General features: G+C 45.1%; 53 protein-coding genes (2 of these 53 only partly in view). 27 read left to right on the top strand and 26 right to left on the bottom strand.

The genetic code is table 11. From position 1 onward, the window contains the following. From L3V35_RS05965 to L3V35_RS05920, 10 genes are all read left to right on the top strand, one after another. A protein-coding gene (locus tag L3V35_RS05965; protein ID WP_237298849.1) for an HAD family phosphatase crosses the window boundary here: on the top strand, positions 1-13 show its 3' portion. It extends 647 nt beyond the left edge of the window; 13 of the gene's 660 nt are visible here — the last part of the coding sequence; the start codon falls outside the window, past its left edge; its stop codon occupies positions 11-13. A gap of 209 nt (positions 14-222) precedes the next feature. Then, positions 223-849, top strand: coding sequence for an HD domain-containing protein (locus L3V35_RS05960; RefSeq protein WP_237298847.1), 627 nt, complete (start codon positions 223-225; stop codon positions 847-849). A gap of 42 nt (positions 850-891) precedes the next feature. Then, on the top strand, positions 892-1,419 hold the full coding sequence (locus L3V35_RS05955) for an N-acetyltransferase (protein ID WP_237298846.1): 528 nt from the start codon (positions 892-894) through the stop codon (positions 1,417-1,419). Between the two features lie 102 nt (positions 1,420-1,521). Then, on the top strand, positions 1,522-2,208 hold the full coding sequence (locus tag L3V35_RS05950; protein ID WP_017067459.1) for a DNA-3-methyladenine glycosylase I: 687 nt from the start codon (positions 1,522-1,524) through the stop codon (positions 2,206-2,208). Between the two features lie 199 nt (positions 2,209-2,407). Next, complete coding sequence (locus L3V35_RS05945; protein ID WP_171312211.1) at positions 2,408-3,142, top strand: GntR family transcriptional regulator; 735 nt, start codon at positions 2,408-2,410, stop codon at positions 3,140-3,142. 468 nt (positions 3,143-3,610) lie between these two features. Further along, entirely contained in the window at positions 3,611-5,056 is a 1,446-nt protein-coding gene (gene xdhA, locus L3V35_RS05940; RefSeq protein WP_267136088.1) for a xanthine dehydrogenase small subunit, read from the top strand. Further along, entirely contained in the window at positions 5,049-7,454 is a 2,406-nt protein-coding gene (xdhB, locus tag L3V35_RS05935) for a xanthine dehydrogenase molybdopterin binding subunit (protein ID WP_237298844.1), read from the top strand. Before xdhA ends, xdhB begins: the two co-directional genes overlap by 8 nt. 55 nt (positions 7,455-7,509) lie before the next feature. Beyond that, positions 7,510-8,391 (top strand): xanthine dehydrogenase accessory protein XdhC, encoded by an 882-nt coding sequence (gene xdhC / locus L3V35_RS05930; protein ID WP_237298842.1) that lies wholly within the window; start codon positions 7,510-7,512, stop codon positions 8,389-8,391. Positions 8,392-8,450: 59 nt separating this feature from the next. Further along, entirely contained in the window at positions 8,451-9,785 is a 1,335-nt protein-coding gene (gene guaD, locus L3V35_RS05925; protein ID WP_237298841.1) for a guanine deaminase, read from the top strand. Between the two features lie 287 nt (positions 9,786-10,072). Then, positions 10,073-10,954: an AEC family transporter gene (locus L3V35_RS05920; protein ID WP_237298839.1), complete on the top strand. Its 882-nt coding sequence runs from the start codon at positions 10,073-10,075 to the stop codon at positions 10,952-10,954. Positions 10,955-11,072: 118 nt separating this feature from the next. Here L3V35_RS05920 and L3V35_RS05915 read toward each other — a convergent pair whose 3' ends face one another. From L3V35_RS05915 to puuE, 13 genes are all read right to left on the bottom strand, one after another. After that, on the bottom strand, positions 11,073-11,456 hold the full coding sequence (locus L3V35_RS05915; protein WP_171312223.1) for a carboxymuconolactone decarboxylase family protein: 384 nt from the start codon (positions 11,454-11,456) through the stop codon (positions 11,073-11,075). 60 nt (positions 11,457-11,516) lie between these two features. Then, positions 11,517-11,873, bottom strand: coding sequence for a MerR family transcriptional regulator (locus tag L3V35_RS05910; RefSeq protein ID WP_017075222.1), 357 nt, complete (start codon positions 11,871-11,873; stop codon positions 11,517-11,519). A 44-nt stretch (positions 11,874-11,917) separates the two neighbouring features. Further along, positions 11,918-12,436 carry a hypothetical protein gene (locus L3V35_RS05905; protein ID WP_171312225.1) on the bottom strand — a complete coding sequence of 173 codons (519 nt, stop codon included), beginning with the start codon at positions 12,434-12,436 and terminating at the stop codon, positions 11,918-11,920. Between the two features lie 248 nt (positions 12,437-12,684). Then, positions 12,685-13,155 carry a GNAT family N-acetyltransferase gene (locus L3V35_RS05900; protein ID WP_054546203.1) on the bottom strand — a complete coding sequence of 157 codons (471 nt, stop codon included), beginning with the start codon at positions 13,153-13,155 and terminating at the stop codon, positions 12,685-12,687. A 50-nt stretch (positions 13,156-13,205) separates the two neighbouring features. After that, on the bottom strand, positions 13,206-14,441 hold the full coding sequence (locus tag L3V35_RS05895) for an MFS transporter (RefSeq protein WP_081008948.1): 1,236 nt from the start codon (positions 14,439-14,441) through the stop codon (positions 13,206-13,208). A gap of 38 nt (positions 14,442-14,479) precedes the next feature. Further along, a complete protein-coding gene (locus tag L3V35_RS05890) occupies positions 14,480-14,983 on the bottom strand; it encodes an RDD family protein (RefSeq protein ID WP_017086629.1) in 504 nt (167 codons plus the stop codon). A gap of 354 nt (positions 14,984-15,337) precedes the next feature. After that, positions 15,338-15,811, bottom strand: coding sequence for a GrpB family protein (locus L3V35_RS05885; RefSeq protein WP_054546201.1), 474 nt, complete (start codon positions 15,809-15,811; stop codon positions 15,338-15,340). Positions 15,812-15,827: 16 nt separating this feature from the next. Continuing rightward, positions 15,828-16,067, bottom strand: coding sequence for a hypothetical protein (locus tag L3V35_RS05880; protein ID WP_017092275.1), 240 nt, complete (start codon positions 16,065-16,067; stop codon positions 15,828-15,830). A gap of 760 nt (positions 16,068-16,827) precedes the next feature. Further along, the gene (locus L3V35_RS05875; protein ID WP_237298838.1) at positions 16,828-18,147 is read right to left on the bottom strand and encodes a urate hydroxylase PuuD; all 1,320 of its coding nucleotides are present in this window, start codon (positions 18,145-18,147) and stop codon (positions 16,828-16,830) included. Positions 18,148-18,161: 14 nt separating this feature from the next. Beyond that, a complete protein-coding gene (locus L3V35_RS05870) occupies positions 18,162-18,722 on the bottom strand; it encodes an ureidoglycolate lyase (RefSeq protein WP_237298837.1) in 561 nt (186 codons plus the stop codon). Between the two features lie 15 nt (positions 18,723-18,737). After that, positions 18,738-19,724, bottom strand: coding sequence for an allantoicase (gene alc, locus L3V35_RS05865; protein WP_237298835.1), 987 nt, complete (start codon positions 19,722-19,724; stop codon positions 18,738-18,740). 123 nt (positions 19,725-19,847) lie between these two features. Further along, positions 19,848-20,363: a 2-oxo-4-hydroxy-4-carboxy-5-ureidoimidazoline decarboxylase gene (uraD, locus tag L3V35_RS05860; RefSeq protein ID WP_010432721.1), complete on the bottom strand. Its 516-nt coding sequence runs from the start codon at positions 20,361-20,363 to the stop codon at positions 19,848-19,850. A gap of 22 nt (positions 20,364-20,385) precedes the next feature. Further along, entirely contained in the window at positions 20,386-21,324 is a 939-nt protein-coding gene (gene puuE, locus L3V35_RS05855) for an allantoinase PuuE (RefSeq protein ID WP_054546197.1), read from the bottom strand. A gap of 411 nt (positions 21,325-21,735) precedes the next feature. Between puuE and uraH the strand changes: the two genes are divergently transcribed. The 6 genes from uraH to L3V35_RS05825 all read left to right on the top strand — a co-directional run bounded on the left by uraH (position 21,736) and on the right by L3V35_RS05825 (position 31,506). Then, complete coding sequence (gene uraH, locus L3V35_RS05850) at positions 21,736-22,089, top strand: hydroxyisourate hydrolase (RefSeq protein ID WP_017075240.1); 354 nt, start codon at positions 21,736-21,738, stop codon at positions 22,087-22,089. A gap of 247 nt (positions 22,090-22,336) precedes the next feature. Then, positions 22,337-23,680: an NCS2 family permease gene (locus L3V35_RS05845; protein WP_017075241.1), complete on the top strand. Its 1,344-nt coding sequence runs from the start codon at positions 22,337-22,339 to the stop codon at positions 23,678-23,680. 262 nt (positions 23,681-23,942) lie between these two features. Further along, positions 23,943-25,394 (top strand): nucleobase:cation symporter-2 family protein, encoded by a 1,452-nt coding sequence (locus tag L3V35_RS05840; RefSeq protein ID WP_171312228.1) that lies wholly within the window; start codon positions 23,943-23,945, stop codon positions 25,392-25,394. 175 nt (positions 25,395-25,569) lie between these two features. After that, on the top strand, positions 25,570-26,934 hold the full coding sequence (locus L3V35_RS05835) for an 8-oxoguanine deaminase (RefSeq protein WP_145563102.1): 1,365 nt from the start codon (positions 25,570-25,572) through the stop codon (positions 26,932-26,934). Positions 26,935-27,719: 785 nt separating this feature from the next. Beyond that, positions 27,720-28,958: an alpha-xenorhabdolysin family binary toxin subunit A gene (locus L3V35_RS05830; RefSeq protein WP_171312232.1), complete on the top strand. Its 1,239-nt coding sequence runs from the start codon at positions 27,720-27,722 to the stop codon at positions 28,956-28,958. A 151-nt stretch (positions 28,959-29,109) separates the two neighbouring features. After that, positions 29,110-31,506 carry a hypothetical protein gene (locus L3V35_RS05825; protein ID WP_237298833.1) on the top strand — a complete coding sequence of 799 codons (2,397 nt, stop codon included), beginning with the start codon at positions 29,110-29,112 and terminating at the stop codon, positions 31,504-31,506. Positions 31,507-31,682: 176 nt separating this feature from the next. On the opposite strand, the gene L3V35_RS05820 is transcribed toward L3V35_RS05825, so the two are convergent. The 3 genes from L3V35_RS05820 to L3V35_RS05810 form a co-directional block, all read right to left on the bottom strand. After that, positions 31,683-33,119 carry an amidohydrolase gene (locus L3V35_RS05820; RefSeq protein WP_237298831.1) on the bottom strand — a complete coding sequence of 479 codons (1,437 nt, stop codon included), beginning with the start codon at positions 33,117-33,119 and terminating at the stop codon, positions 31,683-31,685. A 194-nt stretch (positions 33,120-33,313) separates the two neighbouring features. Beyond that, positions 33,314-36,331 carry an efflux RND transporter permease subunit gene (locus L3V35_RS05815; protein WP_237298829.1) on the bottom strand — a complete coding sequence of 1,006 codons (3,018 nt, stop codon included), beginning with the start codon at positions 36,329-36,331 and terminating at the stop codon, positions 33,314-33,316. Positions 36,332-36,333: 2 nt separating this feature from the next. Then, the gene (locus L3V35_RS05810) at positions 36,334-37,158 is read right to left on the bottom strand and encodes an efflux RND transporter periplasmic adaptor subunit (protein ID WP_054546190.1); all 825 of its coding nucleotides are present in this window, start codon (positions 37,156-37,158) and stop codon (positions 36,334-36,336) included. 232 nt (positions 37,159-37,390) lie between these two features. Between L3V35_RS05810 and L3V35_RS05805 the strand changes: the two genes are divergently transcribed. Together L3V35_RS05805 and L3V35_RS05800 are read left to right on the top strand one after the other, a co-directional pair. Further along, positions 37,391-38,089, top strand: coding sequence for a response regulator transcription factor (locus tag L3V35_RS05805; protein WP_054546189.1), 699 nt, complete (start codon positions 37,391-37,393; stop codon positions 38,087-38,089). 56 nt (positions 38,090-38,145) lie between these two features. Next, complete coding sequence (locus L3V35_RS05800; protein ID WP_081008958.1) at positions 38,146-39,396, top strand: HAMP domain-containing sensor histidine kinase; 1,251 nt, start codon at positions 38,146-38,148, stop codon at positions 39,394-39,396. 95 nt (positions 39,397-39,491) lie between these two features. Here the strand turns inward: L3V35_RS05800 and L3V35_RS05795 are convergent, their stop codons facing one another. The 5 genes from L3V35_RS05795 to gcl all read right to left on the bottom strand — a co-directional run bounded on the left by L3V35_RS05795 (position 39,492) and on the right by gcl (position 45,464). Beyond that, positions 39,492-40,109, bottom strand: a complete 618-nt coding sequence (locus tag L3V35_RS05795; RefSeq protein ID WP_237298828.1) for a TetR/AcrR family transcriptional regulator — start codon at positions 40,107-40,109, stop codon at positions 39,492-39,494. Between the two features lie 191 nt (positions 40,110-40,300). Then, the gene (locus L3V35_RS05790) at positions 40,301-41,611 is read right to left on the bottom strand and encodes a glycerate kinase (RefSeq protein WP_237298826.1); all 1,311 of its coding nucleotides are present in this window, start codon (positions 41,609-41,611) and stop codon (positions 40,301-40,303) included. A gap of 252 nt (positions 41,612-41,863) precedes the next feature. Continuing rightward, a complete protein-coding gene (locus L3V35_RS05785; RefSeq protein ID WP_237298824.1) occupies positions 41,864-42,760 on the bottom strand; it encodes a 2-hydroxy-3-oxopropionate reductase in 897 nt (298 codons plus the stop codon). A 37-nt stretch (positions 42,761-42,797) separates the two neighbouring features. After that, positions 42,798-43,574 carry a hydroxypyruvate isomerase gene (gene hyi / locus L3V35_RS05780; protein WP_237298822.1) on the bottom strand — a complete coding sequence of 259 codons (777 nt, stop codon included), beginning with the start codon at positions 43,572-43,574 and terminating at the stop codon, positions 42,798-42,800. A gap of 117 nt (positions 43,575-43,691) precedes the next feature. After that, positions 43,692-45,464, bottom strand: coding sequence for a glyoxylate carboligase (gcl, locus tag L3V35_RS05775; RefSeq protein WP_171312243.1), 1,773 nt, complete (start codon positions 45,462-45,464; stop codon positions 43,692-43,694). Positions 45,465-45,778: 314 nt separating this feature from the next. On the opposite strand from gcl, the gene aceB reads away from it, so the two are divergent. Then, positions 45,779-47,404, top strand: a complete 1,626-nt coding sequence (aceB, locus tag L3V35_RS05770) for a malate synthase A (RefSeq protein WP_237298821.1) — start codon at positions 45,779-45,781, stop codon at positions 47,402-47,404. Between the two features lie 102 nt (positions 47,405-47,506). Further along, a complete protein-coding gene (locus tag L3V35_RS05765) occupies positions 47,507-47,947 on the top strand; it encodes a heme-binding protein (RefSeq protein ID WP_016795812.1) in 441 nt (146 codons plus the stop codon). A 123-nt stretch (positions 47,948-48,070) separates the two neighbouring features. On the opposite strand, the gene L3V35_RS05760 is transcribed toward L3V35_RS05765, so the two are convergent. Then, positions 48,071-48,508, bottom strand: coding sequence for a DoxX family protein (locus L3V35_RS05760; RefSeq protein ID WP_017075257.1), 438 nt, complete (start codon positions 48,506-48,508; stop codon positions 48,071-48,073). A gap of 206 nt (positions 48,509-48,714) precedes the next feature. Here L3V35_RS05760 and L3V35_RS05755 point away from each other — a divergent pair, with 206 nt between their 5' ends. After that, positions 48,715-49,620, top strand: coding sequence for a LysR family transcriptional regulator (locus tag L3V35_RS05755; protein WP_237298819.1), 906 nt, complete (start codon positions 48,715-48,717; stop codon positions 49,618-49,620). Positions 49,621-49,648: 28 nt separating this feature from the next. Here the strand turns inward: L3V35_RS05755 and L3V35_RS05750 are convergent, their stop codons facing one another. Next, positions 49,649-49,951: a hypothetical protein gene (locus L3V35_RS05750; protein ID WP_065206410.1), complete on the bottom strand. Its 303-nt coding sequence runs from the start codon at positions 49,949-49,951 to the stop codon at positions 49,649-49,651. 283 nt (positions 49,952-50,234) lie between these two features. Next, positions 50,235-50,717 (bottom strand): MarR family transcriptional regulator, encoded by a 483-nt coding sequence (locus tag L3V35_RS05745; RefSeq protein ID WP_237298818.1) that lies wholly within the window; start codon positions 50,715-50,717, stop codon positions 50,235-50,237. Between the two features lie 124 nt (positions 50,718-50,841). Between L3V35_RS05745 and L3V35_RS05740 the strand changes: the two genes are divergently transcribed. The 4 genes from L3V35_RS05740 (at position 50,842) to L3V35_RS05725 (ending at position 55,374) form a co-directional block, all read left to right on the top strand. Further along, positions 50,842-51,735 carry a DMT family transporter gene (locus L3V35_RS05740; RefSeq protein WP_237298816.1) on the top strand — a complete coding sequence of 298 codons (894 nt, stop codon included), beginning with the start codon at positions 50,842-50,844 and terminating at the stop codon, positions 51,733-51,735. Positions 51,736-51,869: 134 nt separating this feature from the next. Further along, entirely contained in the window at positions 51,870-52,793 is a 924-nt protein-coding gene (locus L3V35_RS05735; RefSeq protein ID WP_054546179.1) for a LysR family transcriptional regulator, read from the top strand. Between the two features lie 170 nt (positions 52,794-52,963). After that, positions 52,964-54,646, top strand: a complete 1,683-nt coding sequence (locus L3V35_RS05730; protein ID WP_054546178.1) for a hypothetical protein — start codon at positions 52,964-52,966, stop codon at positions 54,644-54,646. Between the two features lie 74 nt (positions 54,647-54,720). Beyond that, positions 54,721-55,374, top strand: a complete 654-nt coding sequence (locus L3V35_RS05725; protein ID WP_054546325.1) for a hypothetical protein — start codon at positions 54,721-54,723, stop codon at positions 55,372-55,374. 109 nt (positions 55,375-55,483) lie between these two features. Here the strand turns inward: L3V35_RS05725 and L3V35_RS05720 are convergent, their stop codons facing one another. Next, on the bottom strand, positions 55,484-55,879 hold the full coding sequence (locus tag L3V35_RS05720) for a RidA family protein (protein ID WP_081008947.1): 396 nt from the start codon (positions 55,877-55,879) through the stop codon (positions 55,484-55,486). Continuing rightward, on the bottom strand, positions 55,879-56,187 hold the full coding sequence (locus L3V35_RS05715) for an antibiotic biosynthesis monooxygenase family protein (RefSeq protein WP_081008946.1): 309 nt from the start codon (positions 56,185-56,187) through the stop codon (positions 55,879-55,881). The genes L3V35_RS05720 and L3V35_RS05715 overlap by 1 nt, the downstream gene beginning before the upstream one ends. A 114-nt stretch (positions 56,188-56,301) precedes the next feature. On the opposite strand from L3V35_RS05715, the gene L3V35_RS05710 reads away from it, so the two are divergent. Together L3V35_RS05710 and L3V35_RS05705 are read left to right on the top strand one after the other, a co-directional pair. Next, on the top strand, positions 56,302-57,204 hold the full coding sequence (locus L3V35_RS05710) for a LysR family transcriptional regulator (RefSeq protein WP_054546176.1): 903 nt from the start codon (positions 56,302-56,304) through the stop codon (positions 57,202-57,204). Positions 57,205-57,468: 264 nt separating this feature from the next. After that, positions 57,469-57,671 carry the 5' portion of a DMT family transporter gene (locus L3V35_RS05705; protein ID WP_054546175.1) on the top strand. The gene runs 715 nt beyond the window's last position, so only the first 203 of its 918 coding nucleotides appear in the window; its start codon is at positions 57,469-57,471; its stop codon lies off the right edge, out of view.

The raw sequence follows: 57,671 nt of genomic DNA, 5'->3' as shown, positions 1-57,671 counted from the left end.
AGCCGCTGCTTAGGCTATCACTTCTGTTGATAATGCTTTTATCTGTCTCGTCCTAAAATACGTAGACAAGCCTCTCTATCAAGCCGACTCACAGAGTCGGTTTTTTGTTGATATTCCTTTTATAAAAGATAAAAACTCGCGCTTGAAACTGTTAAAGTCGATATGAAACGACACTGATCGATAAGCAACATTGATAACGTCTAAAAATGGAGAAAGGGACGCGTGATAGAAAAATTAGAAAGCCAACTGCTTGATTTTGCACAACAAGAAATGACACAAGATGCAGCGCACGACATCAGCCACATCAAACGCGTAGTCAAAACCGCCAAGGCTTTGTGTGCTCAAGAACAGGCTAAGCTTGAAGTCGTGCTACCCGCCGCTTACCTTCACGATTGCTTCACCTTTCCTAAGAATCACCCAGACAGAGCCAAAAGCTCACAGATGGCAGCAGACAAGGCCATCTCTTTCCTCAAATCTATCGAGTATCCTACGTCCCATCTTGATGAAATCCATCATGCCATTGTCACGCACAGCTACAGTGCCAACATCACACCTGAAACCTTAGAAGCACAGATCGTCCAAGATGCCGATCGACTAGATTCTCTCGGTGCGATTGGTATTGCTCGCTGCCTGTATGTGGGCCAGAGCTTTAACGCAGAACTCTATAACCACCAAGACCCGTTTGCGAAGCAACGTGACTTGGATGACAAACATTACAGTGTCGACCACTTTTACGTGAAGCTATTCAAGCTGGCTGAAACAATGAATACAGAATCTGCCAAATTAGAAGCCAACAAGCGCACCGACTACATGCGTGGCTTTCTTGAACAATTGGGCGCCGAAGTTTAACGGCTTAAAAAAAGAGACACGCGATAAGGAAGAGAGAAGGATATGGAAATAAACCGCTTTAAAGCATCCGACGCTGAAGAGATCGTCACTTGGTTTACATCCCTAGAAGACTACGTGCTGTGGGGTGGGCGAACATTTGGTTGGCCGTTAAAAGCAACCTCGGTCATCGAACGATCACAAGAGCCACATGTCGAGCTATATACCTTCTCTGCATCTAAGTCATACTCTGAACTGAACACCGATTCAAACGCCAACTCAAACGCCAGTGACTTACTTGGCTTTATGGAGTTTCAACGCATGTCAGACAACGAACTTCGTTTCTGCCGAGTCGCGATTCACCCAAACCAACGAGGCAAAGGGCTTGGGCAATCCATGATAGAAAGTGCATTAGAAGCTGCGAAAAAAATACCAGATGTCACCACCATTTCCTTGGCGGTATTTAAGCAAAACTACGGCGCAAAGCGCTGCTACGACAAAGCGGGCTTTCAAGTGGTAGACAAAGAGCCAAAGTTCAAAGAATTCAATGGCAATACCTGGCCCCTATATCAAATGGAATTAAAGCTCGGTTAGTATGTTTTAATTAACAGTATGATTTTAATTGCCAGATTTGACCCCATATCATTAAGCATTGGCTAGACCACTCAAGATACACAGATGTAATTTGGAACCTTCATGACCCAAGAAAAATTCGACACCATTTATCAACGTGCGGCTCACCGTAAAGGCGGAGCAGCCGAGCTCGAAAAGATTGTTCGTGCGCCTCTTTCACAAGCCGAGTTATCACAAATCACCGACGACCGTTGGCTTGCAGCCTTTACTGAGAAGGTATTCCAGTGTGGTATTTCGTGGAATGTGGTGAGAAAGAAGTGGCCGCAATTTGAAGAAGTGTTCTTTGAATTCAATATCGAAAAAATGCTGATGCTGCCGAATGAAATGTGGGAACAGAAAGCACAAGACCCGCGTATTATTCGTCACCTTACTAAGGTGATGACCATCCCTGCCAATGCCACCATGATCCACAACGCCAAGCGTGAAGCCGATTCATTCTCGCAAATGGTTGCCGACTGGCCATCAGAACGTATCACCGAGCTGTGGGATTACCTGAAAAAACACGGCAAGCGATTAGGTGGTAATACTGGTGCCTACACTCTGCGCCAAATGGGTAAAGACACGTTCATCTTGTCATCAGATGTTGAAGCACACCTACGCAGCACAGACGTGGTTGATAGCGGTCGTAACACCAAGCGAGCACAACTGGCAGCGGGTAAAGCCTTCAACGAATGGCAACAACAGTCAGGTCGTAGCCTGAGCGAAATCAGCCAGATCGTTGCCTACAGCTGCGGTGATAATCGAGTTTAGTTGGATTAGAAATGGCTTAAAGCTAAAGATTGCACACAGTTCCCTGCAAACAAAATGTTATAAGTCATTAACAAATAAGCGTGCATCGCACTTTCATCCGGTGGCATTGTATAGATAAATGTATACAATATAGAGTAATACTCATGAATTATTCTCGACCAACCCAACCCAACTCGACTAAACAAGGGTCCTTATCTCTATGACAGTTCTCAAAAACTCTGTCTCCAAAGGTGTAAAAACGAAAGTAACAGGCCAGACTCAAGACGATGTTGTTTACTGCCATATCTTCGACGCGATACTAGAACAAAGGCTGCCACCAGCCACCAAATTAAGCGAAGAAGCGTTAGCAGAAATCTTTAGCGTTAGCCGCACCATTATCCGCCGTGCCTTGCTGCGTCTTTCTTTAGAACAAGTAGTGGTGATCCGTCCTAACCGAGGAGCTGTGATTGCTGCGCCAACGGTTGACGAAGCCAAACAAATCTTTAAAGCACGTGAAGTGATGGAAATTGCTATCACTGAGCTGGCGGTGAAAAACGCAACCAAAGCTCAAATAGAAGAATGCAGAAAATTAGTCGCGAAAGAGAACTGTGCCTTTGACCAAGGTGATTACGGTTCTGGCTTGCGATTGTCTGGCGAGTTTCACATCAAACTGGCTGAAATGGCAGAGAATGCACCACTGCTCGCTTTTCAACGCAGCTTGGTATCGCAAACCTCACTGTTGATCGCTCAATACGAGACAGGTAACCACTCGAACTGTTCTCTAGACGAACACTCAGGCTTACTGGATGCGATTGAGTCTGGCAACGAACAACAAGCAGTAGAATTGATGCAGGAACACCTAAGCCACATCCGTTCAAAGCTCAACCTAGACAGCAGCACAGCTTCTAGTGATCTGCATGTCGTGTTCTCAGATCTGCTTAAGAGCAAGTTATAGACGATTCAACAAACGATTAATAACCATCCGTTAACAACTTTTTGTTAACAGCTTTTTGTTAACAAAACAGGAGAGAAGTAAGCCCCTGCGTTTACTTCTCTTTTTTATGCCCTCTCCCCTAAAAATAAAGACGACGATCGGCTCACATCCATCTAAAAACACTGTCTATTCTAGCCTCAACAACGATCTTAGCCTCTACAGAATCACTTCCAACAGTGCCATAAACCCCGCCTTTATCTTGTATACATCGCTATCAATTCATTCACACCAAAAAACTGCTCACCTTAAATTCAACCCCTTATAAAACAAACAACTACAGTCAAAATGAAATTGTATACAATCATCCTCGAAGACTATTTGTTGCATTTTTGTAAATAAATAGTTGACCACAGGGTCAGGATGGATAATTATTGACCTAGAAGTCAAAAAGAATACACATGGAAATATGTCGATTTACAAGGAGGTCTCTTGATTACTTTTTTGCTCAATCAGGAAATAAGACGTGAAGATAATCTGTCGCCAAATATGACAGTGCTCAACTACCTTCGTACCAAAGTTAATAAAACGGGTACAAAAGAAGGTTGTGGGTCGGGTGACTGTGGTGCATGTACGGTAGTTCTGGGTGAAGTGGTTGATGGACAGCTGCAATACCGCTCGGTGAACTCTTGCCTAACTTTCGTTTCAGCACTGCATGGCAAGCAACTGATCACAGTAGAAGATCTACAAAACCGAGATAGCTCTTTGCACCCAGTGCAGAAAGCGGTGGTTGATTTTCACGGTTCACAGTGTGGTTACTGCACGCCGGGCTTCATCATGTCGATGTTTGCCCTAGGCAAGAACAAACCCGATGCGAGCAAAGAAGACGTCATGGAATCACTGGCGGGTAACCTATGTCGCTGTACTGGCTACCGACCAATCGTTGATGCTGCGATGTCACTTTCAACAGACCAACCTTTGATAGACCAATTTGCAGAGCTTGAACGCAACACCATCAAGAAGCTAGAAGGTATTCAAGACACTGAAGCCAACTTACGCCTTGGTCACCTCACCGCTTTTTCCCCGAAAAGCACTGATGAGCTGGCCAAGCTTTTTCAAGCACATCCGAACGCTAAGCTGGTTGCTGGCGGTACGGATTTAGCACTGGAAGTCACACAATTCCATCGCGAGATTGAAACACTGATCAGCGTAAACCTTGTGGAAGACATGAAGATATGCGAAGAGACCGACACCGACTTAATCATTGGTGCCAACCTGCCTATCAGCGATTCTTACGCACTACTGAAAAAACACTACCCAGATTTTGGTGAACTGCTACACCGCTTTGCTTCACTGCAAGTGCGTAACCAAGGCACCATTGGCGGTAATGTGGCGAATGCCTCACCTATCGGTGATACCCCTCCTCTGCTGATTGCTCTCGACGCGAAGATCAAACTTCGTTGCGGCGGTGAGTCACGCACGATGCCGATTGAAGATTACTTCATCAGCTATAAAGTGACGGCGCAGAAAGAGAGTGAATTCATCGAACAGATCATCATTCCTAAGCCAACCAACGACAGCTTCCGAGCTTACAAAGTGTCGAAACGTTTAGACGACGACATCTCTGCGGTGTGTGGCGCGTTTGATATTCAAATTGAAGATGGCAAGGTTTCTTACGCTCGTATCGCTTTCGGCGGTATGGCAGCAACGCCTAAGCGTGCAACTCGTTGTGAAAATACGTTATTAGGAAAACCGTGGACAGACGCTAATATTAAGTTAGCGATGCAGGAACTGTATAACGACTTTGAGCCGCTATCTGATTTCCGTGCAAGCCAAGAATATCGTTCATTGTCAGCAGCCAATATGTTGCGTCGTTACTTCATTGAACAACAGAACAAAAACAACCAAATCGAAACAAGGGTAACGTCTTATGTCTAAATCAAATTCCTCTGGTCACAAGAGCAATGCGATGACCCACGAAGAGATGGTTACCATTGCAAAACAAGACCTAAAAACTGGCGTAGGTAAAAGCGTTAAACATGACAGTGCAGCCAAGCAAGTCACGGGCGAAGCGGTATACATTGATGACCGCCTAGAGTTCCCAAATCAGCTGCACGTATACGCACGTCTGAGCACGCAAGCACACGCCAATATCACCAAAATAGACCTATCTCCGTGTTACGAATTCGAAGGCGTGGCGATTGCCATTCAAGCCAAAGACGTACCGGGTGAACTGGATATTGGTGCGATTCTTCCAGGTGACCCACTGCTCGCTGATGGCAAAGTAGAATACTACGGTCAACCGGTGATTGCGGTAGCAGCTAACGATTTAGAAACCGCACGCAAAGCCGCACATGCAGCCATTATTGAATACGAAGAGCTACCCGCGATTCTTGATGTAAAAGAAGCACTAGAGAAAGAACACTTCGTGACAGAGAGCCACACTCAACAACGTGGTGACTCAAAAGCAGCACTGGCAAAAGCAAAACACGTGATCTCTGGTGACCTAGAGATCGGCGGCCAAGAACACTTCTACCTAGAAACTCAAATCAGTAGCGTGATGCCAACCGAAGATGGCGGCATGATCGTGTACACCTCGACCCAAAACCCGACCGAAGTTCAAAAACTGGTTGCGGAAGTGATTGGCGTACCAATGCACAAAGTCGTGATTGATATGCGTCGTATGGGCGGTGGTTTTGGTGGTAAAGAGACTCAAGCTGCCTCTCCAGCTTGCATGGCAGCAGTGATTGCTCACCTCACCGGCCGACCTACCAAAATGCGTCTGCTGCGTAACGAAGACATGCAGCAAACCGGTAAACGCCACCCGTTCTACAATCAATACACCGTCGGTTTTGACGACAACGGTGTGATTCAAGGTGCCGATATTACCGTTGCAGGTAACTGTGGTTACTCTCCAGACTTATCAAGTTCTATCGTCGACCGCGCAATGTTCCACTCAGACAACGCCTATTACCTAGGTGATGCAACTGTTGTGGGTCATCGATGCAAAACCAACACGGCATCGAATACCGCTTACCGTGGCTTTGGTGGCCCGCAGGGCATGATGACCATTGAACACATCATGGACGAGATTGCGCGTTACCTGAAAAAAGATCCTTTGGAAGTACGTAAGGCGAACTACTACGGCGAAGAAGGCCGTAACGTGACCCATTACTACCAAACCGTTGAAGACAACTTTTTACCTGAGATAACCGAACAACTTGAGCGCAGCAGTGACTATCACGCCCGTCGTAAAGACATCGCTGAGTTCAACAAGCAAAGCCCTATCTTGAAGAAAGGCCTTGCTATCACACCCGTGAAATTCGGCATCTCGTTTACTGCGACTTTCTTGAACCAAGCAGGTGCGCTCATCCATATCTACACCGATGGCAGTATTCATTTGAATCACGGTGGTACGGAAATGGGGCAAGGCTTGAACATCAAAGTGGCACAAATCGTTGCACAGGAGTTCCAAGTCGATGTCGAACGTATCCAGATCACCGCTACAAACACAGACAAAGTTCCGAACACATCACCAACCGCAGCCTCATCGGGCACCGACCTCAACGGTAAGGCCGCGCAAAACGCCGCAATGACCATTAAGCAGCGCCTGATCGACTTCGCTTCTTCGCACTTCAAAGTGTGGCCTGAAGAAGTGGTATTTAAGAACGGCATGGTGCAAATTCGCGACGAGATCATGACCTTCAGCTCATTTGTTGAACTGGCTTGGTTTAACCAAATCTCGCTATCGAGCACTGGCTTCTACCGCACTCCAAAGATCTATTACGATCACGAGAAAGCACGCGGTCGTCCGTTCTACTACTACGCGTATGGTGCCTCTTGCTCAGAAGTTATCATCGATACCCTAACCGGCGAGAACAAGATTCTGCGTGTCGATATTCTGCATGACGTAGGCGCTTCATTGAACCCAGCAATTGATATCGGCCAAGTCGAAGGTGGCTTTGTGCAAGGTGTCGGTTGGTTAACCACGGAAGAGTTGGTTTGGAACCAGCAAGGCCGCTTGATGACCAATGGCCCTGCAAGTTACAAAATTCCAGCGATAGCTGATATGCCAATTGATTTCAGAACGCACCTTTTAGAAAACCGAAACAACCCAGAAGACACCGTCTTCAACTCGAAAGCCGTGGGTGAACCGCCTTTCATGTTGGGTATGTCGGTATGGAGCGCACTGAAAGACGCCATTAGCTATGTCGCCGTCGATGGGGCGATTCCTAAGCTGAATACACCTGCAACGCCAGAACGTATTCTCATGGCGATTCAGGAAGTGTCTGAAACGGCTCCGACCTCGGTCGATGCTCAATCAGAAACGGCTTAAGGCTCATATCGATCGTTTAGCTTGGGAAGCATAAAAAAGGGATTTAGGAGGACATATGTTTAAGGATAATTGGATTCACGAACTGGCAAAACTGGAAGAGAACTACGAACCGTGTGTAATGGTGACGGTGCTCGAAGACAGAGGTTCCGTTCCACGCGATGCGGGCACCAAAATGCTTGTCACTCGCGACCGAATCATCGCTACGATTGGTGGTGGTCACCTTGAACATGTGGCCACTAAAATGGCTCGCGAAATGCTGATTGCCAGCGAAAAATCACTCAAAGTGGAACGCTTCAACCTAGGTGCTCGCTTAGGCCAATGTTGTGGCGGAATGGCAACACTCAGCTTTGAACCGATTGGCACTCAGCAGAATCACCTTGTGCTGTTCGGCGCTGGCCACGTGGCCAAGGCGCTGCTGCACATTGTCGCAACCCTGCCCTTCCGCGTGACCTGGATTGATGAACGTGAAGAAGTGTTCCCTGAAACGCTGCCACATGGTGTGAAGAAGCTTGTCTCAGACGACCCAGTCGGTGAAGTAAAACACATGCCACCAAACAGCTATTACCTAGTTATGACCCACAACCACCAGCTCGATTTCGATTTAACCAAAGCGATTATCGACCGTGAAGACAGCCGTTATTTTGGAATGATTGGATCACTCACTAAACGCAAGAAATTCGACTTCCGCTTAGAGCAACGTGACTACAGCCAAGAACAAATTGAAACCATGCTTTGCCCTATTGGTATTAGCGCCGTGAATGGCAAACACCCTGCGGAAATTGCGGTATCGGTTGCAGGTGAACTGATCGCACACTATCAAGGCCAAGCACTTGAACAAAAGCGCCCAACCAAACACTATCAAAATCAGGATTTGACCGATCAACACAGTCAACCAAGCGATATAGGCGAACCACCATTGGAAGAGAAGATCGCCTAATAAAAGTCGCAAAGCTTCAGTGGCCATAAAGTCGCTGAAGTCATTAAAAGGAAGTAAACATGACAACCCAACGCAAAGCTTATCGCGCCAGTATTTTACACAGCGTCGCCGACCCAAAAGACGTCGGTATCGATGAGTCTTACGACTATTTTGAAGACGGTGTTTTAGTGGTTGAGAACGGCCATGTCGTCGACTTAGGCCATGCCGACGAAGTATTGGCTCGCCAACCTAAAACACTCGAAGTAAAACAATACAAAGACAAGCTGATCACCTCTGGCTTTATTGATACGCACATCCACTACCCTCAAACAGGGATGATCGCGTCTTACGGTGAGCAGCTTCTTGATTGGTTAGAGAACTACACCTTCCCAGAAGAAAAACGCTTCAAAAACCCAGTTTACGCACACAAAGTGGCGAAGCTATTCCTAGACGAATTGGCAAGCAACGGCACCACTACGGCACTGGTATTTGGTACAGTGCACAAAGAGTCGGTGAACGTGTTCTTTGAAGAAGCTGAGAAGCGCAACCTACGCATGATCGCGGGTAAGGTTCTGATGGATCGCAATGCGCCAGACTACCTCACCGACACACCGGAATCTGGCTATGCTGACTCAAAAGAGCTGATCGAAAAGTGGCACAAGCGTGGTCGTTTGCACTATGCCGTAACGCCTCGCTTCGCGCCAACCAGTACACCAGAACAACTTGCTACTGTAGGTAAACTGCTAGAAGAATACCCAGACGTGTACATGCACACTCACCTTTCTGAAAACGAGAAAGAGATCGAGTGGGTGAAATCGCTGTTCCCAGAACGCGACAGCTACCTAGATGTGTATGACCACTATGGCTTGCTGCACAAACGTTCGGTATTTGCTCATGGTATTCACCTTTCTGATTGTGAATGTAAACGCCTAGCAGATACCGATTCGGCAATCGCTTTCTGCCCAACTTCTAACCTTTTCTTAGGCTCGGGTTTGTTCCGATTACCAGAGATGGAAGATCACGGTATTCGTGTCGGCGTGGGTACTGATGTAGGCGCAGGCACCAGCTTCTCAATTCTGCAAACCATGAGTGAAGCGTACAAGATCATGCAGCTACAGCATAAGAAGTTGCACCCGGCTAAGTCGCTGTTCTTGGCAACTCTAGGCGGTGCACGTTCACTGCATTTAGAAGACAAGATCGGCAACCTAGAAGTCGGTAAAGAAGCGGATTTCGTGGTGTTGGATCTACACGCTACACAGCTGATGCGCTTTAGAATGGAACAAGCCACCAAGCTTGAAGAGAAGCTATTCGTATTGATGAGCTTGGGTGACGACAGAACCGTCAGCGAGACTTACATCTACGGCGAAAAAGCCTACGACGTGAATTTCAAAGATTACAAAAAGCTCGTTAGCTAGATTTAAAACCGAGTAACAATCGCTAGACAGCGACAGCCGTCGTTAATTAAAAATCCGTCCAGATTTATCTAGCCTTTAAAGACCAGTTGCTGATGCCACTGGTCTTTTTTGTGCTTCATTCAAAGAAATATAAATTAACCGCTCACAGACAACGATCTTCGGTGACGCCAAGTCATTATATTGATAGGTTAATGTTTATACATCTCGACTTCATACTTCACTTTAGCGTCTCTCTAAAACATTCGTTTCTCAGCTAAATGGAAGCACTCAATCTAGAAAGGAATTCTATGTTCGAACAGGTCGTCAGCATTCTGTTTCCCGTTTTTGCTTTAGCCAGTGCTGGCTTTGCGGTGGGTCGTTGGCTCAAGCCCGATTTCAAACCGATCAATCGCATCAACATGGATGTTTGTATTCCTGCGTTGGTGTTTGCATCGCTGACCACCATGCCCCTCGACACAGAACAACTGCCACTCATCTCCGCCTCTTTGGTCGCGGTGCTAGTGCCTGCATTGTTGATGATTCCGATCTGTAAGATCTTTAAGCTCAACTTCAAAGCTTGGGCTCCGCCACACATGTTTCGCAACAGTGGCAACCTCGCCATTCCTCTTTTCACTTATACCTTTGGCGAGAGCGCATTAGCCCCTGCTGTATTGCTGTTTGTGGTGTCGGCGTGTGTCCATATTAGCGTTGGCCTAGCGCTATTGAGCGACGGCAACCCGATAAAACAGATCCTCAAGATGCCGATATTCTTAGCCGCTGCATTAGCGATGACGCTGAACTTATCTGGAATTGGTGTGTGGAACCCAATCTACGAAGCCACATCACTACTCGGCCAAGCAGCCGTACCTATCATGCTGTTGTCGCTGGGTTCGCAAATGGTCAACTTGAGATTGAGCGGATTAAAAGTCGGCTTATTGTGTACGGCTCAATCACTGTTTACTGGGGCCATCGCCTTTACCATCATCTACTTCTTTATCCCGCTGCCAACGCTGCACCTGCAAATGATGGTGCTGTTCACCATGCTGCCACCCGCCGTGATGAACTACCTGTTTGCAGAAAGGTTCAATGTAGAGCCACCCAAGGTCGCGTCTATGGTGTTATTTGGCAACTTCCTGAGCGTGGTCACCTTGCCGATCTTGCTGTCGTTCGCGCTGTCTATGTCGAGTTAGCTGTCTATTTCTAACTAATAGATGAAAGCTCCACTGAAAAATCGCCATAAACAAAAAATAGCGTCAGTGATTCATACTGACGCTAGGCTTTGAAGGGCTTACTTTTTTTGCGTCAGGCTTATTCGTTAGCGCTTCTCTCCGCAAGCACCTCTTTAAATGCGAACATGCCATTTAATGCCGAAGGGAATCCCGCGTAGACCGACATCTGCAATATCACTTCTTTAACCTCTTCCTCGCTGCATCCAACATTGAGTGCCGCATTTAAATGCACCTTAAGTTGAGGAGCACAATTACCGAGTGCGGTAAGGGCAGCGACGGTCGCGATCTCTCGTGATTTCAAATCCAAACCGGGGCGTGAATAGATGTCTCCGAAGGGATACTCGATAGTATACTTGGCAAGATCAGGGCAAATGTCTTGGAGGCTGTCGATAACCTGTTGCCCTGCTTCTCCGTCGATGTGATTAAGTCTTTCTAAGCCAATGTCGAAACGTGATTGATTCATAAGTCTGTTCCTGTATTTATAGTCCACTGGAACACCTTACAAGTTAGAGTCGACTCTAAGTCAACGGACTTTTCCATCTCGATACAAACTAATTTTTTCTTCCAACGCTGCCATGTGCTTTTGCTGCTCTTCGATATGGGCTCGCAAATTCTGTTGATGTTGTTCAAGTAACACTTGGCGTTGAGAAGTCGATTCTGGCCCTAACTCCCTTAGCTTTGCGTATTCTAGAATCTCATCCAGTGGCATTGCGGTGTCTTTTAAGCGCTTCACAAACTCAATCCAGGTAACATCCTTCGATGTATAGACTCGATGACCGCTACTGTTCCTCTGAACATTTTTCAGCAAGCCGATTTTTTCATAGTAGCGAAGCGTATGGGCAGACAAAACCACCAACCGAGAAAACTCACTCACATTCATTACTTCACCTTTTCTATCTGGGTAATAAGTACTAGGAACTCAAACTATGTGCACTTATCTAATTTGAGCTCTGCGGTGACTTTCGTCAAACGCAACGCAATCGCGAAACAAACTAAGTAAGGACTCACATACCAGAAGATGCTTTCTAATGGCTGCTTCACCTGCGCTTCTCTGGTTTTTATGTATTGGTTTTTCTGCTTCTCATACTGACTCAGCATGCCACTCACCCACACTGCATCACTTTCAACCAGCGACACGCTCGGCGCAGGAACCGTAAAATCCGATGCGTTGGGTAACAAGGTGAAATCGACATCTTTGAACGTGATCGCCGTATTCAAATACCACAAACACGCTTCGTGGTGCTGAGCGTGATTATCTAAAGATGGCTGACCGGTGCAGGTATCACTTCTTAATTTATCCAAAGAAAACTGCTGAACCGATTCTAAAATCGCCACCGCTCTGGTTTGTTCTGTTTCAACCCAATCACCCGCTACTTTCGCACGAATCTCAGACACTGCACCCAGCATCCCGATACCCGCTAGAAACGGCCATAAATAATCCATGAGCTTCCACTTTCGTCGGCTCAAGTTGAACCCACACCAAATCGGAAGATGAAAAAGGAGCGTTAGCCCAAGCGATAGCAAAACGAAATTCAAGGAGCTAGAGAGCATGAGTTCGCTATCAAAGAAGTTCTTCATAATGAGAGACTTGCCTGTGTAACAAAGAGAAATTTGATACTAAATTCGATATTTGAAAGGAGTGTAAGAGGAAAGTAAAAACAGCACCAACAATTGGCGTTGGCGCTGTTTATTTAAGCAACTAACGGCTTTTCCATCGGGATGCAGTCGAGGCTAATACCTCTAGGCGAGTGATAAGTGGAAAGTTCATCGCCAATAAAGCCACACGAACGATAAAACGCAGCGGCATTCAGAGTCGATTCTAACTTCATTAACGGCAAATTGTGTTGAATCGCGAGTTCCTCTAAGAACTGCAACATCTGCTTCGCTGCGCCTTTTCCGGAAAAATCTGGGTCCACAAAAATAGCATCAATCATACCAGTTTCGATGTTGATCTTGCCGCTGCCAATCACTCGGTCATCGACTTCTGAAACGTGAAAAGTTTGGACTACATCGCTTATGAATCCATCAGACATTCCACCCTGCGTCCATATTGACAGCTGTTCTTCTGAGTAATAAGCCGAGCACTTCTCGGCAATGGCACGGCTTCGAATATCGAAAATATCCTGAGCATCAGACTCAACCGCTTTTCTAATTGTGATCATAAGCCTACCTCTGGTGACTAAAAGATACTACTTGCTAGTAAATCGAATAACTACTCGGTGACTAACGTTGGAGATTGCTTCCCCTTAGCTGACATAAGATAAAAACCAACGGCACCAACAACTGAAATTAATATCACACTAAACCAAGTGAAAGTGTACCCATAATCATCGATAAAGTAGCCAATCACGATAAAACTAGGCATAACGAAAACCGTTCGCAAGGTAATGAGCACGCCTTGAATGCGTCCACGATGACTCGAAGGGGAGTTGTTTGCTAGATATATGCCCTCTTTTGTCAAAAGAAGAACCTCGCCCGCAGATAGAAATAGCCAAGCAAAAAAATGAACAGGAATGTTAGGAAACAACATGACGAGCATATAACCAAAGGCAAACATAAAGCCTGCATAGGCAAGGCTTACGGTTTCAGCCTTACCTGACGTGAACTTCATTAAGATTGGCGTAATCAGCACCACCACAACACAAGCGTAAGTCATGAGTTGCCCGAAAATAATTGGGCCTTGCTCTCCAAACACATGGCTCAAATACAATGGACTCGCCATAGTCATTTGATTTAGCGAATACCACAGTAATCCACATAGAAAAGTGAACAACAAAAGCCGTGGCCTTGATTTTAAAACTGACCAAACCGAACCAGAAACGGGCTGTTCCAGTTCACTCTCGCTGGTCGATTCCGTTCCAGGTTGCAACTTCACAAATACAGCCACAATAAAAACACAAAAAAGAGCAGCAAAACCGTTGCCGAAAAATATCCAGTCGGTGTGATTCCAGAACAAGTAGCCAGCCATAACAGGACCAAGAGCTGAACCAAAGTTATAGGCTAGATAACTTAATGACATGACTGCATCACGATTCTGAGGGGTAGAAAGATCGGCAACTAAAGCATTACTCGCGGGTAAAGCTAAACCGCCAAAGAAATAGGCACAAAACAAGAACACAGGTACGACTACCGGAGCATCGGCAAAGAAACCACAAATAATCAATAATACAGCACACATAAACTCGCCAAACACCATGACCCGTTTATGTCCCAACCTATCCGCTAATCTCCCACCTAAAAAGCTCCCTAAAAGGTAAGAGCCCGTCACACCCATGGCAAGGGAACCTGCGACTGTTGCGGAATAACCCAACTTATCGGTTAACAGTAAGACTAAAAATGGAACGATAAAGTTACCCATTCCCAGAATCATTCTAGCCAGTGCTAAATAATAGATATTATTCGGTAAATACCTATAAATAGAAATGGCTGAGAAAAGCTTATGAATCATGAAGTTCCTAAAGTATGTAAGTGCTTGATTACGAATTTCTATTCGATAGTACTGAAATCTAAGTTTCTCGGCACTGAAACATTAATAACCTGAGTTCCTGCAATTAAGTCATGCAAACAGCGTCTGTTTTTACGGAAAACAAACAGGTAATTAAGAATCGATATATATTGACCAATAACAGGAATATAAACAAAGATGTTCATAGGTAAAATTCGTTTGATCATTATGTTGAATAGCCCTAGTTGCTTGCCATCCATATCAACAATCGCAATTTCCATTACATTTTTACCGATCGTTTGTCCCTTCTTTTGCAGTAAGTAGCCATTACACAAGAGGAATATCACCCAGCCATAAACAAACATCATGATTTGTTCATGTAACTCTATGACTCCATTAGAAACGGCTCGATCGAACAAATCGGTATATAGGACCACTGGAATCATAGCAGCTGCATAAATGAGGCCGTCGATAACAAACGCCCAAAACCGAGACCATCGAGACGCGAGTACAATTGCAGGGGTGTTTTCTATTACTTCAGACATGTCCTTTCCTAAGGTGGTATTGATTATTGGCGTAGAGCAATCGATTTTTGATAGCGCCAAGTTGATGTACTGATAGACAAATCTTGAAATTAATCCGAAAGAAAACACTTTGCTTTCAATGGATAAGTCACGCTTTATAAAATCATGCGAAACATAACACAAACCAATACCTCCACTAATACCCTATGCAATATGTGTGAGCTTAGTTGCGTAAATTTAAGCTATTAAACCGTGGTAAGATAGTTTGAAGGAAATTTAAGAGGGTCAATCTTCAGAGGTAATGTTTTTTGACTTAACACACTGTATTAATAAAACTTTTGTTAATTGGACAATTAGAGGTGAGGGGCACTGTTGCTATTTCAGATCCAGCACATGCTCGATAAAGTCAGACTTCTTTTCACGGTACTCTTCTTGCGGCCAACCTTCGCAAGACATTTTGAGGGTGTTGTATTGCTGAACTAATTCCGGATTCGCACGTAGCTTGTCACGAAACCTTAGAAAGCATTCGAACTCAGAACCATTGGCGACCACTTGCAAGGCCACATCATCAGAAGATGTAGATTCCAACATACACAGTTCCTGCGTTCTTAAGGTATCGAGTTTCTCATTGAAGCCGAGTATTGTGAGTCTCTCTATAACATCCTCAAGTTCACCAAGTTCAACACCTACGAAAATATCTAGATCGCCCTTAGACACGGCAAAAGGAATAGAAGATGCGCCTACGTGCTCAACTCTCGCGTTAGGGATTAGCTTTTTGATGTCACGTTCGTATCGGATAAACAGCTCGTTGCAAGCCGCTTGGTATTGTTCCGCGGGGTAAAATTTCATATATCCTCACTCCGAATCACAAACTATTGAAGACACCAATTGCTAACAGAAATAACACGATGCTAATAGCTCCGATATAAGAGATTCTGGTTCGCTCTTTTTCAGTTGGAATCAATGGGGGGAAGCGCCCTAATGTGAATACTTTACAAACTATCCAGCCAGCTCCGTAACCAATGAACTCAATCAATATCGACTGAAACAGATACCTAAAGAATGAGCTCAATGCCCTAAAATACGCGACTATCAAGTCTTCCATTTTTTGTCCTAACTAAAGTCAATTTGGACTAAAAATGCCACGTGTAGATATTCATATCAAGCGCCTTATACAGGACAGTCTGCTTAAAACATCTCCCGAACCTTTAAGGTGAGATAATTGAAGGTCATTTTTCAGTGAGGAATAACACTCGTTAAGAACACTTCCTATAAACATTCCAGCTCATCTTGATAGGTTTTAACTATCAAAGTTCAAGCTTCAATAGACATATCTTAAAGTTAAATGGTATTATTGATTAATATCAATAGGTAAAACCTATCAACATTGACTTGTATATTCTTAGTAAAGGTAAACATGGAATTGAGTAGCATTGTTCACATAAGTTCGATTAGTTGTGCTTGCACAGCTTGTACTCGCCTACTTTGGCTTAATGACTTCTCATTTAAAGGATTAGAACTAGATACTCTTATTGTGCATGCTCAATCAGCAGCGATGCTACCAATGGCATTGGTACTATTAGTCGCCAGCGTAAAGCCTCAAATAACACAAGAAATACAAGGCTTGAATGCCCATTACTTAATATCTGCAATTTCATTAACTTATGTTTCAATCAGCTCACTTCAACTTTAGTTACGTGAAGTTAGCAATTTATTCCAAGAAGTTATTCCCTTTGTCCAAAAACAAAAAGCCCCGGTTATAGGAACCGGGGAAACAGGGTGGGATGAGTTTGGCGCGTGCCCGAAACCAAACTCTCCCCAAGCCTCACCTAAGACTCATGCTCTTAGGTAAAGGATTCACATCATTATTGAAGCGTAGCGCCTTGCTCTACCCAAGTACCGATGAGTGCGCGCTCTGCGTCGGTCATTTGAGTCATGTTGCCGAGCGGCATCACCTTGGTTGTTACGGTTTGAGCAACAATCCTTGGTACGTTGGCTTTAATCTCTTCTGGGGTATCAAACATCACACCGGCTGGCGCAGCAGCAAAAGCGGCGTGGCTAGGGGTTGATGAATGACACACAGAACAGCGCTCTTGAATGACTTTGTTGATGGTTTCAAAGCTTACGCCTGCGCTAGCAGTTTGCATTGCGTGATCTGCTGGTGCAGCTTGAGAACTAGCCGTAGTTGAAGCAGTACCGTTTTCAGCAAGCTCTTCTGTCGCCGATTCAGTCGCGCTTACTTGCACTTCTTGAACCACTGGCGCTTGTACAACCGGAGTCATCTGCTTTTTGGCGTAAGGCGAGGTCACAAACGCGAGAGTAATCATACCCAATGCCGCTACAGGTACTGTCCATGCAAACTTCTGACTTCCGTGACGCGTGTTGAAGTAGTGACGCACTAAGATACTGAAGATCGCTAGCCCAGCAAGAATCAGCCAGTTGTATTCCGAGCCGTAAGTACTTGGGAAGTGGTTACTGATCATAATGAACAGCACTGGCAGTGTCATGTAGTTGTTGTGACGAGAACGCAGTAGACCTTTCGCTGGCAGTGCCGGATCCGGTTCACGCTTCTCTTCTATCGCTTTCACCAAGTTGCGCTGTGCTGGCATGATAACGCGGAATACGTTACCCACCATAATGGTACCAATGATGGCACCCACGTGGATGTAAGCACCACGACCACTGAACACTTGAGTTAGACCATATGTCGCAGCAACGAGCAACACAAACAGCACAACGCCAAGCAGTACCGGGGTTTTGCCTAATGGCGAGTCACACAGTAAGTCGTAGATAAACCAACCAGCAACGAATGAACCAATACCAATCGCGATTGCCGTTGTTGAATCAAGGCCAGAGCCCGGTGCAATCAGGTAGATCTCAGCGTTGAGGTAGTAAACCACACCCAGTAGACACACACCAGTGATCCACGTGAAGTAGGCTTCCCATTTGAACCAGTGCAGGTGCTCTGGCATTTCTGGTGGCGCAAGTTTGTACTTCTCTAGATGATAAATACCACCACCGTGAATCGCCCATAAGTCGCCCGAAAGGCCCGTTTTTGGGTTTACTCGGTTAAGGTTGTTCTCTAACCAAACAAAGTAAAATGATGCGCCTATCCACGCAACACCAACAATCATGTGAGCCCAGCGTATTGCTAGATTCAACCATTCTGTAATATGCGGATCCATAATAAACTCCTGTATCACAACGCTTTAGCTAAGCGTTGCTCTTCCTTAGTGTCGTCCGTTGGCAGACCGTCCAAATGCAATGCCACTCGGTCGCTGTCGAAATAAACTTCGTCACAGTTGTGCCCTTCGCCGCCTCTATCGACGATCAAGAACTGATCTTGATCGGTGAGTGCGAGAACTGGGTGATGCCACACCCCTTTGTGATAGTTCACTCCTTGACGGCCGTTGCTCAAGAAAGCTCGGCTATTGGCTAATGTTGGATCGTCGCCTTTTGGCGCAACAACAATTAAATAGGGTTGACCAAGTAATGGAATGAATGCCTGAGAGCCAAGTGGATGACGCTCTAACATTTTGATGGTCAGTGGGTAGCTCAACGGTGTGGCTTGGAAGATGCTGATGATGGCTTCTCCATCTTGGTCTTGCACATCCGTTGTCGCTAACTTGTGGTAGCGACGTGTTGATCCACTGTTGATCATGAAGAAATCACTATTATCGGACTCGATAACATCGCCAAACTCTGCAAAAGCCTGCTTGGTTAACGGTTCGATGGATAAACGACGCATTCCATTACTCATATCTGACTTCCTTACCTATTTCGCCTTCGTACCAAACAGACGCAAACGGCTGATACCACCATCTGGGAATATGTTTGCACGTACGTGAGTAATCGCACCAAGGTCGTTCACCTCAGAAATGAATTCGTGAATCTCGTGCGCTTGCAGCTTTTGTGCAGGCAACAGTTCACGCCAGAATAGGCTTTGCGTTTCGACTTGATCGTCGGTACCGCCTTTCACGTAGGCCGCTTGAATCGAGCAGCTGTCAGGATAGTTACCTTTGAAGTGAGCCGTATCAACGACAATGCGTTCGATGTTACCTGGGTGGCCTAGTGCCACGATAACCCAGTCGTTACCCGGTGTACGACGACGTGCTGTTTCCCAGCCATCACCCATGTTTTCACCGCGGCCAGGGCCTAAAATGTTGGCTTTGTTGCCGTAGTGCTCGTCACTACATGCGAGTGCTCGGCCACCGTGTTCAACAGCTGCTAGGTCAACTTGTTGCTGAGAATCTATTGCTTCCCAATCCACACTTGGTCGCCCATAAACACGTAAGCGTGCGACACCGCCATCTGGGTAGATGTTCAAACGTAGGTGCGTAAATACTTGGTCGCTTTCAATCGCTTCAAGATGATGATGATCACCTTGTAGTGCCATTGAAGGCAGAATTTCTTGCCACTCTGTTGAATCAGTTGGCTCACCTTGTGATGAATAACACGCGTCAATTGATGCCGAAGGTGGGAAATTACCTGTGAAGAAAGAGGTATCAATATCAACGCCAGCAATGGTGCCAGCTAGGCCAAGGCGAACGACACAGTAGTCGTAACCTTCACCACGTTTACGTCTGCTTTCCCAACCGTCCATCCACTTGCCGTTATCGTCATATAAGTCGTCTTTCCACTCTGGCGCTGCGTGGCTGAGTAGACGGCTTTTATCGGCGAAAAAATCATCGGTTGCGAAGGTGGCTTCTGCGCCGAGTTTTTCGTCTGCAAGGTTTATGTACTGTTCAAATTTATGGGTCATGTCCGTGTAATCCTATGAAATTAATCAAGTAATAATAAAATGAGAACTTAGTGGCTTATGTTTTTACAAATCAAAAATTTAACGCACTAAGACTGGGCTGAGATAGCTGTTAACTCCGTTAACTTACATATCCCAGAGACGAAACATCGCGATCTTGTTGATCTCTTGAATCGCCGTAGCAAACTCAGTTTCACTATCATTTCCTAATCGCATCTCGAACGACTCAAGAATTTGGTAACGATTGGCTCCCTTCACCGCCATGATAAAAGGGAAATTGAAGCGACTTTTGTAGCTGTTGTTATAAGAAGTGAATTTTTCAAATTCTTCGGCGTTGCACTGGTCGATGCCCGCCCCCGCTTGTTCTTTGGTCGACGACTCGGTAAGTTCGCCGTTTACTGCTGCTCGACCGGCTAAATCCGGGTGAGCATTGATCAAAGCCAACTGTTTGCCTTGGTCTGCACTTAACAAAGTCGATGCCATTTTCAGATGAAGATTCTCGATATGGTCGTCTTCGGCATTCAAACCTTGGTCATACACCAGTTCTGCAACCCACGGGCTGTGTTCGTAGACGTCAGCGAAGTGAGCGACAAAGATATCGCGGTCCATGGTTGTTGGTTGGCATGATCGAAATTTAGTCACGTTAAGCCTCCTTGCTTCACTGCTACTTTTGCGGTTGATGGATAGCGTTATTTGGTTGATATGGATGATGTTGGTGCCAGTGGTTAGCAATATCGATTCTACGACACAACCACACGCTGTCGTGCTCTTTGACGTAATCAAGGAAACGTCTTAATGCAGCAATACGACCGGGGCGACCAATCAAACGACAGTGAAGCCCAACCGACATCATTTTCGGTGCGGTTTCACCTTCCATATAAAGGGTGTCAAACGTGTCTTTCAGATACTGGAAGAACTGCTCACCCGAGTTGAAGCCTTGCGCGGTTGAAAAACGCATGTCGTTCACATCGAGAGTGTATGGGATCACCAGTTGCGGATAACCAGTCTCGGTGTGCCAATAAGGCAGGTCATCATCATAGGCATCCGAGTCGTAAAGAAAACCGCCCTCTTCTGCAACCAAACGACGCGTATTTGGACCCGTTCGACCTGTGTACCAACCTTGCGGGCGTTGCCCCGTCACTTGTTGGATGATTTCAATCGCTTTGGTCATGTGGTCGCGCTCTTCAGACTCATCAATGTATTGATAGTCTATCCAGCGATAACCGTGGCTACAGATTTCGTGACCGGCTTCGACCATGGCTTTGGCAACGTCTGGGTGACGCTCAATCGCCATAGCAACCGCAAATACAGTCAGTGGAATTTCATATTCATCGAACAAGCGAAGAACACGCCATACACCCGCACGGCTACCATATTCATAAATGGATTCCATGCTCATGTGACGTTCGCCTTTGATCGGCTGTGCGGACGGGATCTCTGAAAGAAAAGCCTCAGACTCGTCGTCTCCATGTAACAAACAACGCTCACCGCCCTCTTCATAGTTCAATACAAAAGAAACCGCGACGCGCGCATTACCTGGCCATTGAGGGTTTGGAGGGTTAGCTCCGTAACCGATCAAATTTCTTGAATAATCCTTATTCATCCAAGTACTCCTAACATAAGTGGTTGGCTTAGTCGCTCTTCAAGTGAGTCACCAAATGATTCAACCAAATGGATTATCGATAAACAGAGCAACCTTACCCCTGTACATTTATTGTATACAATTATTTATCTCAATGTAAAGATTTTGTTATTCAAGTTAAATTTACGCACCATTACCAATTAAAAACAACAACTTAACCAAGACAACACTCACCAAAAAACGATAATCAAGATCTATAAATTCAGAAAAAACGATACAGTGGTTAACATTTTTCCAACAATTCGCTTTACTAATTGTGTACAGTTCGTACATAGTTAGTGATAACAAAGTGACCAGTTGCATTCTTTGCAAGGTCGAAACAGACAGATAAACCACGGAACAGAGGAGCGCCAAAAGCGCTATTAAAGGACTATGGGAAGATTAACAACACACGTATTAGACACCACGCACGGCTTACCGGGCACAGAGATCAAAGTAGAGCTTTATAAGGTCAATGAAGACTCAACAGAAAAGCTGGCGACGGTGATCACCAACTCCGATGGCCGAACCGATGCGCCGATTCTGGCAGGGAATGATTTCCGTCCGGGGAAATATCAATTGGTGTTCTACGTTGCGGATTATTACAAAAGCAAAGGTGTGGAATTGGATGGCGTACCTTTCCTAGACGATGTGGTCATTCGTTTTGGTCTAGATGATCCAGAAGCGCATTATCACGTTCCTCTTCTCGTCTCGCCGTACAGTTTCTCCACCTATCGGGGCAGTTAGTCCCGTGACCTAGAACTTCGAACTAGGCTCAACCATCGAATAATAAACAGATTCGTGCGTGTATCTAAAATGATGCGCGCTCACTAAACACGCTCATATAAAAATACTAACAACGTTATTAGTTAGAGAGTTGATGACTAAACAACAGATAACTAAAGAAATAACGGCTAGGAAAAAACCTTAAAACTTAATATTGAAATCTCGCTGTATTCAATAAATGGATCACAACATAAAAGGACTTGCTGACATGAGTGAGAGTAAAACAGAAATACTCAACCAAGACGCGAATAACGGAATTTTAGAGAAACTCTTTAAAATTAAGGCCCACGGAAGCAGCGTGAAAGATGAATTAATGGGGGGTGTGACTACCTTCGCCACTATGGCTTACATCATCTTCGTTAACCCACAAATTATGGCCGCATCGGGTATGGATGCAGGGGCGGTATTCGTCGCAACCTGTATTGGTGCTGCGATCGGTTGTTTGTTAATGGGACTATTTGCGAACTGGCCTGTCGGCCTTGCACCAGGCATGGGCTTGAATGCCTTCTTCTCATTCACGGTAGTAAGCGAAATGGGCTACACCTGGGAAGTGGCGTTGGGTGCGGTGTTTATCTCCGGCATCTTGTTTGTCGGGATGAGTTTCTACAAGGTTCGACAATGGATAATCGAAAGTATCCCGGTGAGTCTGCGCTATGCCATGACAGCGGGTGTTGGCCTATTCTTAGGTCTAATTGGCCTTAAAACAGCGGGCATCGTCGTCGAAAATCCAGCGACTTTGGTTTCTTTAGGGGATTTTACTAAACCTGAAGCTCTATTGGCCGCTATCGCCTTCTTGATCATCGCGGTACTCAGTGAGCGTAAAATATTTGGTGCCGTGTTAATCGGAATTTTGAGTGTGACTCTGGTCGGCATGATGCTTGGCTTAGTGCATTACAACGGCTTCTTCGCGGCTCCACCAAGCTTAGCGCCTACATTCCTAAAAATGGACATTATGGGCGCGCTTGATGTTTCAATGATCAGCGTTATCTTGGCTTTCCTTTTCGTCAACATGTTCGATACCGCAGGTACTTTGATGGGCGTGGCTGAGCGTGCGAATCTGACGAACCCTGAGACAGGCAAGATCGAAGGTCTGAGCAAAGCGCTGAAAGCCGACAGTATCTCAAGCGTGGCAGGTGCGTGTGTGGGTTGTCCGCCAGTCACCAGTTACGTAGAAAGTGCCGCAGGCGTTGCAGCAGGCGCGCGAACTGGCTTATCAGCGATTGTGGTTGGCGTGTTGTTCTTAGCGGCGATTTTCCTATCGCCACTTGCAGGCATGATCCCCGCTTACGCAACCTCTGGCGCGCTGATTTACGTGGCGTTCGTAATGATGAGCAGCATGCAACACGTTGATTGGAAAGACTTCACCAACGGTGCGCCCGCAGCTATTACTGCCCTGATGATGCCACTGACATTCTCTATCGCAAATGGTATCGCACTGGGTTTCATTACCTACACGGTATTGAAATTAGCGACAGGCAAAACAAAAGACGTATCAATTTCGATGTACTTCCTAGCCGCGATTTTTGTCGCGAAGCTCGTGTTCATCGGTTAATCAAATCGTTCTTGAGCCGTCGCTTAGACATTTGGTCATTTAGAGATGGCTCAAGAATGAGTGCTTGGTTTGTTCACAAGCCAAGCTATTAAGACACATGCTAGAACAACATTTTTAAGAAAAAGCTAATAGTGCTAATCAGCGGAGTGCAGACGCATTCCGCTCGGTTAGTGCACCTTTTTTATGACCCTACGCAGTTTGTAGAAGTCATTATTTGACCGCCAATCGCCTGTAAACGGAAACGCAGGCAGAGGAATATCAAATGAAACTTCTGTACACCCTAAATGAAAGACCGCCTCACGGCTTAACCTTCCTACTCGCATTACAGCACATGCTCGCCTCGATTGGTGGCATTGTAGCTGTTCCCCTCATTGTCGGCGCTTCTATCGGCCTACCTAACACAGAGATCGTCTCGCTGATCAATGCTGCGCTGCTGGCGTCAGGTATTGTGACCGTCGCTCAATGCCTTGGTTTCGGCCCTGTAGGCATTCGACTGCCCGTTGTGATGGGCTCAAGCTTTGCCTTTTTAGGTGTGGCGATTTCGATCGGTAACGAAGGCGGCGTCGCCGCGATTATGGGCTCGGCGTTGATCGGCTCGTTTGTCGTGATTGGTGCCAGCTTCTACATGGACAAGGTTAGAAAGCTTTTTCCAACCGTGGTAAGTGGTGTGGTGGTTACCCTAATCGGCTTAACCATTTTACCGGTTGCCATGAATTGGGTCGGAGACTCGCCAGCCAATACTGAACAATTCGCTACACTACCAAAGCTGTTTCTAGCACTGGTCTCTTTGGGGATTGTGGTTGGTGTATCGGTTTACTGTAAAGGCGCGGTTGCCGCTTCTGCCATCGTGATTGGTTTAGCAGGCGGCTACATTGTGGCGCTATCGCTCGGCATGGTCGACCTTGAGCAAATCAGCTCTGCTGCTTGGGTTGGTGGTCCTGAACCTTTCAAGTATGGCTTTACCTTTTCTGCGAGTGCCATCATCAGCATGAGCTTGGTGTACATCGTGGTTATCGCCGAAGCAACAGGTGACTTCATGGCACTAGGCAACAACTGCCAAACCCAAGTCAGCGGTAAAGACTTAAAACGTGGTCTATTAGGCGATGGACTTGGTAGTACCTTGTCTTCCATTTTAACTGCAATGCCATTGGCGTCATTCAGTCAAAATGTCGGCATTGTAGGTATCACAGGTGTAGCAAGTCGCTATGTAGTGGCTGCAACCGGTGGTTTGCTAATTTTAGGTGGCTTATTCCCGAAATTAGCCGCTATTGCCGTCACGATTCCGAAACCTGTTCTAGGTGGTGTGGGTTTTGTGATGTTCGGTATGATTGCCTACGCGGGTATCCGCATGTTGATCAAGGCCGCAGACACCAAGCGAAATGCCTTGGTAATCTGTGTCGGTTTGGCGTCTGGCTTGGCCGTAACTTTCGAACCAAGATTGCTGCAACACTTGCCGCATGATCTAGCGAACTTTCTTCATTCTGGCATTACAACAGGCACCATCATGACGGTTCTGCTAAACCTTGTGTTGCCGAAATCTTCACGAGCAGAAGAGCAAGAAGCGTTGGCCGAGAGCCAAGCGCAAGTTGAGCTAGAAATGAAAGAACAGGCTGAAGAAGAACGACACTCAGACGAGCAATTAGAGATTCAACAAGCAAGTACAGAAGCAGACGTTCAAGCGGCATCAGAAAATTCTGAGCCAAAAACGAACTAGCTGATTCTCGAACTAACTGTTTCACTGACTAACGTAAAACCGATTTTCACAGAATCAGGGAATGATTAGAACATTGAACGTTTTAACGCCCCTGATTAGAATTTATCTATCAACAGCAAATACCAACAAAGACCCTCTTCCCTGAAAAGGCTGAGATGGCTAAGGACTACTATGAATGGAAACCATCTGGATTAAGAATCCTCTCGCAATCTACACTGGCTCACTGGCTGATGCAGAAGGCGGTATTGTCATTAAAGGTAATACAATCATTGAGCTGGTTGGCAAACACAAAGAGCCAACCTTACCCGTAGATTACAGCGTCGACGCCTCTCGTCATGTTGTAACTCCTGGGCTTATCAATGCGCACCACCACTTCTATCAAACCCTAACGCGAGCCTACCCCGGCGCACTGAATAAAGAACTCTTCCATTGGCTACAAAGCCTCTACCCTGTTTGGGCTAACCTCGATGCTGAGATGATGAGCCTTGCCACTGAACTGGCGCTGGTTGAGCTAATGATGTCAGGTTGTACGACAGCGTCAGACCATCATTACTTGATACCTAACGGGCTAGAGCACGCCATCGATTTACAAGTCGAGGCCGCAGAGAAACTGGGTGTAAGAGCGATATTCACTCGCGGCTCCATGAGCCTTGGGGAAGATGAAGGTGGACTACCTCCACGACACACCATTCAAACCGAACAGACCATCATTGATGACAGCCAACGCTTGATTCGTGATTACCACCAACGTGATGAAGGGGCGATGATTCAAATCGCACTCGCGCCTTGTTCGCCGTTTTCAGTTACCACCGATCTAATGAAAGAGACAGCCAAGATCAGTGAGCGTGAAAACGTGATGATGCACACTCACCTATGCGAAACCTTGGATGAAGAAGACTTCTGCATTGAGAAGTTTGGCTTACGCCCTGTCGATTATCTCGAAGATGTGGGCTGGTTGAATGAACGCACTTGGCTTGCTCATGGTATTCACTTCAACCCGGAAGAGATCAAGCGTTTGGGTAAAGCAGGCATTGGCATTAGCCACTGCCCGACGTCCAACATGATGCTGGCTTCTGGTATTTGTAAGAACAACGATCTTGAAGCAGCAGGCGTAAAAGTCGGGTTGGGTGTTGATGGTTCCGCCTCAAACGACGGTTCAAATATGATTGCCGAAGTGCGCATGGCAATGTATCTACAACGCCTGCAATATGGTTCTGCCAATGTTTCACACCTCGATGCACTGCGCTGGGCGACATCGGGCTCGGCACGCGCAATGGGCAGAACCGACATTGGAACGCTAGAGGTCGGTAAACAAGCCGACATCGCGATGTTCAAGCTCGATGATATTCGTTTCTCTGGTAGCCACGATCCACTCGCTGCATTACTACTTTGTGGTGCTCAACAAGCGGATAAAGTGATGGTGGCCGGAAAATGGCGAGTTAACGATGGTGCCGTTATTGGCGTAGACATGGAGCAACTGATGCACCGCCACCATGCTGCTGCAATGAAACTCGGTAAGTTGGCGATGAATAACCATTAGTTGAAACACTTGCCCATCAAACACTGCAAGCCAAAGCGAGTGGCTTTGATGGGCAAACCTCCATAAACGTCCGCAATGATTCGAAAACATCCCAAATCATCCCAAATCATCCCAAAAAAATGTAAACCTGATGCCTATCAGTCTATTTATCAATCTATTTCCTAATTAATTTCGACTCAATATACCAAAAACATTAACCGCTAATAATTAAAGAAAACCTAATTTAACTCTATCTAATATAAGATTGACTAATAAAACATTCACTAATAAAAAATCACTCATAACCCCTTCGGTAAATATCAAATCACCCGTACATTATTTGGCACAGATCAAATTTAAAACGTTCGTTCTATTTATATATTCATCAAATTAATCAACAGATTTAGTAATAATACGAATAATGGCGATAATTATATTTTTATCATTTACCACCTTTATGAATAGAATGAAAACCTCTCGAGACCTTTCCATACCTAGCCTGACAAAAGAACCAAAACTAATGATTCAAATATCATTAAATTCAATAGATCAACAAACGATCAATATGAATCCAAATGTGTGACCTAAATAGAACTTTTCATTATAAATCTGCTATAGATTGGCCAAATCTTATAAAAACAAAAAGCACATTAAAGAGGTTAGTTTTAAAGAACAAAAAATAATCACAAAAATAACAATATTAAAATATTCAATAACCCTTCATAAATATTTAAAAATACCATCTAAATGGTAGGGGGATTATTGACTTTGCAAAAAGCTAATAACAAATCTAACAGGGCTAAATAATGAAAAAAATCACAAGAACACTCGTATTATCTTCGATTTCGATTGGGCTACTTTCCTCTTTTGCACTCACTTCTCAAGCAGCTCCAGTTCAAATCAACCAAGCGTCAGCTGAACAAAACATACCTCAAGTCACCTACGACACGATCATCGGTGAAAATGGGGTCTTTATCGATCTAGAGACCGACAATTTTATTCTTAAGCAACAAGAGTGGTATCAAATCCAAGCGTATGTCGAAGGCGCTTTAGCGCTGCCGGTGACAGAAGCCAGTATGAAATCTACTTTAAGTATTCCTAACGACATTCCTTTCTCTAATTTCCAAGCACTGGTTCAGCAATACTCAAATATTCACGATACCGCCTTTTATTGGAAAAAAGATCTTTATCCAAGCATCGTTGGTCTTTCATTAAGCTTGGCCAATTACGTCCAAATTAAAGACTACATGCTTAACCCACTTAGCGATGCTTTGAATGAAATGCTGGCCAAAGCATTCTCGCCGCTCCCGGAAGATATCGAAGCGGTAGAACGCAATAGAAAGGTGGCGATCGCTTACCTGAAAAGCCTGCAGAGTTTTTCCATGAGATACCAACAAGAAGTGTCTGACGTTGGCGGTAACCTATTGGAATTTTCAGCTACATTAGATACACAAAAATTGCAGTTAGATGTATTAGAAGGCACTCACAACGGTTACCTAAGCGATGATGGCAGCGCGCTTCAACAACGAGTGAATGACATCAATGCACGTATCACTCAACTCAACAAAGACTACACTCACTATGTTACGGTCGCCTCTACCGCAGTAACTTATGCATGGTTCCCTCTGGTTGCAGGACCAATCATGGGCGTATACGGCGATAAAGCAGAAAAAGCGCGTAAGCTTCGTAACGAATTACAAAGTGAAGTAAAAGAGCTTCAAGACCAATTAACTTCTACGCAGAAAATATATAACTCTTATCATCGCTCTTCAGAGAGTATCGATATGATTTCTCAACAAATAGAAAATGCGATTCCACATATTAATAAGCTGAAACTAAATTGGCAGAAAATGAATGCCGACTTTACTTCACTGCTCGTTGCCTTAGAACAAGCCCAGAATAATGCAGACATCATGAAAGACGACGCAATGCTAGGCGCAATAGGCGCTCTTGCCAATACAACGGTTGCAGAAAGTAACTGGAGTAATATTAGTGAGAAAGCAAAAGCGTTCGCAAACAATGCATATATCCAAGAAATGGAATAGTCCATAGACCTCTCGATCATATAAAAACACAAAAAATATAACGCAATAGCCAAAAATATATCTCTAACAGAAAGCCACACCTTATCAAAATTAAGGTGCTGGCTTCTGCTACCCAAAATTTGGCAAATACTAATTTCGACAGGACATCAATATGAGACTTCTACCTATTATTATTTCTCTTTCATTCTCTCCACAGGCTTTTTCTAGCGATTGGCTTGAACTGAACAATTTACCCAATTCAACCGAATACCCAACTTGGGTTCAATCGGCCTATTCCGATGTCGGCGTTCTATCTCGTTCCACATCCGATTTACACATCAACCTCAGTGATTGGATAGCAGAACAAAACCTTTACGTCACTCAACCCTCAAAAATCGTCGTTTTTGCAGATACCATTGAAATTCCAGAGAATTTCAACTTGCTTGTAAACAACCAAAACATCCTTATTTTTGCGCGAAAAATCGTTGGCCAAGGCACGCCGACGTTTGTGCTCGGACAGCAAGGCTCTGCAGCCTCAATTTCTGTGATTGCCGGCGAAATAGAAACACCCATTAATGTGCTCGCTTTCCAAAGCGATGGCAGCATTACACGAGACGCCCTAACAGGAAAAACTGGTGATGGCGAGTCCGTGGTATTGGCAGGAGAACACTACCGAAGAACGACCATTGACTCGAACATTACTGGGCAAATGAAACTGGCTACTGAACCTTTTACAGACATTGTTAATCGCTCGTTTGATATGGCAGCCAGCTTATACGATACCAACCCAAAGCTTAGCCTCGACCTCATCAACTGGATTGAACAAAGCTTGCGTTACTCAGGTTCAGTGGTTGAAGACGATCCGATTCTTTCCGACCTTTACCTACAAACGGTCGCGTTCAAGCAATTCATTAGCTTCAGCACCAAAGAGAGCAATTACGTTCCTTATCTCGACAAGGTGTTATATCAAGATAAATACGAAGCCTATTTGAACGCTATGATCGCGTATCAAACTCAATGGGACATTATTCAAGATAGAAACACGGTCATTGAAGACAAGATTGAAGCCGCCAAGTTAGCACTCGCTAACATCGAAGACGTTCTACGCGCTCAGAGTTCGATCATCACACAAACCCAATCCAACATAGACAAGATAGGCGATAGCCTGACCGAGGTCGATAGCCAATATAAAGCACAAGAACTGGTCACTCTCAGTTCAAGAACCACTTATTTAGTTGGTGTCGAGAATTGGAAAACCCAACAACAACTCAATGTGGCTCTAGCAATATTCAAAGCAATAGCCGAAATTGGAAGTGCCGTGAGTGGGGTATTCACAGGCAACCTTTCTGGTGTGAATGACCTAACCGAGCAATTGGCTAAAACACCTGAAGCATTAGAAAAAGCGAAAAACCTCGTCACCAACATCAAGTCCGTCACAGGCATTATTGATAGCGTGACCAAAACGATTTCTGGCATTTCTCAGTTAACCGCGGATATTAAATCAACCATCAAGCTCCAGAAGGTATCTGAAGCTATGGATGGCTTTAACTTCAACATCCCAACCATCAATGAAAGCAATCTGGCGTGGGATTTGATGATCACCGAGATCCGCAGCAACTTAAGATATGCCGATAGCTTAGGTATCAAAGGAGCAAGACAATACCTACTCGAACTCGAAAAGCAGGTTCTGCTCGGTAAGGCAATTAACATCACGCAGCTTAACTTTGCTCACGAGCAAGCGAAGTTGGTAGACCTCTTGCTCACCAATAATGTGACTATCAATCAACAGCAAAGGTTGAACGATGCGATCGAGGGTTATCAAGTAGACACCGACAGCTTCGATTCGATTGAACGTGAACTATCACGAGTATTGATGCACTTCAAGCGTCCGATGTTCGTTGCTTTGTCTAACTATGTTCAGGCGTACGAATATTGGGCATTGAAGCCAAGCGAAGTTACGCCTTCTCTGAATAAAAGCTACTTGGACTACCAATTTGATTTGGCTACTGTCGAAAGTGAGTATGTAAATGCTCTGTCTTCTTTCCAACCAGCACCACAAGATTTCACCATCGACAACTACACCATTTCTAGCCCCGAGCAACTAGAGAGCTTTGCAACAACCGGACAACTAAACTTCACTATTCCATTAGAACAAGTCCAATTGTGTTCGTTTGACCGCGTTAGGCTTTCCACGGTACGAGTGTTCTTAGAAGGGGAAAACTTACCTTATGGCAAGCAACTCAACTTACGAGTTTCCAGTTCGGGTAATTATTTAGACCGATATGAGAACAAGGACTATCAGTTCAGTTCTAACCCTGTTTCACGCGCGTTCTATTACCGCCTAGATGATCCAACCACCAACGATGTTAGCATCATCACCGATGGTGCCGTGGCGAATAAATTCGAATACGCCTACTTCCAACCCACTCCGTTTTCATCATGGAATGTCACGCTCAACAACTTTGATAAAACCGAACAAACGAACAACCAGTACCTAAAAGATGTCGAACAAATTCGCGTCGAGTTCTTAGGTAGCGGTATTCCTAACGGCAACAGTTGCTCTAATTAGCTAAGTACTACTTTAGTTAGCCGAAGCCTTGCTTTAATTAACCAAGCGTCGATTTCATCCAAAGAACCGAGGTTCAAGGAGTAAGGTTCTGGAGAGAGTTCGTAACAAAAAGGCCGACATGATGTCGGCCTTACTTATTCATTCACTCTATTCGATTTTAGAATCAAGTTTACGTCTTAGTCCATCAAACTCTTAGACTTAATCGCCTTCTTAGAAAGCTCTTTGGCAAACGCTTTGATATCAGTTTCAAACTCATCGACACTTTGGCGGATTTCATCCAGTTGAACCGTCTGCATCACGCGGTTTTCCATTACGATTTGACCGTTAACGATAGTGGTGTCGATATTGCTTGGGTTCGCTTGGTAAACCAAAGTCGCGTATGGGTCGTAATTTGGCATCATGTTCGCTGATTGTGTCTCTACAATCACGATATCTGCTTTCTTTCCGACTTCAAGAGAACCGATTTGATCTTCCATGTGCAAAGCTTTCGCACCGCCTAATGTCGCCATCTCAATCACTTGCTCAGGGATCATGATGGTGCGATCGGAATGCTTCAATCGTTGCATGTTTGCTGCGTAACTTAGGGTACGCATGATATCAACTTGGTTTGAGCTCATGGGGCCATCGGTTCCCAAACCAATACGCATATCAGCTCGGTACATTTTCCACGCAGGAGCTATTCCTGTCGCACCTTTGGCGTTCGCCATTGGATTGTATGAGATACCCGCATCAGCCTGTTTCAATAGCTTTTGGTCGTTCTCTGAAAGGTGGATACCGTGAGCAATCACTACACGCTCATCGAGCACACCGATTTCATCCATGTATTCGACTGGTGACGTGGCTTCAGTTTCATCTTTGATACGCTTTTCTTCATTCGGAAATTCAGCAACGTGAATCAGCACTGGCACATCGTATTGAGCCGATAGCTTATTAATTTCTTGAAGCTTATCTTTACTCACGGTGTACACCGCATGTGGCGCATACGCCGGCGTGATTAGCTCATCGTTTTTGTACTGCTCGATAAAGCCTTTGGCATACTCAATCCCACCGTAAGGTTCTTTGGCATCGACCACCGGGAACTTAATCACGGTTTCGCCCAACACGGCGCGCAAGCCAACTTCTTTGGTCGCCTTCGCCATCTCATCCATGTGGTAATACATATCGGCATAAGTGGTCACGCCGCTTTGTGCCAGTTCGATGCTGCCTAGCTTAGTCGCGTTGTAAATCAGTTCACGGCTTAACTTTTCGGCTTCTAGAGGGAAGAAGTAAGCAAACAGACGATTCGAGATGCCCTCTTCCCCTAGGCCACGAAACGCGATCATAGGTAAATGGTTGTGAGCATTGACCATGCCCGGCATGACGATTCCATCTTGAGCATCAATCACTTTTTCTGCGCGATATTGAGTCATTAAATCCTCGTTACCGACTGCGATGATCTGGTCGTTTTTCACCACTACAACGCCATCTTCAATCACATCCATTTTTGAATTGATCGTGAGAACCTGTCCATTGGTGATGATCAGATCGGCGTTGTATGTTTGCGTCGCGACCGTCGAACCACAGCCTGCCAGTAGAACTGTGCTGATGGTGCATGCCAAGCTTTTGAGCGTCATTGCTAAACCTTAATGTTGTGCGTGTAATACCGTTAGCGGCTTCATCTTTAAGTTTCCAGCTTTTCGCTTTTGAGAAGAATAAGTGCCGCCAATTTTCGCGATACTATAACCTGTTATTTAAATGAAATGGCATACCTAATCAAACCAGTTTTAAGTTAAATGACTTATTGCACAACAAGTCACAAAACCGCACGTCATGACTCACTGTTTTTAGATCGAGAAAAGAACAACGCATACATGGCTGGAATCACCAACAGTACGACTGGCAACGAGAACAACAAACCATAGCCCAGTGTGAGCGACATCGGGCCCATAAACACATCCGTTCCACCTAACCCGTAAGCTAGAGGTAGCAGACCTGCAACTGTGGTCAGTGACGTCATTACAATTGGACGCAGACGACTGACCGCCGCTTGAGTCACCGCCGTTATCACATCTAAACCTTCGATTCTTAGCTCATTGATTCGGTTTATCAGCACTAGTGAGTTGTTGACCACAACACCCGTCATCCCAAGTACACCAATCAATCCAAACAAAGACATCGGCTGCATGTGAACCACGAGTGCCATCAATGAAGCCATAATCGCGAACGGGATGACCGCCATAATGAGCAGTGGTTGCAACAATGAATTGAACATCACCGCCAATACGAAGTAGATCGCAACCATCGCCGCAGGGAATACCACCATGAAGCCACTCATGGTTTCGTTGGTACTTTCAGCCTCGCCGCCTACGTTAATGGTCACGCTCGGTGGATATTGACCCGTTAGCTCTGTCAGTAGTTCATCGGATAACGCAACCGGACTAATACTCTCATCAGACAAAGCCGCCGATACCGTTACTTCTCGCTCACCGTTGTAATGCTTAATAAGGCGAGGGATTTCTATCTGTTCAACCATAGCTAATCGACTGAGTGGTACTTGCTGCCCATCTGCTGTGTAAATTTTGGTGGTTTTCAGTTTCTCGATATCGCGAAATTGCTCGTCCAAGACCACACGGATATCGACTTCTTGATCGCCAAGCCAAGTGGATGTCACGCTGTTGCCATCAAAACCCACACGCAACGCATTCGATAAATCACTCACCGTTAAGTTGTACTTCGCCAACCAATGATATTGAGGAACAATATTCAATTGAGGATCTTTCAATGCCTCACTGTGATTGATGCTGGTCACGCCTTGGTAGTCTTCTAGCCAGGCCATCACCAAATCCACAGTTTGATTACGTTCACTCTCAGTCCCGCCAAGTACACGTACCTCAACTGGGTCGCCGGGAGGAGGGCCACCAGCATCAATCGAGAACTTAATGAACATGTCATCAGACAGCGCTGCCAACTCTTCATTGAGCGCCGTAATAATCTGTTCCGCAGAGCGGGTGCGCTGGTCAAAGTTAGTTAAGTTGATAACCCCTTGAGATACTGGTGACGAGTAAATCAACTCATAGCTAACCAATTCATTTTCTGGCAAAGATTCTATCGCTTGCTCTATCAATTGATGAGCATCGCGCACTTTAGTGAGCGGAGTACCCGCCTTCACTTCGGTGTAAACCTCAATGTATTTACCTGCTTCTGTTGGGAAGATATCCACTTTCAACGAAGATACCAAATAGCCAGAAGCTGCGAAGCCAACCAACGCCAATGCAATCACTGACTTCTTGTAGTTCAGAGCCATATTCAGCAGAGAGCGATAACGGTTTGAGATCCATTCAAATCGATCTTTCTCTTGTGTCTTTGAGTTGCTCTCTTTAGCCAAAGATAAATGCGCTGGCAACGTTAAGGTACATTCAATGAATGAGAACACGAGCGCTGCGATAACGGTAATCGGGATCACAGCAACCGCTTTACCCATGGTACCCGGAATGAACATCATCGGGATAAATACCAAAGCCGTTGTGACAAGGCTTGCCATCAATGGTTTGATCACTTTTAAAGTACCCGACACCGCAGCATCGACACCTTTTTTGCCCGCTTCTTTTTCTTGGAAGATGCTCTCGGCGATGATCACCGAGTCATCAACGATAATGCCGATCACCAACAACAGTGCTGCGAGAGTGATGCTGTCTAAGTTCAACCCCATGATTGGCAAAACGATCATCACACCGAAGACACAGAATGGGATAGAGACCGAGACCCAGAAAGCGACGCGTCGTTGCAGGATCATGCTCAAGATCAACAGAACCAACACCAAACCTATCGCACCATTGGTTGCCACGATAGAGAACTTCTCATCCATATCCTGACCAAGATCGAGGCTGTTCTGGAAAATAAATTGGTCGCCAATGCGTTCGCTTTCTTTGTCCAACAGAGCCTTAATGCTGTCGATAGTTGTAATGACATCTGCACTGCCGCTATTTGTGATAGAGAAAATGACCGCAGGTTTCCCGCTCATCACCGGATCTTCGGTTGCTCGCGCGAAGGTATCAATAACGGTCGCCACATCCGACACACGGACAACTTGACCAGAATCTAGCGCCTTAATCACGATGTTAGACACATCACCCGTCGACTCTACTTTGGTCATGGTGACAATCTTTTGCTCTTGGCTCCATGACTCGACAAAACCACCCGATTGAGACAGGTTGTGTTGCTCTATCGCGGTGCTCACATCATCGAAAGCAACTTGATAGCGGCGTGCTTTTTCAGGGTCAACTTCAACCCAAAACTCTCGCTCATTAAAACCAGAAAGCTTGATAGAACCCACGCCACCAAGACTGTTAATTTTCTTTTCTAATTGATACGCATAATGCTGTAACGACGATGAATCTGTATTGCTCTCAGTTAGGCTAACGCCAAAGTGATAAACATCAAAAGAAGAGGTTTTCTGCTGAGTCACAACCGGGGGCGAGTCTATATCTTTCGGCAGGTTACCGACTCGGTCCACGGCTTGCTGGATATCTCTCAAGATCACAGCCGCATCTTCACCAGGCAAATATTCGACCTCGATAAAAGAACGCCCTTCTGAGGATTCAGACGAAAAGTAGGCAATGCCATCCACGGAACGAAGTTCTTTCTCAATCGGGTTGGTGATGTTCAGTTCAATGTCTTGAGCTGTCGCGCCCGGATAGCTGGTTTCAATTTCTGCCGTGTCCATCGCAACATCTGGATACTCTTGTAAATTGAGCTGCATTAACGACATAACACCCGTCAGCAACACCATTACCGTAATGATTCGAGCTAAAAACTGACGATTGGCGAAGTATGCTAAAAAGTTCATCTCTACTGCCCTTTACCTTGGTTCGAGGTCGATGGTGCTTGAGCGGTTGTCATATTTTTCACTGCAAGATCTGTCGAGGCGTAAACTGACATGCCCGGCTTAAATTGATGCCCTTGGTTAGTGATCTCGACCAATACCGGGTAGGTTAAATTTTGCATCTCGACACCAATACGTTGCACGCTCGCTTCCATTTTTATCTCAGGGTTGGTTTCAGACCACACCACCACTTCTTGACCAACAGTGAAGTGTTTCAGGTCATACTCACTTGCCATAAATGACAGAGTGACCTTATCAATATTGACCACTTCATAAAGCAAGTCCCCCTCACTTACCCAAGCTCCCGATTGCGCGGGTTTGTTGGATATATAACCCGAAATAAGAGATTCAATCTGAGTATTTTCAAGATCAACTTGAGATTGTTGGTAGTCAATTTGAGCCACAGACACTGACGCTTTCGCTCTTAAAAATTCAGCACGTGCTGTGTCTAGCTCACCCATTGAGAGGCTGTTCTTTTCGATAAGGGCTTGATAGCGGTTATAGGTCGCCTTTCGCAATGCTAGATCAGCCTGCGCAAGGGTAAGATTGGCCTTAGCCTTATCCACGCTAAACTTAAAATCGTTGGCTTTAATCTGAGCAAGCACTTGTTGTTGGTTGACGGCGTCGCCCACTTCAAGGTTATTCATCTCCACGACTCCGGGCACTTCTGCCACGACACTGTGTTTGTTCAACCCTTGAACGTGACCGATCAGCTCTGTTGCTTGAGTTATTGATGCTTGAGTCGTTGAGACACCGAGAAGTGCAGCCAGCACGATAATTTGAGTTTTCATAATTCAACCTTCACCTATTGATGTGAGCTATTGTTGAACTGTCTTTGTCGAATTAAAGTCGAAGTCGATTCGACATTGAAAAATAATCGGAAGACGTTGAATTTTTTTGATTAACGCTATCAATTAGACATAAATTCGACATAATTTTGGATAGGCTACGTTTTTGTTTGGAGTCAAAGTTTGCCGGGAGTCGATGTTTTGATGAGAGCAGATATTTTAATGGAGCAGATAGATGCTTGAGCGCAGTCGTATTTTAGTTGTTGAAGACAATATCGAACTACAAGGCATTATTGCCGACTTCTTAGAGGTCAAAGAGGCTGTTGCAGACTTTGCTTCCGATGGCGATCAAGGCTTCAAGCTAGCTATGAAGAACGACTTCGATGCAATTATCCTAGACGTTATGCTGCCCAAGCTTGATGGTATGCAAGTGGCCACTAAACTGCGCCAAAATGGCGTAACGACACCAATTTTGATGTTAACGGCCTTGAATGGCCAAGAAGATCTATTAAACAGCTTCGATTCTGGCGCGGATGATTTTGTCACTAAGCCGTTTAAGTTTCCTGAATTAGAAGCTCGTCTTTGCGCGCTCATCAAACGTAATAAAGGCTTGGTTGCCCAAAAAACCTTAAGTTATGGCGAGGTGATGATTAATGAAAAGACACACACCGCTTCAAGAGACGGACAAACGCTAACTCTGACCCCTATCTTGTTTCAGATTCTGAGAGAGTTGGTGAAGGCTCAGGGCGGCGTCGTATCTCGTGAAAGCTTAATCTTCATGCTTTGGGGCGATGACATTCCTGACAAAGATGTACTCCGTAGCCATATCTATTTGTTAAGAAACGTCCTCGATAAGCCATTCAAGTTTCCTATGTTAAAGACGATTCCTAAACACGGTTTTCAATTGATCTTATCAGCAAGTGAGCCGCAATAAACATGAAGATTCGAACCAAGCTAGGCAACTCCATCGAGGATGTCAGGATCCGCACCATGCGTACCTTTGCTGTCATCGCACTGGTTTCTTCATGCGTGGTATTTTTTGTATTCTCGCTTCGTTTAGTTTGGCAGGAAGAGGCTCAAATCGAGAGCCACCTAAAATCATTTAAAGGTGTGGCAGAACAATTCTACAAAAGCCTTTCACCCGAAGGTAGCCTAAAGCTCTCGAACAACGTGACGGCTTATTATGGTGAAGGCGACTTTACCGACCAACTCAAAAAACTACCGCCCATGGCATTGGATACAGTGGATCGCCAACGTTTTGAACTAAGACTTTCTGAAGAAGACATTATTATTCCCGGCGTGATCGTCTATCACTTCTCCTTCGAAGATCAAGGCAAAAACATTCCGACTTACATCGCCATCAGCTCTTTTGATATGGATTTGTGGGACGACAGTTGGGGTGTATTGATGGCAATCTCAACTTTGCTTATGCTCGGACTGATCATTGTGTTGCGGATTACTCTCAAGCAAGTGTTCGACCAACTGATGGCACCGATTGGAAACCTCAGCACTCAACTCAGCAAACATGAGTCTGATAACTTCCATGTCCCGACGAATACCGTTGATGAATTGCAAATGCTTACCTCACACCTCAACAGTTACTCAAAAATGAAAGACCGACTTGCCAAGCAAGAGATGATGTTTGCGAAATACGCGAGTCATGAATTAAAAACACCGATAGCGATTGTTCTTGGCGCTGCCGAATTGCAAGCGATGAAGCCGAACGACCCAGCATTTCAAACCAAACAACGCGAACGTATTCTTGGGGCGGCCAATGGCATGAGTTCCACCGTTGAGGTTTTATTGAACATTGTTAAACAAGAGAACTCTTCAACCGAAAAAACACTCACCGTTATCGACGATGCCACTATCGATTTATCGAAGTACCACACGATGTTGGCTTCTGGCGTCACGTTAGAGCTAAACGTTGAGCCAAGCACCACGCTCAACATGCCGTTGCCACTGGTGAATATGGTGCTGAAGAACTACATTGAAAACGCGATCCGATTTACCACGCAAGGTGAAATCAAAGTGATGATCAACTCAAACACAATTTCCGTTTCTGATACTGGCGCAGGGTTGAGTGATGATACTAAAACAGAACACGGCCTAGGTTTAATCATCGTCAAACGTATCGGAGACAGTTATGGCTGGACATCAACACTGATCGATAACGCGCATTCAGACTCGACATCAAACAGTTTTGGCTGCACTGCGAACTTTGCTCGAAACGATGTATAAAAGCTGCGTATATTCAAAAGCGGCTCTTACAAGAAACAGCGTATACAAAAAAGGACATCGAGTGATGTCCTTTTTTAATGAATCTGAGGAATGAGCTATTCCGCCTTTCCTTTCACCCCACACCCTTTAATCACTAATTGGGTGATGAATTCAGCGGCATCTTCATAGTCTTTGTCATCGAGCTGATCTTTCTGCATTACACTGCAAATCTGCCAGCCAAAATCGGCGTAAGTTTGAGTCGCCGCCCAAATGGTAAACATCAGGTGGTGTGCAGGAACGTCATCCATTAAGCCTTGTGCTGACCAAGTTGAGAACTTATCGAGGATCATCTGGGATTGCTTATACAGTTCGTCACCAATCTCTTTCGGCAATACTTTAGCGCCAGACATCACTTCGTTAGCAAATACCTTAGAGGCGTGCGGATGATCGCGAGAAATGATCAGCTTGGTTTGAATATATTGAGACAAGGCTTCAATAGGGTCGCTGAGCTCTTCAATCGGACGTGACGCTTCCAGTAAGGGCTGAGTGACGGTTTCTAGAACGGCATTGTAGAGCTTATCTTTGGAGCTGAAATAATAGAATACATTAGGTTTAGGGATGTCGGCCGCTTTCGCGATATCAGCCATTTTTGTTGCGGCATATCCATGAGTAGCGAATTGCTCACACGCGACTTCGATGATTAAATCTTGATTCTTTTGTCTGATCCTAGACATGTTGCATCCTTTACAGCTCATTACTAAAGCCATATTAATCAACGTGCTTCATTAGTCCAGAAGATAATCTCAGAACTCGAGGTCACAACATTGATAGCAATAAAATGGTCGCTCTTATGTGGAGAAGAGCGACCATTCAATAGTATGCGTTTTGAACTTTAATGTTTTTCAGTCTATTCGAACTGTTCAGGTTAAAGAATCAATATTGCGCGGAAGTCATTCACGTTGGTTAGCGTCGGCCCTGTGGTCAACAGCACACCGACTTGCTTAAAGAAGTCGTAGCTGTTGTTGGCATCGAGGTAGTCCTGCGCTTTAAGCGACAGGCTCGAACCTTGTTGCCATGTTTGAGGCGTGATCCACGCACCTGCATTATCTTCAACACCATCAATGCCATCAGTATCAGCTGCCAGAGCGAATATGTTTTCCTGCCCTTTTAACTCGTTATACAAGCTTAAAAGGAACTCACAATTACGCCCACCGCGACCATTGCCTTTAACGGTTACCGTGGTTTCGCCACCGGAAAGTATCACGCAAGGCGTCTCGAATGGGTGCTTGTTATTGGCCACTTGCTTGGCCAACGCAGCATGAACCTTGGCTACATCTCGAGCTTCTCCTTCAATGCAGTCACTCAGCACATAGGCAGGTATACCTAAACCTTCGGCCTCTGCCGCGGCTGCTTCCAATGCCGACATCGGCGTGGCAATAATATGGTGCTCTGCGTTTTTCCAACAAGCGTCATCCGGCTTCACGGTTTCTGACTCTGGATTATTTAACCATTCAAATGCCGAGCGTGGTGTTTCTATCTGGTAACGTTCTAAAATTGCCATCGCATCAAAACGTGTCGTGGTGTCGGGTACGGTTGGGCCTGATGCAATCACACTGATGTCATCGCCAGGTACATCTGAAATCGCTAAAGAGACTACTCTTGCTGGATACACAGCTTTCGCTAGTTGCCCACCTTTGATAGACGATAAGTGTTTACGCACACAGTTCATCTCATCAATGGCTGCGCCCGACTTGAGCAGCGCCTTATTGATTTGTTGCTTCTCAGCCAAGCTAATGTCGCCACCGGGCAGACTTAGCAAAGCAGAGCCGCCGCCTGACAGTAGGCAAATAACCGTGTCGTCAGCACTCAAACCACTCACTAATTCCAGCATACGTTGGCTCACTTCTAAGCCCATCGCATCCGGGACGGGGTGCGCCGCTTCGATCACCTCAATGTGTTCGCAAGGTGCGGTGTGTTCGTAGCGGGTCACGACGAGACCTTCAAGGTCACGCAGTGCGAGATCTTGCTGTTGCTTAACTTGCCAGACGGCCTCTAGCTCAGCGGCCATCGACGCGGCGGCTTTTCCTGCGCCAATTACCACAGTTCGCCCAGCTTGGTTAGCTGAGCGGTAAAAAATGTCTTGAGGAAGAAAAGGTTCGATGTGATTTTTAGGTAGCGCCTGATTAACAGCACTTGAGAAAAGGGTTTGCAGAAACTGCTTAGCATCAATGTCCATCAGCCACTCCTTAGTTGACGGAGAAAAAAAGAACCCTAATACAAGGCCAAAAGGTGCCTGCTAAGATCAAGTTGGAAAGGAACAACTTCAACCTCTGCCTCGTATCAGGAACGCGTATAAAAGGAGACGAAACTACGCGATTTATAAACAAACTGTTTGAAACTGGTGGGCTACGAATCAATAGCAGCCCGAATTAATTAATGGATAATCGGTTGATTGACTAACCACTAAACGGACACACCGTTAATTAGATTAACGAATCGAGTGGTCAGAACGTTTCTCAATCGCTTGAATAAGCGCAGAGTGGTCCCAACCTTCTCCGCCCATTGCGGCACACTCGCCAAACAGCTCTTGAGCGTTAGCCGTATTCGGTAATGCAACCCCTAACTCTTGTGCGCCCGTTAGCGCAAGATTCAGGTCTTTCTGGTGAAGCGATATTCTAAAGCCCGGGTCGAATGTGCCTTCAACCATGCGTTCGCCGTGCACTTCCAAGATCTTAGAATTAGCAAAGCCACCCAATAGAGCCTGACGTACGCGTGCTGGATCAGCACCGGCTTTTGAAGCAAACACTAAGGCTTCAGATACGGCTTCAATATTCAGTGCCACAATGATCTGGTTAGCCACTTTACACGTTTGGCCTGCACCGTTATCACCCACCAGCGTGATGTTCTTGCCCATGATTTCGAACAGAGGTCGTGCTTTATCAAAGGCGTCTTGCTCACCGCCCACCATGATAGTCAGCGCGGCATTGATAGCGCCTACTTCGCCGCCGGATACCGGAGCATCAAGGTATGACGCGCCGCCTTCATTGATTCGCGCTGCAATTGCTTTGGTGGCGATAGGCGAGATGGAGCTCATATCGATAACCAGTTTCCCAGTTGCTCCGCCCGCCGTTAGACCTTTCTCGACGCCGTTGTCACCAAACAGGACATCTTCAACTTGAGGAGTATTCGGCACCATTAGGATAATGATATCCGCGGCTTCTACTGCTTCCGCTGGTGAATGACAGACCGTTGCACCCGCTGCCACAAGATCGGCAGGTGCGGCATTAAAGTGATCCGACAGAATCAAATCGTGACCTGCTTTTTGAAGGTTACTCGCCATAGGTTTACCCATGATGCCAGTTCCGATAAATGCAATTTTAGACATGTTGTTCTCCTTAACGTTTGAGGGTTACCAGACGCAATTAACGGTACTGGTGCAGCCAACCAAGGCCTTCTCTCGTTGTTGTTTTTGGCTTGTATTCGCAGCCAACCCAGCCTTGATAGCCAAGCTCATCAAGATAATTGAGCACGAATGGGTAATTGATTTCGCCAGTACCCGGTTCGTGTCGGCCTGGGTTATCTGCCAGTTGCACGTGTGCGATTTGGCCAATGTTTTGTTGCATGGTCGGCGTAAGATCGCCTTCCATAATTTGCATGTGATAAATATCGTATTGGATAGAAAGGTTATCGCTCCCTACCTCTTTGATGATCGCTTTGGCTTGCTCAGTCGTGTTCAAGAAGAAGCCCGGAATATCACGGGTATTGATCGCTTCTATCACTAGGCTGATACCTTCTGCTGCTAACGCGTTTGCCGCGTAATGCAGGTTAATCACAAACGCTGACTGCGCGTCTTGTTGAGTAACACCTTGCGGGACAATCCCGGCTAAGCAATTCACTTGAGTACAGCCAAGAGCCTTCGCGTAAGCAATCGCTTTAGGCACACCCGCTTGAAACTCTTCAACTCGCGCTGGGTCTACCGCAATACCACGGTCGCCAGCGTCCCAATCACCTGCAGGCAAGTTAAATAGCACTTGCTCTAGGTTATTAGCGTCGAGCTTTGCTTTGATTGCCTGAGCATCAAAGGCGTAAGGGAAAAGATATTCCACACCTTGAAAGCCCGCTTCTGCGGCAGCTTCAAAGCGATCCATAAAATCAACTTCCGTGAATAACATTGACAAGTTTGCTGCAAATTTTGCCATGACTCTGTCCTTATTCTTTATCTGTAAAAATCTGGGTTATTTGTAGTAAAGCCTCGCTCTATTGGAGACTTTCCGTAGAGCTAAACCTCAGCTCTACGGATACACATGACTTAATGATTACTTGTACGCTAGCGCTGTTGGGGCATCGCCACGGCTTTCGGCAAGCGGTTCAAATTCATTGATGGCGTTGATCTCTACGCCCATCGCAATGTTGGTTACTCGCTCAAGAATCAGCTCAACGACCACTGGCACCTTGTGCTTGTTCATCAGCTCTTTGGCTTGCTCAAACGCCGCGGCAATTTGGTCTGGTTCACGAACTCGAATCGCCTTACAACCTAAGCCTTCAACAACGGCTACATGGTCAACACCGTAGCCTTCAAGCTCTGGCGCATTCTGGTTATCGAACGCCAGTTGTACACAATAATCGATATCAAATTGGCGCTGCGCTTGACGAATCAAACCTAAGTACGAGTTGTTCACCAACACATGAATGTATGGCAAGTTGAACTGCGCACCTACCGCCAGTTCTTCGATCATGAATTGGAAATCATAGTCTCCAGAGATAGCGACAATATCGCGATCAGGATCAGCTGCTCGTACACCCAATGCGGCTGGCGTTGTCCAACCCAATGGGCCAGCCTGACCACAGTTGATCCAGTTACGCGGCTTATAAACATGCAGGAACTGAGCGGCAGCAATTTGCGACAAACCAATGGTGCTCACATAACAAGTGTCACGACCAAATGCCTTGTTCATCTCTTCATAAACACGCATCGGTTTCATTGGCGCTTCATCGAAATTGGTTTTACGCAGCATGGTCGACTTGCGTTCCTGACACTCACTTGCCCAAGCATTTCGGTTTGGCAGCTTGCCAGCGTCACGCCACTCTTGTGCCACTTCAACCATTAGCTCTAGTGCTGCTTTCGCATCAGAGACTATGCCCAAATCCGGACAGAACACACGGCCGATTTGCGTAGGTTCAATGTCGACGTGTACAAACTTACGACCTTCGGTGTAAACATCCACAGAACCGGTATGACGGTTAGCCCAGCGGTTACCGACACCAAACACAAAGTCAGAGTTGAGCATGGTTTCGTTACCGTAACGATGAGAGGTTTGTAGGCCCACCATGCCTGCCATTAAATCATGATCATCTGGAATAGAGCCCCAGCCCATTAAGGTTGGGATCACTGGCACACCGGTGATTTCTGCAAATTGTTGCAACAATTCAGATGCGCCAGCGTTAATCACGCCACCACCCGATACAATCAGCGGTTTTTCCGATTGAGACATCATGGTTAATGCTTTCTCAACCTGCGCGCGCGTCGCTTTTGGCTTATACGGTTCTAGTGGTTCATAAGTATCGATATCAAACTCAATCTCAGCCAGCTGAACATCAATCGGTAGATCAATCAGGATTGGACCTGGACGACCCGAACGCATTAAATGAAAGGCTTTTTGGAATGCGCGTGGCACTTGTGCAGGTTCCAGCACCGTAGTCGCCCACTTAGTCACTGGCTTAGCAATGGATTCAATATCAACCGCTTGGAAGTCTTCTTTATGAAGGCGAGCACGCGGAGCCTGACCTGTGATGCATAGAATTGGAATCGAATCTGCAGTCGCAGAATAAAGGCCCGTGATCATGTCCGTTCCCGCAGGACCAGAAGTACCAATACACACACCTATATTGCCTTGATTGGTACGTGTGTACCCTTCAGCCATATGGGATGCACCCTCTACGTGACGAGCTAAGACGTGGTCGATTCCTCCGAGCTTTTTCATAGCCGCATACATAGGGTTTATTGCTGCGCCGGGAACACCAAATGCGATGTCTACACCTTCACGTTTAAGCACTTCAACCGCTGCTTCAATCGCTTTCATAACTGCCATTCGAACCTCCAGTTCAGATTGTATACAATTAAACTAACTTTTGTGTACTATGAATCATCCTCAGCATTTATCAAGCCCAAAATGAAACATTTTCATTACATCAACCCGTCACATTAAGTACGTACTTATCCTGAAAAGCTTACAATTCATTACTTTACATAAAATATCTTTACGTAAAAATAAATAACAAAAAAATCAAATGATAAATAAATGTTAAATAGCATTTGCTTGTTTACAATTTCTACCATATAAATACCCTTAAAAAGAGCATTTTGTATACAAAATTACATCGTATTGTGTAAAGGAGACAAGCAATGATGAATGACGTGAAAGAGAGAGAAGATGTGCTGTGTATGCAGGTACTTGGGAAGGTGGACAACTCCGAGTACAAAGAGATCTTGTCTAAAGATGCATTAAAATTCTTAGAAGCTCTCGTCAATAAGTTTGGAGATCGCCGTCATGCCCTGCTAAGTGACCGCGACGTAAAGCAAGCTCAATATGACGAGGGTGAGTTACCCAACTTCAGAAAAGACACTGTTTCCATTCGTCAGAATAAAGAGTGGAAGGTAGCAACACCGCCACCAGAGCTACTGGATCGCCGCGTAGAGATCACCGGACCTATCGAAAGAAAGATGGTGATCAACGCGCTAAACTCAGGCGCGAAAGTCTTCATGTGTTGCTTTGAAGATGCCTCTTCCCCAACTTGGGCCAATATGGTCGAAGGGCAAATCAACCTAAGAGACGCCAACCTTGGCACCATTAGTTATTTCGATGAGAAGAAGCAGAAGCGTTACCAATTAAACGACGATCCTGCACTGCTGATCGCACGCCCACGAGGGATCCACCTTCCTGAGCAATCCATCCAATTCAACAATCAGCCTATCGGCGGTTGCTTGATGGACTTCGCCTTGTACTTTTTCCACAACTATCAATCACGTGCACAACAAGGCTTAGGCGTTTACTACTACATTCCCAAACTTGAGAGCATGGAAGAAGCACAGTGGTGGGACGATATTTTTAGCTTCACCGAGAACTATTTCCACGTACCCAAAGGCACCATTCGGGCGACGGTTTTGATTGAGACACTTCCAGCCGTATTCCAAATGGAAGAGATCTTGTACGCCATGCGTGATCATATCGTAGCGATGAACTGTGGCCGTTGGGATTACATCTTTAGCTACATCAAAACGCTGAAAAACCATAAAGACCGCATCCTGCCTGACCGCCACGGGATCGGCATGGATCAAGAGTTTCTAAATGCCTACAGCCAGCTGTTGGTACGTACTTGTCACGCTCGCGGTGCACTGGCGATGGGTGGTATGTCGGCCTTTATTCCAGCAAAAGACCCGCAAGAGATGGCGCGTGTGACTGCCAAAGTAATTGAAGACAAACAGAGAGAATCTCAAAACGGACACGATGGGACTTGGGTCGCGCACCCTGCACTGGTTGATTTAGCGATGTCAATATTCGATAAGCACCTTGATGGCAAAGTAAACCAAATGGATTTCCAAAGCCCAGAGCATGTGATCAATACAGACTCGTTACTAAAACCTTGTGAAGGCAGTCGTGACGAAGCGGGCGTTCGTAAGAATATACGCATCGCGCTGTATTACATCGAAGCTTGGATTCAAGGCTATGGCTGTGTACCTATCTACGGCCTTATGGAAGATGCCGCGACCGCTGAGATCTCGAGAGCCAATATCTGGCAATGGATCCACCACGGGGTAACACTCGATGATGGCCAAACCTTTACCAAATCACTATTCCACTCTTGGCTTTACCAAGAGCTAGACACCATAAAACATGAAGTCGGAGACTCGCGCTATGCAGCAGGTCGATTTGAAGAGACAGCTGATCTTTTCTATCAACTTTCTACAGCCGATGAGTTCGCTGCCTTCCTAACTTTACCCAGCTATGGGCTGTTACAAGAGTCCAGTTAGGACTCTTGTACCGAGCTGAATCAGTCAATGATATTCACAAATTAGAGTAATGATTGGCTGGCTGAGCTTGGTACACGGCCCCTTGAAAAACTAGGAGATAACATGGGAAGTTTGACTCTACAACAAGCGTTAACCATCATCGATGGAACCTTAAAAGCAGGAAGTAAGATCCACACAGAACCTTTGACGGTCGCCGTCTTAGACAGTGGTGGCAAGCTGATTTCCCTGCAACGTCAAGACGGTTCTAGCATGATGCGACCAGACATCGCGATTGCTAAAGCGTGGGGAGCTCTCGCACTGGGCTGTTCCTCTAGAAAACTCGCCCAAGATGCTGACAACCGACCAGCATTCATCTCCGCCGTAAACGTGCTGGCACACGGAAACATGGTGCCAGTACCAGGGGGGCTACTGATTCGAGACAAAGATAAAACGGTACTGGGCGCTATCGGGGTTAGCGGCGATATATCAGATATCGACGAAAGCTGCGCCATTAATGGTATTGGTTGTGCAGAGCTATTCAGTGACGAGATGCTGCAAGCTTAACTCGCCAATTAGCTGTACTTGAAATTCTTAGACAGAAACAAAAAACCGAAGCCTGAGCTTCGGTTTTTATTCATAAGTTGCGCCAACAACACTAACGAATAAACTGCGATTAGACAAAAACCACTAACGAACAAGAACCATTAAGCGCGTCCATTTGGCGTCTTGCTTAAACTTATTAGACAACCAATAATCAACACTAAACGATCCCGCGCCAAGTACCGCTAACGCCAAATACCCACCAGCAACAGAGACGTTTTTGTAGAAATGAATCATTTGACCCGACGAACTTGGGTCGAAGTGAAACATAACACCAGAGACTAAAGAGAAAAATGCAATCGAGAACGCTGTAAAGCGAGTCATAAATCCAGCTAAAATTGCAAGCCCGCCACCGAGTTCAAGCAAGATAACCAAAGGCAACAAGTGAGCACTAACTCCTTGAGATGCCATATATCCCGCGGTTCCTTCATAGCTAAATAGCTTTCCCCAACCCGCTTGAATAAACAAGTAAGCCAATAAAATACGAGCGAAAAAAGTCAGTGTGTCGTTCAATCTAGTGTTCATAGTTCTAAGCCTTGATAAGTTTCATTGCCGATAGGTTATTCGACTTAGCATTAAGATGATAACGAGAAAAATAGAACAACTTGTTTGAAATTTTAGTAGACATACTCGCATACAAATTACTGACTAAATCCGAAGATTCAAAAGCCTCAATACTGTTACCATTGCCTTAAACTCATTGAAACACTTGCCCCATTTTTATTGATTTTATGAAGACTCTGAAGAAAACACTGCCGCTCGACACCTTACAAATATTGGATGTTCTACAACGTGAAGGGACTTACTCGTCAGCTTCTGCGCATCTCAATCGATCCGTTTCTGCATTGAGTTATCAGATTCAAAAATTGGAAGATGAACTCGGCATCTTGATCTTAGATCGTTCAGGACACAGAGCCGTGTTTACCCAGGTAGGACAAATGTTAGTGGAAAATGGCCGACAGTTGCTAGCTGGGTCAGATGAACTCATAAACCAAATACAACGTTTCTCAAGTGGTTGGGAAAGCGAACTGTTTGTTTCCTATGACGGCATTATCGGACAAGACATTGCGTTGTTGTTAATCGCCGACATGGCAACAGAATGCAGCACGCAACTGTATGTCCAAGAGGATATTTTGTCGGGAGGTTGGGAAGCATTAATCTCAGGAAAAGCAGATATTCTTATCTCATCGACGCCCAATATCGAGCTACCGAATACCGTCAACAGTAAAACCATCGGCCGTGTAGAAATGATCTGGGTAGCCGCGAAAAATGCACCCATTTTAAACGAACCAAATCCGCTCAGTGAACCCACACGACGTGAACACACGATCATCGCAGTGGCCGATAGCGCTAAGTCTGCGCCTAAAATTACCAAAAACATCTTACTGAACCAAAAAACCAGTACGGTCAGTTCAATGAGCAGTAAGTTAACGGCAATTCAACGTAACCTTGGTATCGGTACCCTGCCTAAACAGCTTATAACCGCCGAGTTAGAAGCTGGAAGTTTAGTGGAAATTGGCCACGCAAGAACCGTTGATATCGTGCTCGCGTGGCAAATAGGCAACATGGGGAAAGCAAAAACACTCGCTTTGAAAAAGTTAGAAAAATGCTGGAGAGCGTCGGCTCAAACTCACTAGCTCGATCCTATCCTGACACTCCGAAAATCTATTTATCTCGTCCGATGAATCGACTTTGTTGGACACTCTCCCCTTGAGGTGTGGTTGCTTCAAATCGGTACACCCTCGGGATATTTCCCTTATAGAAAAAGGCTCGTCCTCTGTCTGATGTTTCTGTCACTTGTTGCCCGCGAATATTAGTGGTCACCTGCGCATTAGGGACGCGTTTTCCATCTTTATAAACCGTGACGACGACGCCGTTGGTTTGTTCATTGATCGACATTTTCAACTCTGCATGAGATGCAAATGACGTCACTAGTAGTGCTGTACTAAGGGCTATTATAAGTTTCATTTCAGTCATCTCTGTATTGTGGGAATACGAGAAATATACTGATGGGTGGCATCTATTAATAACGGGAAGTCTTAAATAGGATGTCCTAAAATATTGAATTACATCGATGGAACTTGTTCGGTTTCCTGGCTCAGTGCCGTTCCCAAATTAACTGATACTAAATAGCGCAACACCAAATTGCAGACACAAAAAACCGAAGCTCATCACTTCGGTTTTCAAATCAGATTAAGCTAGCTCAGTTCAATAAATTCAATAAATTCAACAACCCGATCCAGCCAGTCAATTACTCGTAAGCACTCAACCATGTTTTCAGCAACTGGTTAGTGTTTTTCTTCTGGATCGCAGACAGAGATTTCACCAGCTTCTTCTGCGTTTCAACATGCTCAGTCATCATTTGGTCAATAAGAATAAGACCATCTTTTGTTAACTGAACACTCACGCTGCGTCTGTCTTCTTTACTGTGCTCACGACTGATCAGCCCTTTAGCTTCTAGCTTATCAAGGCGATTGGTCATCGCGCCGGATGTCAGCATCATCGAACCTATCAGCTCAGAGGGAGTGAGTCGGTAAGGCTTTCCAGAACGTCGCAAGGTGGCTAGCACATCAAACTCACCGAGTTTCATGTCGTATTTTTTATGAAGCTCGGCAACCTGCGTCTCCATATACTTGGCAATACGCATAATCCGGCCCATCATTGCCATAGGCTCAGTTTCTAATTCGGGCTTTTCCTTTGCCCATTGCTCTACAACGCGGTCGATAGCATCCATTTGCAACCTAGCTCCGTGATTAGTCTTGTTTACTTCAAACTAGTTTAACATAAAGATACTTTACAACCACTAGTTCTCAGTATACAGTTCACACAATAGTTATCTTAACGTAAAGATATTTTAAATGAACATATTATTAGCAATGATCCCCGCGTTCTTTTGGGGAACAACCTATGCAGTGACGCAATTTACGCTACAGGAGTGGCCACCATTATTACTCGGTGCTTTGCGTGCGTTACCTGCTGGTTTGTTATTGCTAGCAGTAAAGCCGACACTGCCTAAAAAAGGCGAGTGGCAGATCATTTTCACATTGGGCCTTATCAATATTGCGACCTTCTTTGGCCTGATCTTCGTGATGGCACTAACGCTGCCTTCAGCGATTTCTGGCGTGGGTATGATCTCTGTGCCTGTGTTCGCGATGATCTTCCATTGGGTAGTGAAAAAGCAGCGCCCGCATTTGATTCAAGCCCTGTCTGGTATTGGCTTGATCACCTTAGCGTGGATACTGTTTAACCCAAGCCAAATCGCTTTGAATCCAATCGGTTTAGGTGCAATGTTCGCCGCAATCATGTGTATTGTCATCGGTAGCAGCATTACCAAGTCACTGGGTAATCGAATGCACTGGTGGAAGGTATTAACGTGGCAGCTGATTCTAGGCGGTGCGATTTTGTCTGTCGCGTCTGGCGTTCATGCGTTCATCGACCCGCAACCTTATGTTAATGCTGTCACTCATTTCGATACTCGCAATGCAATGGGTCTATTGTGGGTAATTGGGCTAAATACAGCACTAGGTTACGGTATGTATGTATGGTTACTACAACGTATGTCAGTGGTCGATTTCACCTTCGGTGGCATCGCTAACCCAGTGGCTGGGATCGTTACGGGGATGGTGTTGATGGGTGAATCCTTCACTCCAGTACAGTATTCACTGATGACAGGCATGATCGTGATGTCACTACTACCACAGCTTATTCTGGCAGTAAGGCAAACCAAAACGGTCAAACCCGTTACGCAGTAAAAGATTTAGATTGTTACTTATAAACCCGCCAAGTGCGGGTTTTTCTTTACAGGCATCACACCTATATAAAATATGTATTTGTTCTCGTACCGACCCAACCTTATAGTTAAATAACTAATAATAAGGTGCTCAATATGGCAAAAGACTTGTTTTCTAGCTTAGATTTAAATCTACTGCGAACTTTTATGATCCTGCATCAAGAGCGGAATATGCGCAAAGCATCCGAACGTTTGTTCGTATCTCAACCGGCGATCAGTAAAGCTCTACAAAGATTGCGCGATCATTTTGACGATGAGCTATTTGTAAAAACGCACCACGGATTACGTGCAACTGAGCATGCAAATATGCTCGCCGAGAGTATTTCGCCAATCTTGGATGATCTTTCTTTAGCACTCAATAATAGTAATGAATTCAACCCTAGTGAACTACGCGGGCCCCTCAAGTTAGCGTTATCTCCTTTCCTTCTCAGTTCGCTATCAAGTAAGTTATTCAAAGCAATTCGCTCTCAAGCTCCGCATGTTCAAGTTCAGTTATTAAACTGGTCTAAAACGACGATGGCTGACATCATTAATGATGAGGTGCTGATTGGTTTCAATTATGAAATTAACCACGCCCCCAAAGAGCTCTTACAACAACCGATAGCCCAAGACAGTTTTAAAGGTTACTTGAGAGAAGGCCATCCTTATCAGAAAGATTTTATTGAAATCAAAGATGGCGTTAAGTTTGAGCTAGCTACAATTATTGCGATAGATTGGAACTCTCATCAAACACTTGCAGAAAAAATAATGAAAATCAAAGGGCTAGAAGCAAGAATAGGCTTCCGTTCAGAGCTGCCATCAGCGGTTATTGATGTAGTACAAAACTCCGACATGATGTTCCCTGCCTCGAAATTTTTAGGCATAGAGAAGAAAACCTCGTTACGAGCCATCGACATCTTGTTTGACAACAAGGATATCAACCCTATCGTTTGTGCATACTTTCACCACAAACATCGTAACAGTCCGACAACCCTGTGGCTTAAGAAGATATTGGATAACCTTCTCAATAATAACCAGTAGTTATCACCCTCTTTACTCTGTTTCATTAATAACTAATCGTTAAGGCCTCTATTCTTTTAAGAGATTAGAGGCTTTTTTGTTCAGTCCATATACTTCTCTCATCGGCTAGGAACGCCACATAACACTGCAAGAAGCAAACTTTGTTCCTAACAATTATTTGAGAGTAAACCATGAAACTAAAACTACTAAGTACTGCTATCGCGGCGACATTCCTTGCTGGCTGTTCTTCTTCTGGTAGCAGCGATAACGGTACAAGCCCTGAACCACAGGTTGGCGTTGCTGATGTTATTTACAACGAAGAGCTACATACTGCTTATATTACTGGCGATGAAGGTAACAATGCTGTGGTTGTTGGAGATGGTAAAGGCAACGCTGTAGTAACAGTAAACGGTGAAATATTCACAATTCAAGGCGATGTTGTGGTCAACGCGAATGGTGACATCGTTGGCACTGTGGTTACAGATAATGGTGTTGCGACCGTTTATATCAACGACAAATCATATACATTAGCTGTTGAAAATGGCCGATTGATCATCGAAGGCTCAGTGTTAGACCCAGAATTTGGTGATGACGAATGGGGACCTTCTGCTGGCAATGAATTCTTTGCTAATTACATGATTGTAGACGACCTTGGAATGCCTGTAGCGCTTATCGAAGGTGACAACGGTAACTACATGTGGATCATCCAAGGAGATGATGCTTATTACCTCAACATCAACGGTTCAGATGCTAAACCAACTCACAAAATCGTAGAGGGTGAAGTGCTAACGATGTCTGGTGAAAGCACTGGAATCACAGTAGAAACTCACCGTACTGATGGTAAAATTACACATCTGACATTCAATACACCTCGCGGTGAAGAAATCATTATTCGCCATGAAGACGGCCGTCTAATCGCTACAGTCTTTGGTCACGGTCATGAGCACGAAGGCCCTGATTCCGCGCCTACTTACGGTGACATAGATGACGTTCTAGGCACAACTATCATTACTATGGACAACGGTGAGACACTGATTTTAAAGGATGGTGTTTTATACCACCCAAGCTCAGACAGCGGAGCTGTGCTCAATGCTGACGGTACAATCACTAATATGGATGGCGAAGTTATCGCTCACGCTGAAATGCAAGAGATCGGTTTTGTTGTGAGCTTAGAAAATGGCGCAGAAATTACGTTCCGTAATGATGATGGACGCCTTTTCGCCGCAATAACTGGCAAGCCAAATATTGAGAATCCAATTGAACACCCAGCCCCTTTAAACCCTATAGAAGGTGAAGCGTCTATCGAATTACCAACTATTGGTTATAACCTCGATGGAAATGCCCTTACTGTCACTCTTCTGGATGGTACTGAAGTCGAGATCAAAGACAATGGCGTAGCTGGTGGTGTGATTATTGGTCCTGAGGGAACAAAAACAGTTTCAAAAGCAACTATGGACGCTTATAAACAAGCAGCTGAATTGCTATCCATCGATGAGCAAAAAGCTCTTGTTACTGTGTTCTTAGTAAACCAAAGTGGTGACGTTATTAATGACGATGCGCGTCGAGCTCTCTGGCAAACTCAAAAAGACTCCACATTAGCGTGGGCTAAACAGTCACCAGAAAATACAGCAAAAATGCTACATATCATTGCTATTGAAGTTGACGAAATAGGGAAAGAACCATACTCACTAGGTTACTACCTGTTGACTGGCAAGAAACAAAGCATCGATGATATTAAAAACATTGCACAGGAAAAAGTGAGAGGCCTTTCAGATATTCAGAAACAAGAATTAAAAGGTAAAATTCAATCTCTTTCTCAAGAACAACGTCAGCAAATTAAACAAACAGTCAAAAACCGCGTTAGTCGTAGCTAATCAAAGAATAATAAATATAAAAGCAAAGGAGCCGCTTATTAGCGGCTCCTTTTTATTTGAGAGTTGAGAACACGATGAAACGACTATTGATCACTTTATTGATGCCCCTTGCCGTATGTGCAAACGATCATCAATTACAAACATTAAATTACCACGAGCCAAGCTTAAGTTTTCAAACTGCTAAAGCAGGAGATAGCTGGATAGGGACAGTTTCAGGAGTAATTCAAGCGACTGAAGAGATCAATATTAGCGCAGAAGTAGATTCTGAGGGCTACTTGGAAATTGGCACTGGTTACGGCTTAATGTTGGGTAACTTTTACACTGAAGCTTTCGTGAGTTATGGCCGAGCAGACCTTATCGATATCTACGACATAGGCTTATTTGGGGGTACTGCAATCACGAACAATATTATGGTATTTGCGAACACATCACATGAATGGCGCGATGTTTCTTTGTCCCTCATAGATATGACAGATAGGGAATGGAAGAACACGGTCGGGACAAGTTACTCTCCTACAGAATTTATGAACTTTTCCTATTCGTTCAGTCATGATCGCCAATTAACGGGTTCAAAAGGTTATTACAACAGCCAAGACGTCACTTTTACGCTGAAACCCAAATGGGTGGAACCTTATGTGAAATACACATTCGGTCAAAAGCGCGTTAGCCCCGGAGATGTATTTCGTTCAGATGGCAGCGTCGAGCTAGGTTTTAACCTTCGTTTTTAGTTTACCGTTTCGTGTGGTAGCTCTCACCCCTTTATAGTCTGGTTCAATAAAGGGGTTTTTTACGCCATTAAGATTCCATCTCAATAACATTGAGAATACAGCAATTGCCTTAAATCACTTTCGCCGCCTCAGCTTCAATTTCAACTTTCCATCGCTCATCAAATAACCCACTAACAAACAATAATGTCGTTGGGAGACCACCAACATCGAAAGGCAAGCGTTGCTTTGCAGCTTGATACTCAGGCATATCATTTCGATCAACTAAGTACAGCCTTACACTGATTAAATCTTCGATATCCATTTGGTTTGCCTGAAGCACACCTCTCAAATTTTTCCAAGCTAATACAATTTGTTCTTCCGCACTTTCAGCCACCATCCCTTGGCTATCAATCCCTAGTTGCCCGGCTATATGTAACCGCGTCGAGCCAGCAGGAATCAACGCACACTGGTGATAATTAGCGGCCGGAGCGGGTACTGAAGAAGGGCTCCATATCTTATTCATCATTACGCCTCAGAGACTGTGACGATTTTTGACATGACGGTGATAATTGGCATATCCGTAAGCATCGCGCCTAAACGGTCAAAATCACCAATATCTTTGCGCCAAGCAATGTATTCATTAAAGTGAGCGGTACTTTCCCATTCTTCACATAAAACCAAGGAATTTTCTGCCAAATCTTTTTGATAAAGCTCCGCAGAAAGGTTGCCGTTAAAAGTACGAGTATCTGGCAATATTTCGTTAAAAAACTCAACGATCTCTGCCGTTTTATCTTCAGTATGGCTCAAGGTAAATTGCACTAAAATAGTCATCATTCTCTCCGTTTTCTTATTTTGTTAAGGTACGAGGAGAATCTTACTTGTTTGTTAAAATAGATAAATACAGTAACATTTGAAACATAGTTCGATTTAATAAGACAATGAACCACCATGAAAAACGAATTGCATCGCATGCAAGTGTTCGCCCAAATTGTAGAATCGGGCTCCATAACGAAAGCAGCTGATAAGCTAGATCTCTCAAAATCTGTCGTTAGCCATCACTTACAAGGGCTTGAGCAACACCTTGGTGTGAAATTACTCACTCGAACAACACGTCGCCAATCCTTAACCGACGCTGGACAACGTTTTTATCAACGATGCTTAGAAATGCGAAAATTAATGTCGCTTGCGGAAGAAGAAGTGCGCGAGTCCTGTTCTGATTTTGCAGGCACCATCACCATCACATCCCCACACACATTGATGACACATCTTATTGGACCTGCAATGTGTGAGTTTATGAAAAGCCACCCTCGTATCGAGCCTCAACTATTGGCCAACGATATGCGCGTAGATCTTATCGAGAAATACATAGACCTGTCGGTCACTGTTGGGGCTCTTCCTGATTCAACGTCTCGTGCAATTAAGCTCGGAGAGCTTCATCAGGTACTGTGTTGTCACCCAGATTATCTTACTAAGGCGCAAATACCGCAGCCAATCACGCCAAGTGACCTCTCCCAATATGACTACATTGCCAATCAGTGGGAAGGAATCAACAGCCAAAGAAGCTTTGAAATTAATAAGGGCAAAGTAAGCACGTATCAATTCAGGGCAAGTCGAATCGGAGATAGCGTTCCGACCATCCGCATGATGGCCTTAAATGGGTTGGGGATTGCCTGTTTACCTAAACAAGCAATTGAAGAAGACCTGAAAAAAGGGACATTGGTAAACATCTTGCCCAAAGATCAAGTTCTTAAAGCCTCTTTCTATGTCGTACATAATTATGGGTTACAGGTGCCAGCCAGAATTCGCGCCTTTATTGAACACCTAAAACAACACGCTGAATCTTATTCTTAATATCTTTCAATCAAATTGCCATACGTCGCTAAACTGGCGATTTATCGACCAAAATTAAACCTCACAAAGAATAATGACTTTGATTAAGTTATCTAAAATGAAATAATTTTCTTCAAGACAACTACATTGGAGATTTAATTTCCACAAAAACTCAAATTAGAGATAAAAAGGCAAAACTTTTCTCCGACTACCTTTCTATACTGTGCCACGTCATTAAGGCGCCACAAGCCTATGATTTAAAATAATTATTAATGAGTAGTCACCATGAATTCGAAGTCTCTAACTATCTTGCTTTTTGTCTCTGTTTGCTTAATTTGGGGAACCACTTGGTTCGCTATGGAAGTGGCATTGCATTCCATCCCACCTATTTTTGCCACTGCACTGCGCTTTTTCCTTGCAGCACCTCTGCTAGTGGTTTTAGCGAAAGTCTTTAATCAACCACTCCTGTTCCCAAAAGGTAAGCGTCA

Source organism: Vibrio sp. L5-1, from assembly GCF_021728315.1.
GTDB classification, from domain to species: Bacteria; Pseudomonadota; Gammaproteobacteria; order Enterobacterales; family Vibrionaceae; genus Vibrio; species Vibrio splendidus_K.
This window is presented reverse-complemented; position numbering and strand designations above follow the sequence as displayed.

What these genes read in the sequence shown, in the direction of transcription:
- L3V35_RS05955 (WP_237298846.1), top strand. Translation starts at nt 892, where the DNA reads ATGGAAATAAACCGCTTTAAAGCATCCGACGCTGAAGAGATCGTCACT.
- L3V35_RS05950 (WP_017067459.1), top strand. Translation starts at nt 1,522, where the DNA reads ATGACCCAAGAAAAATTCGACACCATTTATCAACGTGCGGCTCACCGT.
- L3V35_RS05945 (WP_171312211.1), top strand. Translation starts at nt 2,408, where the DNA reads ATGACAGTTCTCAAAAACTCTGTCTCCAAAGGTGTAAAAACGAAAGTA.
- xdhB (WP_237298844.1), top strand. Translation starts at nt 5,049, where the DNA reads ATGTCTAAATCAAATTCCTCTGGTCACAAGAGCAATGCGATGACCCAC.
- xdhC (WP_237298842.1), top strand. Translation starts at nt 7,510, where the DNA reads ATGTTTAAGGATAATTGGATTCACGAACTGGCAAAACTGGAAGAGAAC.
- guaD (WP_237298841.1), top strand. Translation starts at nt 8,451, where the DNA reads ATGACAACCCAACGCAAAGCTTATCGCGCCAGTATTTTACACAGCGTC.
- L3V35_RS05920 (WP_237298839.1), top strand. Translation starts at nt 10,073, where the DNA reads ATGTTCGAACAGGTCGTCAGCATTCTGTTTCCCGTTTTTGCTTTAGCC.
- L3V35_RS05915 (WP_171312223.1), bottom strand. Translation starts at nt 11,456, where the DNA reads ATGAATCAATCACGTTTCGACATTGGCTTAGAAAGACTTAATCACATC.
- L3V35_RS05910 (WP_017075222.1), bottom strand. Translation starts at nt 11,873, where the DNA reads ATGAATGTGAGTGAGTTTTCTCGGTTGGTGGTTTTGTCTGCCCATACG.
- L3V35_RS05905 (WP_171312225.1), bottom strand. Translation starts at nt 12,436, where the DNA reads ATGGATTATTTATGGCCGTTTCTAGCGGGTATCGGGATGCTGGGTGCA.
- L3V35_RS05900 (WP_054546203.1), bottom strand. Translation starts at nt 13,155, where the DNA reads ATGATCACAATTAGAAAAGCGGTTGAGTCTGATGCTCAGGATATTTTC.
- L3V35_RS05895 (WP_081008948.1), bottom strand. Translation starts at nt 14,441, where the DNA reads ATGATTCATAAGCTTTTCTCAGCCATTTCTATTTATAGGTATTTACCG.
- L3V35_RS05890 (WP_017086629.1), bottom strand. Translation starts at nt 14,983, where the DNA reads ATGTCTGAAGTAATAGAAAACACCCCTGCAATTGTACTCGCGTCTCGA.
- L3V35_RS05885 (WP_054546201.1), bottom strand. Translation starts at nt 15,811, where the DNA reads ATGAAATTTTACCCCGCGGAACAATACCAAGCGGCTTGCAACGAGCTG.
- L3V35_RS05880 (WP_017092275.1), bottom strand. Translation starts at nt 16,067, where the DNA reads ATGGAAGACTTGATAGTCGCGTATTTTAGGGCATTGAGCTCATTCTTT.
- L3V35_RS05875 (WP_237298838.1), bottom strand. Translation starts at nt 18,147, where the DNA reads ATGGATCCGCATATTACAGAATGGTTGAATCTAGCAATACGCTGGGCT.
- L3V35_RS05870 (WP_237298837.1), bottom strand. Translation starts at nt 18,722, where the DNA reads ATGAGTAATGGAATGCGTCGTTTATCCATCGAACCGTTAACCAAGCAG.
- alc (WP_237298835.1), bottom strand. Translation starts at nt 19,724, where the DNA reads ATGACCCATAAATTTGAACAGTACATAAACCTTGCAGACGAAAAACTC.
- puuE (WP_054546197.1), bottom strand. Translation starts at nt 21,324, where the DNA reads ATGAATAAGGATTATTCAAGAAATTTGATCGGTTACGGAGCTAACCCT.
- uraH (WP_017075240.1), top strand. Translation starts at nt 21,736, where the DNA reads ATGGGAAGATTAACAACACACGTATTAGACACCACGCACGGCTTACCG.
- L3V35_RS05845 (WP_017075241.1), top strand. Translation starts at nt 22,337, where the DNA reads ATGAGTGAGAGTAAAACAGAAATACTCAACCAAGACGCGAATAACGGA.
- L3V35_RS05840 (WP_171312228.1), top strand. Translation starts at nt 23,943, where the DNA reads ATGAAACTTCTGTACACCCTAAATGAAAGACCGCCTCACGGCTTAACC.
- L3V35_RS05835 (WP_145563102.1), top strand. Translation starts at nt 25,570, where the DNA reads ATGGAAACCATCTGGATTAAGAATCCTCTCGCAATCTACACTGGCTCA.
- L3V35_RS05830 (WP_171312232.1), top strand. Translation starts at nt 27,720, where the DNA reads ATGAAAAAAATCACAAGAACACTCGTATTATCTTCGATTTCGATTGGG.
- L3V35_RS05825 (WP_237298833.1), top strand. Translation starts at nt 29,110, where the DNA reads ATGAGACTTCTACCTATTATTATTTCTCTTTCATTCTCTCCACAGGCT.
- L3V35_RS05820 (WP_237298831.1), bottom strand. Translation starts at nt 33,119, where the DNA reads ATGACGCTCAAAAGCTTGGCATGCACCATCAGCACAGTTCTACTGGCA.
- L3V35_RS05815 (WP_237298829.1), bottom strand. Translation starts at nt 36,331, where the DNA reads ATGAACTTTTTAGCATACTTCGCCAATCGTCAGTTTTTAGCTCGAATC.
- L3V35_RS05810 (WP_054546190.1), bottom strand. Translation starts at nt 37,158, where the DNA reads ATGAAAACTCAAATTATCGTGCTGGCTGCACTTCTCGGTGTCTCAACG.
- L3V35_RS05805 (WP_054546189.1), top strand. Translation starts at nt 37,391, where the DNA reads ATGCTTGAGCGCAGTCGTATTTTAGTTGTTGAAGACAATATCGAACTA.
- L3V35_RS05800 (WP_081008958.1), top strand. Translation starts at nt 38,146, where the DNA reads ATGCGTACCTTTGCTGTCATCGCACTGGTTTCTTCATGCGTGGTATTT.
- L3V35_RS05795 (WP_237298828.1), bottom strand. Translation starts at nt 40,109, where the DNA reads ATGTCTAGGATCAGACAAAAGAATCAAGATTTAATCATCGAAGTCGCG.
- L3V35_RS05790 (WP_237298826.1), bottom strand. Translation starts at nt 41,611, where the DNA reads ATGGACATTGATGCTAAGCAGTTTCTGCAAACCCTTTTCTCAAGTGCT.
- L3V35_RS05785 (WP_237298824.1), bottom strand. Translation starts at nt 42,760, where the DNA reads ATGTCTAAAATTGCATTTATCGGAACTGGCATCATGGGTAAACCTATG.
- hyi (WP_237298822.1), bottom strand. Translation starts at nt 43,574, where the DNA reads ATGGCAAAATTTGCAGCAAACTTGTCAATGTTATTCACGGAAGTTGAT.
- gcl (WP_171312243.1), bottom strand. Translation starts at nt 45,464, where the DNA reads ATGGCAGTTATGAAAGCGATTGAAGCAGCGGTTGAAGTGCTTAAACGT.
- aceB (WP_237298821.1), top strand. Translation starts at nt 45,779, where the DNA reads ATGATGAATGACGTGAAAGAGAGAGAAGATGTGCTGTGTATGCAGGTA.
- L3V35_RS05765 (WP_016795812.1), top strand. Translation starts at nt 47,507, where the DNA reads ATGGGAAGTTTGACTCTACAACAAGCGTTAACCATCATCGATGGAACC.
- L3V35_RS05760 (WP_017075257.1), bottom strand. Translation starts at nt 48,508, where the DNA reads ATGAACACTAGATTGAACGACACACTGACTTTTTTCGCTCGTATTTTA.
- L3V35_RS05755 (WP_237298819.1), top strand. Translation starts at nt 48,715, where the DNA reads ATGAAGACTCTGAAGAAAACACTGCCGCTCGACACCTTACAAATATTG.
- L3V35_RS05750 (WP_065206410.1), bottom strand. Translation starts at nt 49,951, where the DNA reads ATGAAACTTATAATAGCCCTTAGTACAGCACTACTAGTGACGTCATTT.
- L3V35_RS05745 (WP_237298818.1), bottom strand. Translation starts at nt 50,717, where the DNA reads ATGGATGCTATCGACCGCGTTGTAGAGCAATGGGCAAAGGAAAAGCCC.
- L3V35_RS05740 (WP_237298816.1), top strand. Translation starts at nt 50,842, where the DNA reads ATGAACATATTATTAGCAATGATCCCCGCGTTCTTTTGGGGAACAACC.
- L3V35_RS05735 (WP_054546179.1), top strand. Translation starts at nt 51,870, where the DNA reads ATGGCAAAAGACTTGTTTTCTAGCTTAGATTTAAATCTACTGCGAACT.
- L3V35_RS05730 (WP_054546178.1), top strand. Translation starts at nt 52,964, where the DNA reads ATGAAACTAAAACTACTAAGTACTGCTATCGCGGCGACATTCCTTGCT.
- L3V35_RS05725 (WP_054546325.1), top strand. Translation starts at nt 54,721, where the DNA reads ATGAAACGACTATTGATCACTTTATTGATGCCCCTTGCCGTATGTGCA.
- L3V35_RS05720 (WP_081008947.1), bottom strand. Translation starts at nt 55,879, where the DNA reads ATGATGAATAAGATATGGAGCCCTTCTTCAGTACCCGCTCCGGCCGCT.
- L3V35_RS05715 (WP_081008946.1), bottom strand. Translation starts at nt 56,187, where the DNA reads ATGATGACTATTTTAGTGCAATTTACCTTGAGCCATACTGAAGATAAA.
- L3V35_RS05710 (WP_054546176.1), top strand. Translation starts at nt 56,302, where the DNA reads ATGAAAAACGAATTGCATCGCATGCAAGTGTTCGCCCAAATTGTAGAA.